Source organism: Variovorax sp. GW531-E2 (genome assembly GCF_059423125.1).
In genome coordinates this window covers 55,669-111,118 of record NZ_JBWKXQ010000004.1, presented here as the reverse complement: position 1 = coordinate 111,118, position 55,450 = coordinate 55,669, and the positions used below count along the sequence as shown (strand labels likewise).

General features: G+C 63.8%; 60 protein-coding genes (1 of these 60 cut by a window edge). 30 read left to right on the top strand and 30 right to left on the bottom strand.

What is annotated here, in order from left to right:
• The 6 genes from AC07XP_RS04615 to AC07XP_RS04590 form a co-directional block, all read right to left on the bottom strand.
• Window positions 1–1,938 carry the 5' portion of an efflux RND transporter permease subunit gene (locus AC07XP_RS04615; RefSeq protein WP_495263958.1) on the bottom strand. The gene continues 1,257 nt to the left of window position 1, outside the view, so 1,938 of the gene's 3,195 nt are visible here — the first part of the coding sequence; its start codon is at window positions 1,936–1,938; its stop codon lies off the left edge, out of view.
• A gap of 11 nt (window positions 1,939–1,949) precedes the next feature.
• Entirely contained in the window at window positions 1,950–2,291 is a 342-nt protein-coding gene (locus AC07XP_RS04610) for a P-II family nitrogen regulator (protein WP_495263957.1), read from the bottom strand.
• A 14-nt stretch (window positions 2,292–2,305) separates the two neighbouring features.
• Complete coding sequence (locus AC07XP_RS04605; protein ID WP_495263956.1) at window positions 2,306–3,853, bottom strand: efflux RND transporter periplasmic adaptor subunit; 1,548 nt, start codon at window positions 3,851–3,853, stop codon at window positions 2,306–2,308.
• A 16-nt stretch (window positions 3,854–3,869) separates the two neighbouring features.
• Window positions 3,870–4,991, bottom strand: coding sequence for a TolC family protein (locus AC07XP_RS04600; protein WP_495263955.1), 1,122 nt, complete (start codon window positions 4,989–4,991; stop codon window positions 3,870–3,872).
• Between the two features lie 239 nt (window positions 4,992–5,230).
• On the bottom strand, window positions 5,231–5,629 hold the full coding sequence (locus AC07XP_RS04595; RefSeq protein WP_495263954.1) for a hypothetical protein: 399 nt from the start codon (window positions 5,627–5,629) through the stop codon (window positions 5,231–5,233).
• A gap of 123 nt (window positions 5,630–5,752) precedes the next feature.
• A complete protein-coding gene (locus AC07XP_RS04590; protein WP_495263953.1) occupies window positions 5,753–6,826 on the bottom strand; it encodes a DMT family transporter in 1,074 nt (357 codons plus the stop codon).
• 123 nt (window positions 6,827–6,949) lie between these two features.
• On the opposite strand from AC07XP_RS04590, the gene AC07XP_RS04585 reads away from it, so the two are divergent.
• Window positions 6,950–9,199, top strand: a complete 2,250-nt coding sequence (locus tag AC07XP_RS04585) for a heavy metal translocating P-type ATPase (RefSeq protein ID WP_495263952.1) — start codon at window positions 6,950–6,952, stop codon at window positions 9,197–9,199.
• A 32-nt stretch (window positions 9,200–9,231) separates the two neighbouring features.
• Here the strand turns inward: AC07XP_RS04585 and AC07XP_RS04580 are convergent, their stop codons facing one another.
• From AC07XP_RS04580 to merR, 9 genes are read right to left on the bottom strand one after another with little or no spacing between them, the layout of a single operon-like run.
• The gene (locus AC07XP_RS04580) at window positions 9,232–10,419 is read right to left on the bottom strand and encodes an MFS transporter (RefSeq protein WP_495263951.1); all 1,188 of its coding nucleotides are present in this window, start codon (window positions 10,417–10,419) and stop codon (window positions 9,232–9,234) included.
• Between the two features lie 16 nt (window positions 10,420–10,435).
• Entirely contained in the window at window positions 10,436–11,149 is a 714-nt protein-coding gene (gene arsH, locus AC07XP_RS04575) for an arsenical resistance protein ArsH (protein ID WP_495263950.1), read from the bottom strand.
• Entirely contained in the window at window positions 11,139–12,197 is a 1,059-nt protein-coding gene (arsB, locus tag AC07XP_RS04570; RefSeq protein ID WP_495263949.1) for an ACR3 family arsenite efflux transporter, read from the bottom strand. The genes arsH and arsB overlap by 11 nt, the downstream gene beginning before the upstream one ends.
• Window positions 12,198–12,201: 4 nt before the next feature.
• Window positions 12,202–12,690: an arsenate reductase ArsC gene (locus tag AC07XP_RS04565; protein WP_495263948.1), complete on the bottom strand. Its 489-nt coding sequence runs from the start codon at window positions 12,688–12,690 to the stop codon at window positions 12,202–12,204.
• Entirely contained in the window at window positions 12,687–13,196 is a 510-nt protein-coding gene (locus AC07XP_RS04560; protein WP_495263947.1) for an arsenate reductase ArsC, read from the bottom strand. The genes AC07XP_RS04565 and AC07XP_RS04560 overlap by 4 nt, the downstream gene beginning before the upstream one ends.
• A complete protein-coding gene (gene arsN2, locus AC07XP_RS04555) occupies window positions 13,189–13,692 on the bottom strand; it encodes an arsenic resistance N-acetyltransferase ArsN2 (protein ID WP_495263946.1) in 504 nt (167 codons plus the stop codon). The genes AC07XP_RS04560 and arsN2 overlap by 8 nt, the downstream gene beginning before the upstream one ends.
• 10 nt (window positions 13,693–13,702) lie before the next feature.
• Window positions 13,703–14,182 (bottom strand): ArsI/CadI family heavy metal resistance metalloenzyme, encoded by a 480-nt coding sequence (locus AC07XP_RS04550; RefSeq protein ID WP_057594777.1) that lies wholly within the window; start codon window positions 14,180–14,182, stop codon window positions 13,703–13,705.
• Between the two features lie 11 nt (window positions 14,183–14,193).
• Window positions 14,194–14,517: an ArsR/SmtB family transcription factor gene (locus AC07XP_RS04545; RefSeq protein WP_495263945.1), complete on the bottom strand. Its 324-nt coding sequence runs from the start codon at window positions 14,515–14,517 to the stop codon at window positions 14,194–14,196.
• A gap of 59 nt (window positions 14,518–14,576) precedes the next feature.
• Window positions 14,577–14,969 carry a mercury resistance transcriptional regulator MerR gene (gene merR / locus AC07XP_RS04540; RefSeq protein ID WP_495263944.1) on the bottom strand — a complete coding sequence of 131 codons (393 nt, stop codon included), beginning with the start codon at window positions 14,967–14,969 and terminating at the stop codon, window positions 14,577–14,579.
• Window positions 14,970–15,034: 65 nt separating this feature from the next.
• Here merR and merC point away from each other — a divergent pair, with 65 nt between their 5' ends.
• The 3 genes from merC to AC07XP_RS04525 all read left to right on the top strand — a co-directional run bounded on the left by merC (window position 15,035) and on the right by AC07XP_RS04525 (window position 18,169).
• Window positions 15,035–15,457 (top strand): organomercurial transporter MerC, encoded by a 423-nt coding sequence (gene merC, locus AC07XP_RS04535; protein ID WP_495263943.1) that lies wholly within the window; start codon window positions 15,035–15,037, stop codon window positions 15,455–15,457.
• Window positions 15,454–15,690, top strand: a complete 237-nt coding sequence (locus tag AC07XP_RS04530; RefSeq protein ID WP_495263942.1) for a GDCCVxC domain-containing (seleno)protein — start codon at window positions 15,454–15,456, stop codon at window positions 15,688–15,690. The genes merC and AC07XP_RS04530 overlap by 4 nt, the downstream gene beginning before the upstream one ends.
• An 877-nt stretch (window positions 15,691–16,567) precedes the next feature.
• Entirely contained in the window at window positions 16,568–18,169 is a 1,602-nt protein-coding gene (locus tag AC07XP_RS04525) for a phospholipase D family protein (protein WP_495263941.1), read from the top strand.
• Window positions 18,170–18,306: 137 nt separating this feature from the next.
• Here AC07XP_RS04525 and AC07XP_RS04520 read toward each other — a convergent pair whose 3' ends face one another.
• From AC07XP_RS04520 to AC07XP_RS04475, 10 genes are all read right to left on the bottom strand, one after another.
• Window positions 18,307–18,600: a hypothetical protein gene (locus AC07XP_RS04520; protein WP_495263940.1), complete on the bottom strand. Its 294-nt coding sequence runs from the start codon at window positions 18,598–18,600 to the stop codon at window positions 18,307–18,309.
• A 61-nt stretch (window positions 18,601–18,661) separates the two neighbouring features.
• Window positions 18,662–19,066, bottom strand: coding sequence for a hypothetical protein (locus AC07XP_RS04515; RefSeq protein WP_495263939.1), 405 nt, complete (start codon window positions 19,064–19,066; stop codon window positions 18,662–18,664).
• Complete coding sequence (locus AC07XP_RS04510; protein ID WP_495263938.1) at window positions 19,053–22,232, bottom strand: efflux RND transporter permease subunit; 3,180 nt, start codon at window positions 22,230–22,232, stop codon at window positions 19,053–19,055. Before AC07XP_RS04510 ends, AC07XP_RS04515 begins: the two co-directional genes overlap by 14 nt.
• Window positions 22,229–23,908 (bottom strand): efflux RND transporter periplasmic adaptor subunit, encoded by a 1,680-nt coding sequence (locus tag AC07XP_RS04505; RefSeq protein ID WP_495263937.1) that lies wholly within the window; start codon window positions 23,906–23,908, stop codon window positions 22,229–22,231. The genes AC07XP_RS04510 and AC07XP_RS04505 overlap by 4 nt, the downstream gene beginning before the upstream one ends.
• On the bottom strand, window positions 23,905–25,260 hold the full coding sequence (locus tag AC07XP_RS04500) for a TolC family protein (protein WP_495263936.1): 1,356 nt from the start codon (window positions 25,258–25,260) through the stop codon (window positions 23,905–23,907). Before AC07XP_RS04500 ends, AC07XP_RS04505 begins: the two co-directional genes overlap by 4 nt.
• Before the next feature lie 138 nt (window positions 25,261–25,398).
• A complete protein-coding gene (locus tag AC07XP_RS04495; RefSeq protein ID WP_495263935.1) occupies window positions 25,399–25,845 on the bottom strand; it encodes a hypothetical protein in 447 nt (148 codons plus the stop codon).
• Between the two features lie 236 nt (window positions 25,846–26,081).
• On the bottom strand, window positions 26,082–26,522 hold the full coding sequence (locus tag AC07XP_RS04490; protein WP_495263934.1) for a hypothetical protein: 441 nt from the start codon (window positions 26,520–26,522) through the stop codon (window positions 26,082–26,084).
• A gap of 189 nt (window positions 26,523–26,711) precedes the next feature.
• On the bottom strand, window positions 26,712–27,974 hold the full coding sequence (locus AC07XP_RS04485) for a type II restriction enzyme NmeDI-related protein (protein WP_495263933.1): 1,263 nt from the start codon (window positions 27,972–27,974) through the stop codon (window positions 26,712–26,714).
• A gap of 103 nt (window positions 27,975–28,077) precedes the next feature.
• A complete protein-coding gene (locus AC07XP_RS04480; protein WP_495263932.1) occupies window positions 28,078–29,487 on the bottom strand; it encodes a heavy metal sensor histidine kinase in 1,410 nt (469 codons plus the stop codon).
• Window positions 29,484–30,167: a heavy metal response regulator transcription factor gene (locus tag AC07XP_RS04475; protein WP_495263931.1), complete on the bottom strand. Its 684-nt coding sequence runs from the start codon at window positions 30,165–30,167 to the stop codon at window positions 29,484–29,486. The genes AC07XP_RS04480 and AC07XP_RS04475 overlap by 4 nt, the downstream gene beginning before the upstream one ends.
• Window positions 30,168–30,360: 193 nt before the next feature.
• On the opposite strand from AC07XP_RS04475, the gene AC07XP_RS04470 reads away from it, so the two are divergent.
• The 16 genes from AC07XP_RS04470 to AC07XP_RS04395 all read left to right on the top strand — a co-directional run bounded on the left by AC07XP_RS04470 (window position 30,361) and on the right by AC07XP_RS04395 (window position 44,175).
• The gene (locus tag AC07XP_RS04470; protein ID WP_495263930.1) at window positions 30,361–30,756 is read left to right on the top strand and encodes a hypothetical protein; all 396 of its coding nucleotides are present in this window, start codon (window positions 30,361–30,363) and stop codon (window positions 30,754–30,756) included.
• A 175-nt stretch (window positions 30,757–30,931) separates the two neighbouring features.
• Complete coding sequence (locus tag AC07XP_RS04465; protein WP_495263929.1) at window positions 30,932–31,249, top strand: hypothetical protein; 318 nt, start codon at window positions 30,932–30,934, stop codon at window positions 31,247–31,249.
• Window positions 31,250–31,407: 158 nt separating this feature from the next.
• A complete protein-coding gene (locus AC07XP_RS04460; protein WP_495263928.1) occupies window positions 31,408–31,743 on the top strand; it encodes a hypothetical protein in 336 nt (111 codons plus the stop codon).
• Window positions 31,740–33,164, top strand: coding sequence for a TolC family protein (locus AC07XP_RS04455; protein WP_495263927.1), 1,425 nt, complete (start codon window positions 31,740–31,742; stop codon window positions 33,162–33,164). Before AC07XP_RS04460 ends, AC07XP_RS04455 begins: the two co-directional genes overlap by 4 nt.
• Window positions 33,165–33,186: 22 nt before the next feature.
• Window positions 33,187–34,602, top strand: coding sequence for a multicopper oxidase family protein (locus tag AC07XP_RS04450; RefSeq protein ID WP_495263926.1), 1,416 nt, complete (start codon window positions 33,187–33,189; stop codon window positions 34,600–34,602).
• A gap of 41 nt (window positions 34,603–34,643) precedes the next feature.
• Window positions 34,644–35,135, top strand: coding sequence for a cupredoxin domain-containing protein (locus tag AC07XP_RS04445; protein ID WP_495263925.1), 492 nt, complete (start codon window positions 34,644–34,646; stop codon window positions 35,133–35,135).
• 77 nt (window positions 35,136–35,212) lie between these two features.
• Window positions 35,213–35,587 (top strand): copper-binding protein, encoded by a 375-nt coding sequence (locus AC07XP_RS04440; protein ID WP_495263924.1) that lies wholly within the window; start codon window positions 35,213–35,215, stop codon window positions 35,585–35,587.
• A gap of 51 nt (window positions 35,588–35,638) precedes the next feature.
• Window positions 35,639–36,490 (top strand): methyltransferase, TIGR04325 family, encoded by an 852-nt coding sequence (locus AC07XP_RS04435; protein WP_495263923.1) that lies wholly within the window; start codon window positions 35,639–35,641, stop codon window positions 36,488–36,490.
• A 49-nt stretch (window positions 36,491–36,539) separates the two neighbouring features.
• Window positions 36,540–36,932, top strand: a complete 393-nt coding sequence (locus tag AC07XP_RS04430) for a hypothetical protein (protein ID WP_495263922.1) — start codon at window positions 36,540–36,542, stop codon at window positions 36,930–36,932.
• 62 nt (window positions 36,933–36,994) lie between these two features.
• Window positions 36,995–37,654, top strand: a complete 660-nt coding sequence (locus tag AC07XP_RS04425) for a c-type cytochrome (RefSeq protein WP_495263921.1) — start codon at window positions 36,995–36,997, stop codon at window positions 37,652–37,654.
• Between the two features lie 564 nt (window positions 37,655–38,218).
• Window positions 38,219–38,548, top strand: coding sequence for a four-helix bundle copper-binding protein (locus AC07XP_RS04420; RefSeq protein WP_495263920.1), 330 nt, complete (start codon window positions 38,219–38,221; stop codon window positions 38,546–38,548).
• Between the two features lie 24 nt (window positions 38,549–38,572).
• Window positions 38,573–38,959: a DUF305 domain-containing protein gene (locus AC07XP_RS04415; RefSeq protein ID WP_495263919.1), complete on the top strand. Its 387-nt coding sequence runs from the start codon at window positions 38,573–38,575 to the stop codon at window positions 38,957–38,959.
• A gap of 130 nt (window positions 38,960–39,089) precedes the next feature.
• Window positions 39,090–41,066, top strand: a complete 1,977-nt coding sequence (locus tag AC07XP_RS04410) for a multicopper oxidase domain-containing protein (RefSeq protein ID WP_495263918.1) — start codon at window positions 39,090–39,092, stop codon at window positions 41,064–41,066.
• A gap of 104 nt (window positions 41,067–41,170) precedes the next feature.
• Entirely contained in the window at window positions 41,171–41,362 is a 192-nt protein-coding gene (locus AC07XP_RS04405; protein ID WP_495263917.1) for a heavy-metal-associated domain-containing protein, read from the top strand.
• Window positions 41,363–41,479: 117 nt separating this feature from the next.
• Entirely contained in the window at window positions 41,480–43,915 is a 2,436-nt protein-coding gene (locus AC07XP_RS04400; protein WP_495263916.1) for a heavy metal translocating P-type ATPase, read from the top strand.
• Window positions 43,916–43,956: 41 nt separating this feature from the next.
• The gene (locus tag AC07XP_RS04395; RefSeq protein WP_495263915.1) at window positions 43,957–44,175 is read left to right on the top strand and encodes a hypothetical protein; all 219 of its coding nucleotides are present in this window, start codon (window positions 43,957–43,959) and stop codon (window positions 44,173–44,175) included.
• 10 nt (window positions 44,176–44,185) lie between these two features.
• Here AC07XP_RS04395 and AC07XP_RS04390 read toward each other — a convergent pair whose 3' ends face one another.
• Window positions 44,186–45,124 (bottom strand): LysR substrate-binding domain-containing protein, encoded by a 939-nt coding sequence (locus AC07XP_RS04390; protein ID WP_495263914.1) that lies wholly within the window; start codon window positions 45,122–45,124, stop codon window positions 44,186–44,188.
• 96 nt (window positions 45,125–45,220) lie between these two features.
• Between AC07XP_RS04390 and AC07XP_RS04385 the strand changes: the two genes are divergently transcribed.
• The 7 genes from AC07XP_RS04385 to AC07XP_RS04355 are packed head-to-tail and all read left to right on the top strand — an operon-like array spanning window position 45,221 to window position 50,626.
• Entirely contained in the window at window positions 45,221–45,673 is a 453-nt protein-coding gene (locus AC07XP_RS04385) for a hypothetical protein (protein WP_495263913.1), read from the top strand.
• A gap of 33 nt (window positions 45,674–45,706) precedes the next feature.
• Window positions 45,707–46,882 (top strand): trans-sulfuration enzyme family protein, encoded by a 1,176-nt coding sequence (locus tag AC07XP_RS04380; RefSeq protein ID WP_495263912.1) that lies wholly within the window; start codon window positions 45,707–45,709, stop codon window positions 46,880–46,882.
• A gap of 22 nt (window positions 46,883–46,904) precedes the next feature.
• Complete coding sequence (locus tag AC07XP_RS04375; protein WP_495263911.1) at window positions 46,905–47,831, top strand: transporter substrate-binding domain-containing protein; 927 nt, start codon at window positions 46,905–46,907, stop codon at window positions 47,829–47,831.
• Between the two features lie 47 nt (window positions 47,832–47,878).
• Entirely contained in the window at window positions 47,879–48,616 is a 738-nt protein-coding gene (locus AC07XP_RS04370) for an amino acid ABC transporter permease (RefSeq protein ID WP_495263910.1), read from the top strand.
• Window positions 48,616–49,305, top strand: coding sequence for an amino acid ABC transporter permease (locus AC07XP_RS04365; protein WP_495263909.1), 690 nt, complete (start codon window positions 48,616–48,618; stop codon window positions 49,303–49,305). Before AC07XP_RS04370 ends, AC07XP_RS04365 begins: the two co-directional genes overlap by 1 nt.
• Before the next feature lie 28 nt (window positions 49,306–49,333).
• Window positions 49,334–50,068, top strand: a complete 735-nt coding sequence (locus tag AC07XP_RS04360; RefSeq protein ID WP_495263996.1) for an amino acid ABC transporter ATP-binding protein — start codon at window positions 49,334–49,336, stop codon at window positions 50,066–50,068.
• 57 nt (window positions 50,069–50,125) lie between these two features.
• On the top strand, window positions 50,126–50,626 hold the full coding sequence (locus AC07XP_RS04355) for a cupredoxin domain-containing protein (protein ID WP_495263908.1): 501 nt from the start codon (window positions 50,126–50,128) through the stop codon (window positions 50,624–50,626).
• Window positions 50,627–50,665: 39 nt separating this feature from the next.
• Here the strand turns inward: AC07XP_RS04355 and AC07XP_RS04350 are convergent, their stop codons facing one another.
• The 3 genes from AC07XP_RS04350 to AC07XP_RS04340 form a co-directional block, all read right to left on the bottom strand.
• The gene (locus AC07XP_RS04350) at window positions 50,666–50,968 is read right to left on the bottom strand and encodes a hypothetical protein (RefSeq protein ID WP_495263907.1); all 303 of its coding nucleotides are present in this window, start codon (window positions 50,966–50,968) and stop codon (window positions 50,666–50,668) included.
• 111 nt (window positions 50,969–51,079) lie between these two features.
• Window positions 51,080–52,123, bottom strand: coding sequence for a beta family protein (locus AC07XP_RS04345; RefSeq protein WP_495263906.1), 1,044 nt, complete (start codon window positions 52,121–52,123; stop codon window positions 51,080–51,082).
• Between the two features lie 148 nt (window positions 52,124–52,271).
• Window positions 52,272–52,916, bottom strand: a complete 645-nt coding sequence (locus AC07XP_RS04340) for a sce7726 family protein (protein WP_495263905.1) — start codon at window positions 52,914–52,916, stop codon at window positions 52,272–52,274.
• Between the two features lie 104 nt (window positions 52,917–53,020).
• On the opposite strand from AC07XP_RS04340, the gene AC07XP_RS04335 reads away from it, so the two are divergent.
• Genes AC07XP_RS04335 through AC07XP_RS04325 form a run of 3 tightly spaced genes read left to right on the top strand, consistent with a single transcriptional unit; the run spans window position 53,021 to window position 54,972 of the window.
• Window positions 53,021–53,323, top strand: a complete 303-nt coding sequence (locus AC07XP_RS04335) for a hypothetical protein (protein ID WP_495263904.1) — start codon at window positions 53,021–53,023, stop codon at window positions 53,321–53,323.
• Window positions 53,320–54,342 carry a hypothetical protein gene (locus tag AC07XP_RS04330; protein WP_495263903.1) on the top strand — a complete coding sequence of 341 codons (1,023 nt, stop codon included), beginning with the start codon at window positions 53,320–53,322 and terminating at the stop codon, window positions 54,340–54,342. The genes AC07XP_RS04335 and AC07XP_RS04330 overlap by 4 nt, the downstream gene beginning before the upstream one ends.
• A gap of 3 nt (window positions 54,343–54,345) precedes the next feature.
• Window positions 54,346–54,972 carry a hypothetical protein gene (locus tag AC07XP_RS04325; RefSeq protein ID WP_495263902.1) on the top strand — a complete coding sequence of 209 codons (627 nt, stop codon included), beginning with the start codon at window positions 54,346–54,348 and terminating at the stop codon, window positions 54,970–54,972.
• On the opposite strand, the gene AC07XP_RS04320 is transcribed toward AC07XP_RS04325, so the two are convergent.
• A complete protein-coding gene (locus AC07XP_RS04320; RefSeq protein ID WP_495263901.1) occupies window positions 54,973–55,413 on the bottom strand; it encodes a helix-turn-helix domain-containing protein in 441 nt (146 codons plus the stop codon).
• Between the last annotated feature and the right edge of the window lie 37 nt (window positions 55,414–55,450).

Below are 55,450 nucleotides of genomic sequence, written 5' to 3'. Positions count from 1 at the left end.
GTCGGCCTTGCTGCGGCCAGGATCAGGCCATTGATCCCGCGGCTTCAGCATCACGAAGTTGTCCGCGACATTGGGTGGCATCGGGTCGGTCGCGATCTCGGCCGTGCCGAGCTTCGCAAACACCGCGTCGACCTCGGGGAAGCTCTTGATCACCTTTTCGAGCTGCGTCTGCATGTCAATGGCTTGCGTCAGGCTCGTGCCGGGGATGCGCAGCGCATGCAGCGCAATGTCGCCTTCGTCGAGACTGGGGATGAACTCGCTGCCCATGCGCGTGGAGAGCAAGCCCGACAGAAGAACGCAGGCTGCGGCGACGGTGAGCACGAGTGGCTTGCGCGCCATGGCCCAGTCGAACGACGGGGCATATCCGCGCTTGGCCCATCGCATCACCCGGTTCTCCTTCTCGCTGACCTTGCCGGTGATGAACAGCGCAACGGCCGCCGGCACGAAGGTGACCGACAGGACCATGGCGCCCAGCAGCGCCGTGACCACCGTGAATGCCATCGGGTGGAACATTTTTCCTTCCACACCGGTCAGCGCGAAGATCGGCAGGTACACGACCATGATGATGAGCTGGCCGAACATCAGCGCGCGGCGCGACTCCTTGGACGCCGCAAACACTTCGTGGAAACGCTCGTTGCGCGTCAGCGTCCGGCCGAGGGTGGCCTGCGCATGAGACAGCCGCCGGATGCAGTTCTCCACGATGACGACGGCGCCGTCGATGATGATCCCGAAGTCCAGCGCGCCCAGGCTCATCAGGTTGGCGCTGACCTTGTTGCTCACCATGCCGGTGAACGTGAACAGCATCGCCAGTGGGATCACCGTCGCGGTGATGATGGCGGCGCGAATGTTGCCAAGAAACAGGAAGAGGATCGCGATGACCAGCAGCGCACCTTCGATCAGGTTCTTCTTGACGGTGGAGATCGCCTTGTCGACGAGAACGGTCCGGTCATAGACCGTCTTTGCGATGACGCCTTTGGGCAAGCTCGTGTTGATCGCCGCCAGGCGCTTGTCGACGGCGCTTGACACGTCGCGGCTGTTCTCGCCGATCAGCATGAAGACAGTGCCCAGCACCACTTCCTGGCCGTTCTCTGTTGCGGCGCCGGTGCGAAGTTCCTTGCCCAGGCCGACCTCGGCGACATCGCGGATGCGCACCGGCACGCCCTTGACGGTGGCAACGACGATGTTGCCGATGTCTTCGACCGTGCCGACCTGGCCCGGCGAGCGGATCAGGTGCTGCTCGCCGCGGCGTTCGATGTAGCCGGCGCCGACGTTGGCGTTGTTGCGTTCCAGTGCGGTCACGAGATCGGAGATCGCCAGGCCGTGCGCCACGAGTCGGTCTGGCAATGGCGCGACCTGGAACTCCTTGGCGTAGCCGCCGATGGTGTTGATCTCGGTCACGCCGGGCACGGTGCGCAGCTGCGGCTTGACTACCCAGTCCTGGATCTCGCGCAGGTCCATGGGCGTGTAGGCACTGCCATCGGGCTTTCGGGCGCCGGGCTCGGCCTCTACCGTCCACATGTAGATCTCGCCCAGGCCCGTCGCGATCGGCCCCAGGCTCGGCGTCAGTCCGCCAGGCAGTTTGCCCTTGGCTTCCTGGATGCGTTCGCCGACCAGTTGCCGGGCGAAGTAGATGTCGGTGCCTTCCTTGAAGATCACCGTCACTTGCGACAGGCCATAGCGCGAGATCGAGCGCGTCTGCTCGAGCTTGGGCAGGCCGGCCATGGCGGTCTCGATCGGGAAAGTGACGCGCTGCTCGGCCTCCAATGGCGAATAGCCGGGTGCCTCGGTGTTGATCTGGACCTGGACGTTGGTGATGTCGGGCACGGCGTCGATCGGCAGCTTCTGGTAGCTGAAGATGCCGAGCCCGACCATGCCCAGCACGGCGAGCATGACGAGCCATCGCTGGTCGATGGCGAAGCGGATGATGCGTTCGAACATGGTGTCGTGCCTCAGAGCGCGGCGTCGCCGCGTTCGCCCGTGCGGATGCGCACGACATCGGTGAGTTCACTCACTCCGACGATGCCGTCGCCGTGGTGTCCCGTATGAGCCGCTTTCGTGATGGCCTCGACGATGCTTTGGGCATCGGCGTCGGCGCAGAACACCATCAGCACCGTTTGCTGATGCGAGTCCGGCTTCCATTCATCGTTGGCGAAGTGATGGTCTTGACCGTGCCCACGCGGATGACCCTGCGACGGGAAGAGCGTGAAGCCCGGCAGATGCGGCAACCCGTGGAGCGCGGCTTCGACGGCTTCGAGGCGGTGGGGACGGATGACGGCAGTGATCTGTTTCATGGTTGGCTCCCGGTTCAGTGGTCGTGGCTCGCGCCAGCCTTGCCCAACTCGGCCTTGACGACGAAGCTGTTCGTGCCTGCGTAGCGCTCGCCAGCGCGAAGGCCCTCGCGCACCTCGATGTGCTTGCCGTCGCTACGGCCCAGTTCCAGTGGTCTGGCTTCGAGGCTCGTGCCGTACCGGCCGAACACCACCTTCCAGTCGCGCAGGTCCTGCACGGCCTCAGCTGCGACTGCGACGGGTACGTCCTTCTCTTCGATCACCACATCGACCGACACCGGAAGGCCCGGGCGCCAGATGCCCTTGGGATTGGCCAGGGTGATGCGCGCGATGGCGCTGCGCGTCTGCTCGCCGACCAGCGCACTGATGTAGTTGATCTTGGCCTCGGCTTGTGCCTCGAAGGCGTTGGCCCGCACGATGACCGGCTGTCCGGTGGCGATGCTGCCCAACTCCTGCGTGGGCACGGGCGCCTCCACCCAGACCGACTTCAGATCGGACACAGTGAAGACCGCGCTGTCTTCCTTGACGGTCTCGCCAAGTGACAGCCGCTTCTCGGTGACCACCCCGTCGATCGGTGAGCGCAACTCATAGCGGGTCAGGCTGCCGGAGCCCGGTGTGCCGCCCAGCGTCGAGAGCTTGCCCTGCGCGCTCTGGACGGCAATGGTGGACTCCTCCATCGCCGTGCGGGCTTGCAGCATGTCCTGCTCGGGCGAGATCTTTTCTTCCCACAGCTTGCGTTCGCGCTCGTAGGTCGTGCGCGCCAGGGCCAGGCGGCGCTGCGCAGCCAGCAGTTCTGCCCGCTGGTCGGACAGCCCCTGGCTGCTCAGTACCGCGAGCACCTGCCCTTTGCGCACGTTGTCTCCGGCGCTCGCGAAGACCTCTTCCACCAGGCCTGCGACCCGGGGAACCACCTGAACCGTGCGGTCGCTGTTGTATTTGACTTCGCCCAGGAGCCGGAGGGTGGTGCCGATCTTGGCGGGCCCTGCGGTTGCGAGTTCGACGCCGGCCGATTTCAGCTGGGCATCGGTCATGGTCACCCGGGCTTCGATCTGCTCGTAGCCGAACTGGTGCGTCTTGCCCGCGTGCGCCGCCTTCACGTCGACTTTGAACGAATGCGGCTCCGACACGATGGAGTCGCCTTGCAGGTAGTCGCCTTCCTTGCGGAAGCTGAAGGGTTGAGGCGCCTGCCCCAGCCGTTCGAGCGTCAACTGGACTTGGCTTTGGGCCGGGTCCAGCGGCTTGCCGTCCAGATAGGTATAGAGCCTGAACTGGGGTTCGACGCCGGTCTCGAAGATCGTGACCTCGACGGCATAGTCGCCGTCCTTCAGCAGTTTGCCGCCGTGCGGACCCTTTGCGGGTTCTTTGGCTTTGCCGCTGTCATGCCCGTGTTCGTCTTTGTGCTCATCCTTGTGGTCGCTGGCCGCGGTTTCTTCGTGGCCGTGACCGTGTTCGTCGGCACCGGACGTGGTCTTCTTGTTGCCAAGAATGAATGCACCCAGTACGACGGTGAGGATCACCACCGCGCCGATGGCGAGACGCTGCTTTTTGGGTTCGGGGGATTTCATGGGAGTCTTCCGTGTTTCATTGAGCGCCCGACAGGCCGTCGGCGCCGAGCATGCGGTTGAGGTCTGCGCTCGCGCGGTGTGCTTCGGCGAGTGCGCGCAGATACTGGGTGCGCGCCTGCAGCAGGGTGCGCTGGGCGTCGAGGGCCTCCAGAAAGCTGAACTTGCCCAGCTCGAACCCCTTGGTTGCCGCGTCGAAGGCACTCTGCGCGCCTGGCAGGACATCGGCGGCCAGGGATTGCGCCTCAGCGCGCGATACCGCCAGCCGCTCGCGCGCCTGGATCGCTTCGCTTTCGATTTGCAGCCTGGCCGCGAGCAGCTCGTCGCGCGCCTTGTCTTCGCGCTTCAGCGCCTCGAGCACATTGCCCTGGTTGCGGTCGAACAAGGGCAGCGGAATGGAGAGGCCGATGACCGCCTGGTTGCGGCCCACCTCCTGGTCACGCTTGGCCCCCAGGCTGACCGTGACGTCAGACACCCGGCGAGCGTTTTCAAGGGCCGTCATGGCCTTGCGTCGCTCGACCTCCAGTTCGGCGCGGCGAAGCGCGGGCGCGCTGTTCAGCTGTGCGCGCAAGGTGCTTTCCGACATCAGCGCAGGCAGATCGGTCAGCGTTCCGTCAAGGGTATGGTTTCCCTGCGGTTGTCCCATGGCGTTGTTTAGGCGCGCGCGTGCGCCGACTTCTTCTCCGCGCACCTGCGCCAGTTCGATCCTCGCGCTGGCTTCGGCCACGCGTGCCTTGGTTTCCTCGACTGGAGAGACCTTGCCGGCCTGCACACGCTGTGCGGCCGCCCGCGACGAGCGCTGCGTCAGCGCGAGCGACGCCTCGGCCACGCGCGCGCGTTCCTGGATGGCCAGCAGATCGAAGAAGGCCGTGACGACCGCTGCGCGAACCGCATGGCGACGTGCGTCCAGATCGGACCGCGCCAAGTCCGTCGCTCGGTCGGCCGCTGCGATGCGAGCGTCGCGCTTGCCGCCCAGTTCGATCGGCTGGTTGATCTGCAGCGTGGTCGTGCGGGTTTCGCGCCGCGTGTCCTCCAGCAGGAACGCGACCTCGGGATTGGGCCGTGCCTGTGCCTGGAGGCGGGCGCCGCCCGTCGCTTCGACTTCCGTGCTGGCGGCAGCCAGCTCGGGGTTGTGTGCCAAGGCCAACTCCACGGCTTGGCGTACCGACAGCGACGAAGACTCGGGCGTGCCGGGTATCGCCGTGGGGGGCAATGAATTGGAAGGGGGTGACGTGCCTTGGGCTGACGCCACGCGCACCACGAGAACCGCCGCCATGAGCGGCAACAAAAACCTGCGCATCGAATTCTCCGCTGAACACTGAATGGAGGAATTCGGCGAGGCTCGGGCTGCGTTGGTTTTCCTGCTCTATCGAGAAAGGGCTACGCGCACTCGAACTGACCTCGCCGAAGGACTTCGGCAAGGCTCTTGGGAGGGCGTTCGAGCGCAGAGATCAGGGTGCTGGGATAGAAACCCGTGCGTTCCGCGGGTTCTCGACCGCCCGCGAACATGGGGGCGGGCAACTTGGGCATGGAGGGCACAGGATTGGCGCCCAGAAAATGATGGTGGTCCCCGTTACCGGCGTTGGCCGTGCCTTCGTCGGCCGCGGACGACACCTCGTCCGCAGCGTGACTCTGCGAGGCATGCGGGTGATGGCCTTCGTGATGGCCGAAATGCGCAGATGCACCTGCGTCTTCGTGCTCGCAGAATGCGGCCGCTGCACTCCAGGCCGAGTGAAACGGCAGAAGTGCAATCAGCAAGAAAAGCAGGATGCAGCGCATGGCGGCCGGAGTTTAGCAATGGGCGTCCGAGGACCGTTGCCAATAGGGTTGTTGCGATGAAGGGGTAACAGGTAGCAACGCCCCTGCACATTTAGGCTCTCGTCGCCGCAGCATCAGCCTCTCTCAGTGCGTGTGCCGATGATGAACATCGGGGTAGTGCGAATGGGCGTGCGCCACGGGTTCATGCCGATGCCAGTGCGTGTGCTTCGCCGCAGCCGGTGTGCCGTCGGCATGCGTGTGCTGGTGGTGCGCATCGTGCTCGTGCTCATGGGCGTGTTCCAACGGCTCATGCACATGCAGGTGCCCATGGCTTTCGGTCAGATGAAGCCAGACGCCAATCGCCATCAGCACGCCGGCCAACGCGAGTTGAAGGGTGAATGGCTCGCCCAGAAGCCCGATCGCCACAACGGCGCCGAAGAACGGCGCCACCGAGAAATACGCACCGGTCCGCGCGGTGCCGAGATGTCGCAGTGCGATCACGAACAGGACCAGGCTCGTGCCATAGCTCAGCAGGCCCAGGACGCCAGCGCCCGCCAGAACGGTGGCAGAAGGCCAACTGGCCCCGGTGGCCACCGCGAGCGCAAGGTTGGTAGCACCCGCCACCAGTCCTTTGGTCATGGCGATGAAAGAGGCGTCGGTCACTGACACCTTGCGCGTCAGGTTGTTGTCCAAGGCCCAGGCAAGGCAGGCACCGAGCACGGCCAGCGACGGCCACAGGGCGCCAGCACGCGCTTCGCTGGGCCAACTGAGGACCATGGCTCCGGCGACGATGGCTAGCATGCCCAGGGCAATGCGGCGATCAAAGTTCTCCTTGAAGGCGAACCAGGCGATCAATGCGGTCAGCACCCCCTCGGCGTTGAGCAGCAGAGAGGCATCGGCGGCCGCCATGCCGGCGAGGCCCGTCATGAGCAGCAACGGCCCCAGCATGCCGCCTGCGATCACGGCACCGGCAAGCCAGCCCGCTTCGGCGCGCTCAAGCCGCACGGCTGGCGCGCGCGATGCAAGCCGCCAGATCAGCAGCCCGACACCCGATCCCAGGTAGAGCACGCCGGCGAGCAACCAAGGGCTGGCGTGCGCCAGCAGCAGTTTCGCGAAAGGTGTGCCAGCGCCAAAGAGTGCTGCGGCGCCAAGAGCAGCGCCGACGCCGCGGTGAAAGAAGGTGCTCATGCTGCGTTTGTAGCGGATCGGGCCCTCCATGGGCTTTTCCTCGTCGGTTGACTCTGTAGCGGCTCCAGGGTTTGTAATGACGCCATGAAAGAGACCTTGATCACTGAAGGTGGGGATTGCTGTGGCCCCGCCGGGTGCCAGACGGAGGCGGCCGTGGCCGTCGCACCGGTCGCGCGCACGAAGACAACCACTTTGCTGGCGGTGCCCAGCATGTGCTGTGCTGCCGAATTCGGCATGGTCGAAAAAGAGCTGCGCCGCATCTCTGGCGTTAGCGAGATTTCGCCTGACTACATCCGCAGGCTGGTGCGCATCGAGCACCAGACCGTCCCCGACAGCGAACTCGTTACGGCGGCAGCGCGCTCCGGTTTTGAGGTCCGCCTGAGCGGCGCGCCGAGCGCGCAAGCCCGCGGCCGAGGGCTGGGGTCGATTGCCATCCGGACGGTCAACGCACCGCCTGCGGCGCCGCAAGCCGACAGCCAACCCGAGGCGCCTGCGGCCGACGTTGCCGTCGAGCAGGCCGCACTGGCTCCGGCTCGGGCGCTGCCCGCAAAGGAAAGCCACTGGAAGCTCATCGTCGGCGGCGTGCTCGCGCTGGCGGCCGAGGGCGTCGCGCTGGCCTTTGGCGATCACTCGGTCGGCGCGATTGCACTGGCGATTGCTGCCATCGGCCTGGCCGGCCTGCCGACCTACCGCAAGGGTTTGCTGGCTCTGCGCCGCTTCAATCTGAATATCAATGCCTTGATGTCGGTGGCCGTCACTGGCGCCGCCGTTCTGGGCCAGTGGCCCGAGGCGGCCATGGTCATGGTGCTCTTCGCCATCGCGGAAATGATCGAGGACAAATCGCTCGATCGTGCGCGGCGCGCCGTCGAGGGCCTGATGTCCATGGCCCCAGAAACAGCCACGGTGCAGGTCGGAAGCGAGTGGCGAGAAGTGCCTGCCGCGACGGTCAGGACTGGCGCGCTGGTTCGCATTCGCCCGGGCGAGCGCATTGCGTTGGATGGCACGGTCGTCTCGGGCTCTTCAGCCGTCGACCAGGCCGCCATCACTGGCGAAAGCGTGCCGGTCGACAAGGAGGCCGCAGACCCGCTGTTTGCCGGCACCATCAACCAGAACGGCGAACTGCAGTGTCGCGTCACCGCCGAGGCCAACGATTCGACGCTGGCCCGGATCATCCGAGCGGTTCAGGAGGCCCAGAGCACGCGCGCACCCACGCAACGTTTCGTGGATGCCTTTGCCAGGTACTACACACCGGCGGTGTTTGCCGTCGCCATCGCGGTCGCCGTGGTGCCTCCGCTGGCGAACGGTGCGGATTGGTTCACATGGATCTACCGCGCGCTGGTGCTGCTGGTGATTGCCTGCCCGTGTGCGCTGGTGTTGTCGACCCCGATCTCCGTGGTGTCGGGGCTGACCGCCGCCGCCCGTCGCGGCATCCTCATCAAGGGCGGGCTGTACCTCGAACAAGGCCACAGACTGAGCGTCCTTGCACTCGACAAAACCGGAACGCTGACGCAGGGCAAGCCTGCGGTGACCGATGTCATTGCCTTGCAAGGCACTGAGGAGGAGGTTCTTCAACTGGCGGGCGCGCTGGCGGCTCGAAGTGACCACCCCGTGTCAAAGGCGATCGCTGGGCGGAGCATCGGCGGAGCCGCCCGCGCGGAGGTTGCGGGCTTCGCCGCATTGCAAGGCCGAGGCATCGAAGGCGTCATTGCCAACATGCGCTATCGGTTGGGCAACCATCGATTGTTGGAAGAGTCGGGCGCTTGCACACCCGAACTCGAAGCGAAGCTGGATGCGCTGGAGGAAGAAGGCAAGACCGTTGTCGTGCTGGTGCGGGATCGAACGGCGGTAGGCATCTTCGCCATTGCCGATCAGGTCCGTCCCGAGAGCGCTGAGGCTGTGGCGCAACTGAAGCGGCTGGGCATCCGGCCAGTGATGCTCACCGGCGACAACCGCCATACGGCCGAAGCTATCGCACGGCAGGTCGGCATCGACGACGTTCGCAGCGAGTTGCTGCCGGAAGACAAGCTCAAGGCCATCGAGACGCTGGCCGCCGGCAAGACGGTGGTGGGCATGGTCGGGGATGGCATCAACGACGCGCCGGCGCTTGCGAAGTCCAGCATCGGCTTCGCCATGGGTGCTGCTGGCACGGACACGGCCATTGAAACCGCGGACGTCGCCCTGATGGATGACGATCCGCGCAAGCTGGCCGAATTCGTGCGGCTGTCGCAGGCAACCAAGGCCGTGCTTTGGCAGAACATCGCCTTTGCGCTCGGCATCAAGGTGGTGTTCCTGACGCTCGCGATCACCGGGCAGGCGACGCTATGGATGGCCGTTTTTGCCGACATGGGAGGAAGCCTTGTCGTGGTCTTCAATGGGCTGCGACTGCTGCGCAAGACATCTTGATTGGAGGCGCTTGGGCCAGTCTGATCGAATTCTCAGCCCCGAGCAGACGCTTTCATGTCGACTGTCATGGCAGTCAACGCAAGGCACGCGGAAAGGCCGAGCACGGCGGAGAACCACAACGCGCCATCTCCCCATCGTTCCACAGTCATACCGAACAGGAACGGCGCGCCCGCCTGCACGATACGCGCCGGCACCATCAGGAATCCCTGGCGCTGCCCGTAGCCCTCGGCACCAAAGATCAGCAGTGGAAGGGTCCCGATAGCGATGGTGAGGATGCCATTTCCCAAGCCGTGCAGCACTGCGAAGGCACCGGCGGCCGAAGTGCCGAGCAGGCCGAGGAAGAGAGCGCCCAGCGGGTGAGCCAGCGTGGCCAACCGGGCCGACAAAAGCGGATGCGCGCGCTTGAGAAAAGTGAACTCGATCACTCGTCCCGCCACCTGAGCTGGGCCGACCAAGGCGGCGATGCCAACTGCCGCAGCCAGCGTGGCACCACTGGCGAGCAACAGTTCTGGCAGATGCGCGGCCATTGCCGTACTGATGAACCAGGTGACGGCAAAGACGTAGGCCATCAGGCAAGCGGCGCGGCGCTGCTGCGCTGACGCAAGACCAGCGCCATAGCTCTTGCTAGCGACAGTTGCGTCCTTCGAAGCCTGCTCGGTCCGGGCAACGCGTGGCAGCAGCACATTGAGCGGAAGGCCGACCACCAGATGCAATGCCGCCCATGCAAGACACGCCCCGCGCCAGCCCACGGTGCTTTCCAGATACGCGGACAGCGGCCACCCCACGGTGCTCGCAAAGCCTGCGAACAGCGTGATGCCGGTGATGGCTCGTCGCGCATCCTGGCCGTGCAGGCGTACCACGGTGGCGAACGCAGCCTCGTAGAGCCCGCTGCCCATGGCAAGGCCCATCAACGCCCAAGCGGCGAATACATGGGTGGGATGCGTGGCCTGGCTCAGCGCTGCCAACCCCGCGGCAAACACCACGTTGCTGGCGATGAGCACTGGGCGTCCGCCCAAGCGGTCTATGAGCCGGCCGGCGTAGGGGCCAATGCAGGCGGCAACGAGCAGTGCCACCGAGAAAGCACCGAAGACCGTGGACGTGGAAATGCCGATGTCCTTGCCGATGGCACCAGCCAGCACCGCGGGGAGGTAATACGACGAGGCCCACGCCAGGGTCTGAGCCACACCCAGCATCACCGTCGTCGTGGTCTTGCTTGGCACCCTGGGTTCGCCTCGCTCAGATGCTGCGCAGGTTGACCCGCTTCGACAATGCCTCGGCGCTTTCACGCCGCTCGCTGTAGCGATCCACGAGATAGTCCGCGCAGTCGCGCGTGAGCAGCGTGAACTTCACCAGCTCTTCCATCACGTCGACCACGCGCTCGTAGTAGGGCGAGGGCTTCATCCGGCCAGCCTCGTCGAACTCGAGAAAAGCCTTGGCCACCGACGACTGGTTGGGGATCGTGATCATGCGCATCCAGCGGCCGAGCACGCGCAGTTGGTTCACCGCGTTGAAGGACTGCGAGCCGCCCGACACTTCCATCACCGCGAGCGTCTTGCCCTGCGTGGGCCGCACCGAGCCGAGGGCCAGCGGTATCCAGTCGATCTGCGCCTTCATGATGCCGGTCATGGCGCCGTGGCGTTCGGGCGAGGTCCACACCATGCCCTCGGCCCACTGCGCGAGATCGCGCAGCTCCTGCACCTTCGGATGGTCTTCGGGCTCGGCGTCCGGCAGTGGCAGACCTCGCGGATCGAAGATTCGCGTCTCGGCACCGAGCGCGCGAAGAAGCCGTGCGGCCTCCTCGGTCAGCAAGCGACTGTAGGAGCGCTCGCGAACCGAGCCGTAGAGCAACAGGATGCGCGGAGCGTGCGTCGCACGCTGCGTCGGCAGCAGCAGATCCAGATCCGCCTTCTCAAACAACTCGGGATCTACGTTCGGAAGCTCACGACTCATACCAACCTCGTGACGAATTCACCACCTTCACCACAGCCAGCATGATCGGCACCTCGATCAGCACGCCGACCACAGTGGCCAGCGCCGCGCCAGAGTGGAAGCCGAACAGGCTGATGGCGGCGGCCACCGCTAGCTCGAAGAAGTTGGAGGCGCCGATCAACGCGGATGGGCACGCGATGTTGTGTTTCTCGCCGAGCTTGCGGTTGAGCCAGTAGGCCAGGCCGGAATTCAGCACCACCTGGATCAGGATCGGCACCGCGAGCATCGCGATCACCAATGGCTGCTTAATGATGGCCTCTCCCTGGAATGCGAACAGCAGCACGAGCGTCAGCAGCAGCGCGGCAATCGACCATGGCCCGATTCGATGCATGGCTCGCTCGAAGGCCGCGGGCCCGCCCTTGAGCAGTTGCTTGCGAAGCACCTGCGCGAAGATCACCGGCAGCACGATGTAGAGCGCTACGGAGGTGATCAGCGTGTCCCAAGGCACCGTGATGGCCGACAGGCCCAGCAGCAGGCCGACGATGGGCGCGAAGGCGAACACCATGATGGCGTCGTTCAAAGCGACCTGTGACAGCGTGAAGACGGGGTCACCGCCAGTCAAGCGGCTCCATACGAAGACCATTGCCGTGCAGGGCGCGGCCGCCAGCAGGATCAACCCAGCCACGTAGCTGTCGAGCTGGTCGGCCGGCAGCGAGCCGGCGAACACATGGCGCACGAAAAGCCAGGCGAGGAAGGCCATGGAGAACGGCTTCACCGCCCAGTTAATGAACAACGTCACGCCGATGCCGCGCCAATGGTTCTTCACCTGCGCGAGGGCTGCGAAGTCGACGCGCAGCAGCATCGGGATGATCATCACCCAGATCAGTACGCCCACGGGGATGTTGACCTTGGCGACCTCGAGACGGCCCACCGCCTGGAAGGCAGCCGGGAACAGTTGCCCGAGCGCAATGCCGACGACGATGCAGAGAAACACCCACACCGTCAGGTAGCGCTCGAACACGCTCATGGGGGCCGCGCTGACGCGCGGACTTTCAATGACAGCGCTCATGGTGTCAGTTCGCGGAGATGCGCGTCAGCCGCTCTTGCAGCTCGGCGTCGCTCATTGCTTCCGGGTTTTCGAGAGCGAGCAGCTGCAGCATGCGATAGGAGATCGCCTGACGCGTGAGCTCGAAGGCCTGTCGTTTGGCGGCATCGCCACCCTCGGTATTCGATGGGTCCGGATATCCCCAATGCACTTTGACACGCGTGCCAGGCCAGTACGGGCAGGTTTCCTGCGCCGCGCTGTCGCAGACCGTGATTACCACATGCATGACCGGCGTGGAGAACTCGTCCCAGCTCTTGCTGCGAAAGCCCTCGGTGTTCACGCCGGCGGCCTGCAGCACGTCGATGGCGAACGGGTTGATCTTTCCGCTGGGCGCGCTGCCGGCGCTGAACGCCTTCACGTCCTTACCGAGCTTCTGGGCCCAGTGGTTGAGCATGCCTTCGGACAGCACGCTGCGGGCCGAATTGTGGGTGCAGAGGATGAGTACGTTGAGCGTCATTGCGTGGCCTTTTGAACCTTGCCGATGTCGCGGATCTCGCGCTGGATGGCCATCGAGTCGAGCCGAGCCAGAGGCAAAGCCAGCATCAACTCGATCCGGCGCTTCAGCGTGAGAGCCGTGTCCATGAACTGACGTTCGGTGGCTTCGTCCGACACCTCAAAGGCCGCGGGGTCGGCAACGCCCCAGTGCGCCGTCATCGGTTGACCCGGCCACACCGGGCAGACCTCGCCCGCAGCCTTGTCGCAGACGGTCAGAACGAAATCCATCGCCGGCGCATCCGACTTCGCGAACTCGTCCCAGTTCTTGCTGCGATAGCCAGTGGTAGGAAGGTGCATCTTTTCCAGCGTGAGCAACGCATAGGCGTTGACCTTGCCCGTGGGATGGCTGCCCGCCGAGTAGGCCTTGAATCGCCCTTCGCCCAGATGGTTCAGCAGGCCCTCGGCCAGGATGGAGCGCGCAGAGTTTCCAGTGCAGATGAACAGCACGTTGTAGGTCTTGTCAGCCATGACGATGTTTCTCGATAGAGGAGGTGGGGTTGATCTCTTTGAACATGCACACGGCCGAGGCCGGGCACAGGCTCTTGAATTCGCTGCTGGCCTGCACGGAGGCCGGCAGCGCCGTGCGGTCGCATCGCTCGAAGCCTCGGGCTTCGAAGAAAGGTTCTGCCGTGGTGGTGAGGATGCAGAGGCGATTCACACCCTTCGACGCAGCGAAGGCTTCCATGGTCTTCAGGGCCTGATCGCCCACGCCATGGCCGCGTGCATCGGCGCGAACCGCAAGAGAGCGAAGCAAGGCGGTGTCGCCGAACCGTTCCAGACCGACACAGGCAAGAATCCCTTCGTCTCCCGCGCGGCTCACGAAGAAGGCTTCCATATGCTCTTCTCGAAGATCGGTTTCGGGGAGGCCGGCATCCCGAAGAAGGGACTGCACCGGCGCGAGAGACGCGGCCTCTGCGCGAACGAACAGCGATCTGACCAGCGAATCGGAAGGTTCCTGGAGCATGGCGCAGCTCTCAGCAGCAGGCGCCCGTGCCTCTGACTGACACGTTGACCGGGATGCCTCGGGCAGCACCAGGCGCGCAGCAAGCGGACTCGGCCTTGGCGGTGGACTTGGATTGACCGTAGACCGGCACCGCGCCGTCCAAGGTCTGGAAGTGTTCCCATGCGATCCCCTGCGGATCGGTGACCCAGTGCTTCTCGCTGCGCGCGTAGCAGCACACGGTCTCACCCTCGTCGAGCAGGGTGCGGTCGGCGGCTTGGCCGCGCGCCTTCAGCTCGGCCAGTTCCGCGTCATCTTCAGCCTGAATGCCGAGGTGGTCGATGCCTTTGCCATGCCCGACCGTTGAGATCGCGAAGTTGACGCGTGGATCGTCGAGCATCCATTTCGCATAGTCAGCCTCTACACGTGCAGGCGGCGACGCGAACAGGTTGGAATAGAAAGCGATGCTCTTGGCGAGGTCATCGACGTGCAGGTGGACGTGGAAGCGCTTCATGGGTTTCTCCTTCAGCAGTCGCACGCAGTGGCGCCGTCGGCGAGGCATGCCTCGCCCTGACAGCAGTTCTCTGTGAGGTAGCCGAGCAAAGCATTCATCTGCTCGAACACCGCGCGATAGATCAGGTTTCGACCGTCACGCTCCTGGCTGACCAGATTGGCGTGCGTCAGCTCCTTGAGATGGAACGAGAGGCTGGTCGACGGCACGCTGAGCTGCTCCGCCAGTACGCCAGGCGTGAGTCCGGCAGGACCCGCAACGACAAGCGCCCGAAAGACCTGAAGGCGAACGGGCTGGGCCAGGGCGGCCAAGGCTTGAATGACATTTTTCTCTTCCATGATTCAACAATAATTGAATCATTGGAGAATTGCAAGGCCCACCCGCGGTTGCGCGGTGGTTACGCTTGCAGAGCAGCAATCAATGGGCAGGACACGCGGTCGCTACTCACTCGGCAGTCGTCAACCAACGTCGACAAGGCCGATTCAATTCGATGTAGGTCCGTCAGCTTGGCGCGCACCTCTGCAAGTCTTTGCTCCCCGAGTTGGCGAGCATCGCCGCAATGGGTGCCATCTTCCAGCGTCAGTAATCCGGCCACCTCGTCGAGGCTGAAGCCCAGGCACTGAGCAGACTTCACGAATCGAACTCTCTCCACATCTTTTTGGCCATATCGCCGGATGCTGCCGTACTGCCGGTCCGGCCGCGGCAGCAATCCCCTGCGTTGGTAGAACCGAATGGTCTCCACGTTGACTCCTGCGGCCTGCGCGAATGCGCCGATGCTGAGTTGATCCATGTCGCTTGACTCCGTACCTAACTACGGAAGTATTGTGGGCTTTTCGAAAGACATGGAGGCAGTCAATGGAATGGATCGCTCGGGTGGCCGACAAGGCTGGAGCCTTGGGCAGCATTGTCTCGGCCGCGGCATGCCCGGCATGTTTCCCAGCCCTGGCAAGCCTGGGAGCTGCGGCAGGCCTTGGCATCTTCAGCGGCTACGAAGGCCTGTTTCTCACAACCTTGCTGCCACTGTTCGCCGGCGTTGCCCTGGTGGCCAACGCCGTCGGCTGGTATCGCCATCGTCAGTGGCATCGCGGCCTGATGGGCATGATCGGTCCGGCGATGGTGCTCGCGGCCATGCTGCTTTTCTTCGGTCGATGGTGGACCGCCGAGTTGCTGTACGCTGGGCTGGCCTCGATGGTTGGCGTATCGCTATGGGATCTTCTGTCGCCAACGCATAGGAGATGCGGTGGGAATGGCTGCGAGGTTGGGAGGGCGCACCGATGACGCGCGGACAAGGCTTGCACGGCGAAGTTAGTTTCGAATCCGTGCTGACATGCCCACACTGCGGCCACGCGAAGCGTGAGGAGATGCCTGTGGATGCCTGCCAGTTCTTCTACGAGTGCGAGAACTGCAAGATCTTGCTTCGTCCGAAATCCGGCGACTGCTGTGTGTTCTGCTCGTTCGGCTCGGCGAAATGCCCACCAATCCAAGCGCAGCAAGACTGCTGCAGTCCATAGCGCACGCGTGCAACCTCGCGTTGCGCAGTCCCGCCGCGTCACTCTCCGGGCTCGTAGCAAGCCAGCAAGGCAATCGATGTGGGCACCTGCTGAGGAAGCAGCCCTCCTCACTCGTTACTCGGCAGGTGCGCTCGCGACTATCTTTCGCCGGACGGAATGGTGCCGTCTCGCATCGCCTGAAGGGTCTCTTTTCGAACTTCATCGCGCGTCTTTCCCGGACCGCTCTTGGCGACAGGCCATGGGGCGCCATAGCGACTCGCCCATGTCCAGAACGGATGCTTCTGAGCGGCTTCGAGTTCTGCGGTGATCTGGGCTCGGGGTTTGGCCGGCCCTGCATGCTCGGGGTGGTAAACCACACCCGCCTCAGTTGGCGCGAAGTGGGACGGTTCCGCGTAGGTCGGGGGCGTGAGAACAACTGCGCTTACGACCATGACGAGCGCTGAACCTATACGTTTTGACGACATGACACTCTCCTTTGACCGTGTGAGTGCATGCCGGGCCAAAAAGCCATGACAGCCCGGATGCTCTCGGTAGGCCGTCGGTTGATCTCCCTGTCGTCAGTCTAGAAATCCAATCCGTCGATGGCCGCACAGATGGATTACAAATACTTCATCTGCCGTCGTGCCCGTGTCCGGAGCGATTGAACGGCGGTATCGACTTCTCATGCTCTCAAGCGCTTGGATGCACTGCTTCGCACCCTATGGGACGCAGCGCATCATCATCTTGCTGGGGTCAAAGTGAGAGGAGTCAGCATCCGGGAGACGTAGCGCTTCTTTTCACTGAACGCGGCCCGCGGTTGCCGAAACTCGGCTTAAATTCTTCGGCTTGCTCGATAGCCGCGCTCTGCAACCTCGCCTGTGCGACAAAACCGCTCGACATGAAGCAACAAATTTTGAACAGACTGACTCCCCTTTGGTGCGTTGCGATGGCGAGTACCTTGCTCGCCTTGTCCGGCTGCCTCGGGTTGCCCCCGTCGCCTCCTTCGTCGCCCACTCACACACTTGCCGCCCCGGCAGACGCACCGCTGTCCAAAGTCTTAGAAGCATCACGCGCGGCGCAAGGAGCCAGTGGCTTTCGTTTGCTGCCCTCTGGATCGGACGCGCTTCAGGCACGCCTTGAGCTTGCGCGGTTGGCCACGCGGTCGTTAGATCTGCAGTACTTCATCTTTCAATCCGACTCCACGGGTCGCGAGATGATGCGGGCCTTGCGAGATGCCGCAGCGCGGGGGGTTCGAGTGCGCCTGCTGATCGACGATCTGTACACACAGGGTCAGGACGAACTGCTGGCTTGCCTGGCCGCGCACGAGCGCGTCGAGGTGCGGCTTTTCAACCCGTTCGCATTGAGGGCGGGCGGCGTGTTCGCTCGATTCGCGGCATCGCCATTCTTCTTTGGGCGCTTGAATCATCGGATGCACAACAAGTTGTTCGTCGCCGATGCGGCCTGGGCGATCACCGGGGGGCGCAACATTGGCGACGAATACTTCACGCGCAATGACGCGGGCAACTTCATCGACCTGGACGTGCTGGCTGCAGGAAAAGTCGTCGGTGACATGTCTCGCCAGTTCGACCTCTACTGGAGCAGCGCTGCCACTGTGCCCATCGAATACGTCGCCGCACGGTCGGCACCCGCACACGCGCTGCGCGATCGCTTCGAGACGCTGACCCTGTCAGCATCGGCCCCGGCGCTAGCGCAGGCGGGTGCCGATGCACCCGACGCGCTGGGCCGCTCATCGGTGGCGAAGGAGTTCGCTGGCGGCCGTGTGCATCTGGCGTGGGGTGACGGGGAATCCTACGCGGACCTGCCTGGCAAGGCGCTTTCCGCATCGCAGACCCAGGGAAGACAAGAGCATGGTTCCAACCTCGTGAGGCTCAACGCTTTGGAGCACATCCGTGCCGCATCAGGGGAGATATTGCTTACCTCCCCCTATTTCATTCCGGGACGCGCCGGCGTGGACCTCCTCGCCGAAGCAGCTCGCCGGGGTGTCAAGGTCAGCGTGTTGACCAACTCACTCGCTTCAACCGATCAGCCGCTCGTGCACGGGGCCTATCGGCGCTATAGACCAGCGCTCCTGACGGCCGGAGTTGCGCTGTTTGAGTTGAGCCCGCAGCGCGCCGGGCGCGAAGAGCAGCGCAAGCTCTTTGGACTATCTGTGGGGGGACTGCATACCAAATCGCTGGTGATCGACAGAAAGGAGTTGTTCGTCGGCTCAATGAATTTCGACCCCCGCTCCGATCGCATCAACACCGAAAGCGCGTTGGCGATCCATGTTGCGCAAGTTGCCGAAGATGCTGCTCGTCTGGCTGCATTGTCCAAAATGCAGGCGGCGCATCAACTACGGCTGTCCGAAGGACAGGCGCTCGAATGGATCACACCGGCCGGCGGCGAGGGGCCCATTCATCCGGACGAACCCGAGTCGGAATTCTGGCAAAAGATCTGGTTGCTGCTCACCAGCGAATTCGCACCGGAAGGCTGGCTGTAATGCGCTGATGGTCGGCAATGTGTTACTCGCGAAGGGCCCCGTTGAGCTGAGACCCACGAAGACGCATTAGGCTTCGACCAACAGCGCTTGCGCTTGGGCGCCCGGAAGACGCGGGTCTGCGCCGTGCGCTCAAAGCACTACGACGGCACGTTCTTGCACGCCTTCAACTGTGCTTCGTACCGTGCCTTGCGCCATCGATTTTCTCCCGGCGTGGTCAGTGCGCGCGGGCCGTGGTCCAGCGGAAGCACGAGGGGCGGCGGCGGGCAGTTCGGCGAGCCTTTGCCGGAGAGCATGTCGGCGCGGCGCTCGGCGGCAGCGACCTGCTGGGCCTTGCGCGCTTTCTCGATGACCTGGAAATCGGGGCCTGCCAGAGCGGGCAAGGCGGCACCCAAGGTCAAGGCGCTGACGAGAATGAGGAATGACTTTTTCATGATGAACTCCTGGAATTGATGGATGGAAACAAATGCGAGCTGTGACGCTCGCTGTCGCCGATCAATCCAGCCAACGGCAGTACAGGATGCGCACCGGCAACCGTACGTGCCGACCTCCAGGGTCGAAATAAGTCGCCTCAGGTACCGGCGAAACATGCACCGGCCACGCCATTGCCTCATGTTCGCGACATTCACCACCGACCTCGTGCAGAGATGGCGCCGGGGCGCTGTAGCACAGCGCGCAGGGCATGGCATCCATGGCCACTGGCATTGACGTCTCGTCCATGGCTGCAAACGCGACCGGCGCCGTCGCGACCGAAACGATCGAGCGCTCCACCCATCCCTCCTCCTGCGACGCAGGCGTCGAGGCGAGTGCCGCCGTGCCGAACAAGGCCAGGCACAGATACAGCAGCAGCGCGACGCCGAGAGGTGTGCATTGTTGCTGCAGGCATTCAGGTCGGGCCATGGCCTCTTCTCCAGAACGCTCGGCGAGGTGCATGCTCGTCACGCGGCTTGCGCGGCCGGCGCATCAACAGGTACGCCGCCGGGATGACGAACATCGACAGCAACGGAGCCGTGATCATCCCGCCCACCATCGGTGCGGCGATGCGCTGCATCACCTCAGAGCCGGTGCCAGTCCCCCACATGATCGGGAACAGGCCCGCCAGGATGACGGCCACCGTCATGGCCTTGGGCCGCACGCGCAGCACGGCACCCTCGCGGATCGCCTCCAGCAGGTCGTCGGTGCTTGTCTTGCCCTCGTCGACCCGGTCGTCCCAGGCGTGCTTGAGGTACAGCAGCATGATCACGCCGAACTCTGCGGACACACCGGCCAGCGCGATGAACCCGACCGCCCCCGCGACGGACAGGTTGTAGCTAAGCAGGTAGAGCAGCCAGATACCGCCGACCAGGGCGAACGGCAACGCGGCCATGATCAGCAGCGCTTCGTCCATGCGCTTGAAGGTCAGGTACAGCAGCACGAAGATGATCAGTAGGGTGAACGGCACCACCACCTTCAGCTTCGCCGTGGCACGCTCCAGGAATTCGAACTGGCCGGACCAGGACACCGCATAGCCCGGCGGCAGCTTCACCTCTTTCGCAACGACGCGCTGCATATCCTGTACCGCCGAGCGCAGGTCCCGCCCCCGAATGTCCACGTAGACCCAGCCGGACAGCCGTGCGTTCTCGCTGCGCAGCATCGGCGGCCCGTCGGTGACACGGATGTCCGCCACGTCCGAGAGCACCAACCGCGCGCCGCGCTCGGTGACGATCGGCAGGCTCCGCAGCCGCTCCAGCGAATCGCGGATCTCGCGGGGGTAGCGCACATTGATCGGAAAGCGCTGCAGGCCTTCCACTGTTTCGCCCACGTTCTCGCCGCCCACGGCCGAGGCGATGACCGACTGCACATCGGCGATGTTCATGCCGAAACGCGCCGCCGCGTCGCGCTGGATGTTCACATCCACGTAGCGACCACCGGTCAGGCGTTCGGCCAACGCGCTGGAGACGCCCGGCACGTCCTTGAGCACGCGTTCGATCTCGCCGGTGATACGGTCGATGGTGACCAAGTCGGTGCCCGCCACTTTCACGCCCACCGGGCTCTTGATCCCGGTGGCCAGCATGTCGATGCGGTTGCGGATCGGCGGCACCCAGATGTTGGTAAGACCCGGCACCTTGACGATGCGGTCCAACTCCTCGACCAGCTTGTCCTGTGTCATGCCGGCGCGCCACTGTTCAGGTGGCTTGAACTGAATGGTCGTTTCGAACATCTCCATCGGGGCCGGGTCGGTGGCCGACTCTGCGCGCCCGGCCTTGCCGTAGACGCTGGCCACTTCCGGGACCGTCTTGATCAGGCGGTCGGTCTGCTGCAGCAACTCGCCGGCCTTGCCTGCCGACAGGCCTGGCAGCGCTGACGGCATGTAGAGCAGGTCGCCCTCGTCCAGGCGCGGCATGAACTCCCCGCCGATGTGCTGCAGCGGCCACAGGCTCAGAACGAGCACGACCACGGCGCCCACCAGCGTCAGTTTGGGCCAGCGCAGCACCGCGTTCAGCAGCGGCCGGTAGACCGCGATCAGCAGCCGGTTGAGCGGGTTGGTCTTCTCGTCGGGAATCCTGCCGCGGATCAGGTAGCCCATCAGCACCGGGATCAGCGTCACCGCCAGCCCGGCGGCTGCCGCCATGGCATAGGTCTTGGTGAAGGCGAGCGGAGAGAACATGCGTCCTTCCTGGGCTTCGAGCGTGAAGACAGGAACGAACGACAGCGTGATGATGAGCAGCGAGAAGAACAGGGCGGGCCCGACTTCGGCCGCCGAGTCGGCCACGACACGCCAGTGGCTCTCGCCGCGCAGGCTCTGGCCGGGGTGGTCGTGGTTCCACTTCTCGATGTGCTTGTGGGCGTTCTCGATCATCACCACCGCCGCGTCGACCATCGCGCCAATGGCGATCGCAATGCCGCCCAGCGACATGATGTTGGCATTGACACCCTGGTAGCGCATCACGATGAAGGCCGCCAGGATGCCGATCGGCAGCGAGACGATCGCGACAAAGGCGGAGCGCAGGTGGAACAGGAAGATGAAACACACGACCGCCACCACGAGGAATTCCTCGAGCAGTTTGAAGCCGAGGTTGCGCACCGCTCGTTCGATCAGGTTGGACCGGTCGTAGGTCGGCACGATCTCCACTCCCTTGGGCAGGCTGGCCTGCAGGGTCTGGAGCTTTTCTTTGACGGCGGTGATGGTCTCCAGCGCGTTCTTGCCCGAGCGCATCACGATCACGCCGCCGACGGCTTCGCCTTCGCCGTCGAGCTCGCCGATGCCGCGGCGCATCTCCGGGCCGACCTGGATGCGGGCCACGTCGCCCAGGCGCACGGACACACCGGCATCGGTCGTCATCAAGGGGATCTTGCGGAAATCCTCCAGGCCCTGCAGGTAGCCCGAGGCCCGCACCATGTACTCGGCCTCGCCGAGCTCGAGCACCGAGCCGCCGGTTTCCTGGTTGGCCTTCTGGATGGCGTCGACGACCTGCGTGTGCGGAATCCGGTAGGCGGCCAGCTTGTCGGGATCGAGCACGACCTGGTACTGGCGCACCATGCCACCGATCGATGCGACCTCGGCAACGTTAGGCACGGTCTTCAGCTCGTACTTGAGGAACCAGTCCTGCAGGGCGCGCAGCTGCGAGGCGTCCTGCGTGCCGCCGCGGTCGACCAGCGCGTACTGGTAGATCCAGCCGACACCGGTGGCGTCGGGCCCGAGCGAAGCCTTGGCACCGGCGGGCAGGCGCGACTGCACCTGGTTCAGGTACTCCAGCACCCGCGAGCGTGCCCAGTACAGGTCGGTCCCGTCCTCGAAGAGCACGTAGACGAAGGAATCGCCGAAGAACGAGTAACCGCGCACCGTCTTCGCACCCGGCACCGACAGCATGGTGGTCGTGAGCGGATAGGTGATCTGGTTCTCGACGATGCGCGGCGCCTGGCCCGGGTAGGTGGTACGGATGATGACCTGGACGTCCGAGAGGTCGGGCAGTGCATCCAGCGGCGTGCGCAGAACCGAGTACACGCCCCAGGCGCTGAGCATCAGCGTGGCCAGCAGAACGAGGAACCGGTTGGCGATGGACCAGCGGATGAGCCTGGCGATCATGGCTTGCCCCCTGGCTTGGCCGGTGTGGCGGGCGCGGTGCCGGGTGCGGCCGGCGTCACGCGGGTGAGCTGCGGCAGATCATCCTTGTCGATGAAGAATTCGAAGCTAGCGCGATCGCCAGCCCTCACGTTGGCCGGTGCACCGCCGGGTGGCAGCTTGAAGTCCATGGTCATCGCGCCCCACTTCATCGTCGGGATCGGTCCGTGCGAGAAGGTCATCGTGTCCGCGGTGATGCTTTCCACCTTGCCTTCGCCCACATGCCTGGGCGAAGTCGCGCTGGTCGGAGGCGTTGACGTCGATGGCGAAGCCATCGCGGGTGCTGCGACGCCCGCAGCCGGTACGGCGTTCAGTCGCGCCTCGACGCCCTTGAGACTCGCCTCCGAGTCGATCAGGAATTGCGAGGACACCACGACGCGCTGGCCGGCTTGCAGCCCGCGCTTGATCTCGGTCTGGCCGCCGCTTTCGAGGCCGATCTCGACATCGACCGGCCGGAACCGTCCGTTGTCTTCCGCCAGCATGACGACCGTGCGCTTGCCGGTCTGGATGACCGCCTCGGTCGGAACCAGCAGGGCCTTCGGCGCCTGCGTGTCGGCGAACTGCATCGAGACGAACATGCCAGGCACCAGCCGGCCGGTCGGATTGGCCAGCTCCAGGCGCGCCTTCAGGGTGCGGGTGGCCGGGTTGACGTCCGGCAGAATGGCCTGGACCTTCCCGTCGAAGACCTCGCTGGGGGCGGCAGGTGATCGGGCCTGCACCTTGGCGCCTGGACGCACGAGCGCGGCCTGGCTCTCCGGGACTTCGGCGTTGGCCCAGACGGTGGACAGCCCGTTGATGCGGAACAAGGTCGCACCGGCCATCACCGTCATGCCTTCGCGCACGGCCAGCTCCGTGACCACCCCGCCGATGGGCGCAACCAGCGTGATGCGAGGCTGGGTGCGCCCGCTGCGGGCCACGAGTTCGATCTGGCCGTCGCTCATGCCGACCTGGCGCATGCGCTGGCGGGCGCCGTCGACCAGCGGTTCCATCTGCGTACCGCGCATGCGCTGCACGGACAGGAATTCCTCCTGTGCCGCGATCCACTCGGGCACGTAAAGCTCGGCCAGGGCCTGGCCTTTCTTCACCGCGTCGAGCGTGGCGCGCACATGCAGGCGCTCGACATAGCCCGTGGACCGCGCCTGCACGATGACCTGGTCGCGCTCGTTGAAGGCGATGCTGCCGACCGCGGCCACCTGCGGCGCGAGAACGCCTTCCGACACCTGCGCAGTTCGCACGCCGAGGTTCTGCTGGACGCGCGGGCTCACGGTCACGTTGTTCTGGTCGCCGCTGTCGCCACCGGCATAGACCGGGGACATCATCATGTCCATGAAGGGCGATTTGGCCGGCTTGTCGAACCGGTTTCCCGGCACCATCGGGTCGTGGTAATAGAGGATCTTCTTGCCGTTGGCGGGGTCGGTGTCGCCGGCCTTCAGGCCCGCCGCGATGTGGCGCCGGGTGGCGTCCTCGCCGTTCTCGTTGGGAGAAGCTGACAAAGCGTCCGGAGCGCTCGTCGTAGGCATCGTGGCCGGTGCAGGGGCCATGCTTTTGCCGCGTTGCAGTCCGAAGGTATATGCGCCAAAGGCGGCCGCAGCGAGGACCGTCGCAGCGATCAATCCAAGGAAGAAGGGTTTGGTTTTCATTGTTGAGGCTCCTTGGCGTTCAAGGTCGTTGTCGTCGCACTGGCAGCGAGTGCCGGGTGACCACCGGGAATCAGGAATTCGAGCTGAGCCCATAGGCCTGCGGTTTCCATCTCGAGGCGCAGGCGTTCCATGCGCGTGTCGATCTCCATGCGTCGCGCCTCGAGCGCGGCGCTCAGGGTTCCCGCGCCACCGCGGTAGGCGGCCAGTACTGCCTGCGTGCGTTCGGAGGCGAGCGGAATCAGCGAGCTGTCGTACAACGCCAGCCGCTTCCGGTTGCTCTGCCATTGCTGCAGCAGGGAGAGTGCTTCCGCGGTGCTTTCGCGGGTGGCCTCTTCCCTCTGGGCCTGCATCTGCTCGGCCGTCGCGAGCTTGCCTGCGAGCTCCCGGTCCTGGCGATTCTTCTGGTCGAGCTGCAGTGGGATCGACACGTTGAGCGACACCATGTTCGAGTAGGCTGGGCCACGTTGGCTGTACATCAGCTCGACGGTCCAATCGGAGCGCTTGTTGCTCTGCGCGATGTCGGCCTCCGCGCGCGCTACGGCTTCCTGCCGTGCCATCAGCGCGATCTGGGGATGCTCGCCAATGTGAGCCTCCAGATTGCGGGCGTCCAGGCGAACGGAGCCCAGATCCGGGAGCACCGTCGAGGGCTGGGGTGTGCCCGGCCCCACCCAGCGCGCCAGGCGCGTCTGCGCCGTGGCGATTTGACGCTCCTGCGCAAGGATTCGGTCGTCCAGTTGCGCCAATGCGGAGCGCGCAGTGAACACATCGGCCTGCGTGCCACGACCGCCGCGGTAAGCGGCGTCGGCGCCCTCGATCTGCAGGTTCAGCTCGGCGCGTTGCGTTTGCAGCAGGTCTCGCATCCGACCCTGGTAGTAGCGATCGAGCCAGGCCGTTGCGGTGTCGCGCCGCAGGTTGGCCAAGGCCACGGCGCGACCCGCGTCGGCGACCTCGACTTCACGGTCAAAGCGCGCCGCGCGAGCCTGGCGCTTGTCGGAGCGGGTGAACTCCTGCATCACCCCGATCGAGCGCATCGTCATGCCTTCACGCGTGAGTGTGAAGCGGTCGCTTCCATTGACCGGCAGGTTGTTGATGCCGGCCTTCAACACGGGATCGGGCAGTTGCCCCGCGGCCACAGCCATGGCGCGCGCAGCGCCTGCGGCCGACTCCTGGGCGACGAGCTGGCGCGAGCGCTCTTCGGCAAGCCGCAGGGCCGAATCGAGGGTGAGCGCCTGCGGGGTCTGTTGCGCTTGGGCGCCGAGGCTGAGGGTGCCGGCGCACAGCGCCATTGCCACGGCCCAGTGGCGGGGGCAGCGTCGTGCGGTCGACTTGGCGGGGAAAGAAACGGCGAACATGGGATCTCCTGACGACAAACCCCGTGGGGTCGATGTCGGGCCGCTGCGCCACGCCAGGAGAACCCGTGCGGACGGCAAGCCACGACCGATGTGCCGTCCGGCTCGCGAGGAGCCGTCGGCGCAGCGTCGATCAGTGGATCAGGTTCGGTAGACGCAGTGCAAGATGGCGTGCGGGGGCGATGCCGCAACCAGTGCACTCAAGGAAGCCGCCGCATGGCATGGAGGCTGTGTCGCCTCGGGCGCCCAAGGCGTCAGGAGAAGCGGCGCCAGCAGCGCGACGGGGATCGTCAGCGTAGATGCATGGTCGCTTTGCTGACCGAATTTGCAGTGCTCTGCACACAGGTTGGCAGAGCCTGTATCTGTCATGCCGACCATGTCGCCGCAGGGAGGCGCCTGCGTGGCCGCGTCAACGCTTGCATCGACAACCGCAGTCGTGTCACCGGCCATTTGCATCGAGGCAGTTGGGTCCGTGCCCATCGCGCCCGACGAGAATGCCGGGCAGGCATAGGCGGCAATCGACAACTGCGCGAACAGCAGCACACCGATCAGGCCGCGGGCGATCAGGTGCACCAGCCGGCGTGTCATGACCCCATCCTTGGCAATGCCGACCAAAGCATATTCGTGACGCGGGGTGCGCCACGAACCTGCCTGGAAAGGGTTGCGATGGGAGCCATGGAAGGACGTGTGGAACGCTGTGTATGGAACCGGTGCGCGCGAGGTAGTTCCGCGAATTCTAGGCCTTGTCGCTCAAACCGAACCGCAAGTCGCGGCAAAAAGCGCGACTTGCGGTCTCGGGCGCTCCAGGGCTGTGCGCCAATCCATCAGCGGCTGGCGGTTGCCGCCGACCGCGAGCCCTGTCGCGTGATGCGTTCCACCAAGGCGCCGAACTCGGGGCCGTTGCGCAGGCGTGCGTACTCGGCGGCGGCCTGTCTGTAGGCGGGGTGAGACAGGTTGGCGCCTGCTTCACCGTTGGTGGCCGCAGCCAAGCCCGAACGAATCCAGGTCAACGTGTCGGCCTGAACCATTGCGCGGCTGTTGGCGCCGACGCTCGCGACAGCCCGCGGATTGCCTTCGGGGTAGCCTTGGTCTGGCGAGTTCTGCAGCCAGCTTCGCGTGTCCGAAGCCACGGCGGCGCGGCTGGTGCTGGAAGTCAGCGGCACGGGACGGGGGTCACCCTCTGCATAGTTGCCAGCGAGCGCGGGGCCGGCGATCGCGCTGAGCAGCGCGGCCAGCGTCAGGGAGGTCTTGAGAGAGGTCTTCATGATTCGATCCTTTGGCAAAGAGTGGGCAATGTTCCCGGTCGAGGCAAGCACAGCTGAATGTGCTTTGCCTCTCTCCGTAGAACCAACTCTAGGTCGCAGGTCGGCGAATTCCCGCACGCGAAGATTACAGTTGCGTCATCCAGCGCGTTCGTCGACGAGCCTGGTGATCAAGCCTCCAGCGCTCGGGTCTCAAAGCAGATGCGAAATCTCGCTCAAAGGCTTCAACCCCGAACCGAAACGGCCGATCGCTTCGCGGTGGTTGCCGAGTTCGCTGTAGGGCAGATACCGGATGCCGAGCTCGGCGACACGCGAAAACGCCGGACGGCGCAGCTGAAGCCGCACGTCGTCGCGTCGCGCATCGGGTGCCACCAGGAACATCGACACCCCGGCGCCCAACTCCGTGCCCAGTGCAAGGTCCAGCATTCGCACAATGCCCGAGTAGATCGAGGTCGAGTGTTCCACCTCGAAGGCTGCGGCGATCTTGGAGCCGTCGGCTTCCACCCAGATCACGTCGATCAGACGCACCGAGTCCAGGCCAGGCTGAGCTCCCGAAGGCAACTGCGTCAGGCAGCCGTCGCCGAGTCGCCCTCCTGCATAGCTGCGGCCCTGGTCGTTGGATGCGATCCAGACGCCGAAGCCGAGCGACCTGCCCAGGTCGCGCAGCCATCCCTGAATTTCCGTGTGGGTCGCGTCGCTCTCGCGCTCGGCGGCCCAGCGTTTGTGTGCGGCGGCCGATTCCTCGCGGACTTTCTCGAGATCGGCCTCCCAGCCCCGGATGGCCGCTGTATCGTCGTCGCGCGGCGGTGCCGCGTACCGCCCCGAGCCGATGTCGAAGAGCAGGCCGGCCAAGGCGCCCATGTCGTTGGACAGCAGCCGGCGGTGCTGCGCATTCAGGCGGAGACAGCCTTCGCGCATCGAGAGATAGTGGTCCCACTTGCCAAGCTTGACGTTGCTGCCCGTGACGGCGTTGTAGCCCTTCACGATCGCTGTATTGAATGGCATCACGATCGTGGGATGGACGAAGTACAGAAGATTCGCCACGGCCGGCCCGAGGCCCTTGATCTGATGCGCGTCGATCCGGCGGATGGCTTCGACCACCTCCTCGGCGCTGTCACAGCAGTCGCAGGCATGCAGTAGTCGGGCGAAGGCACGCTGGTTGGCGGCGTTCTCGTAGATGTCGGGAATGCGCAGCTTGGGCTTCCAGAGAAACGCGTGGTCAGCGCCCTTGAATATCTGGCGCTGTTCCGCCACCGAACCCACGACCGTCTCGAGCGAGGAGCCGCGGAATGCGCTGCCGAAGGTACCTGCATCGATGTCCTTGACCACCTGGGCCAGGCCGCGGCGAATGGATCGGAAATTTTTCAGCCTCTCATCCCACAGAAACCACGAGTTGTAGGTGCTCAACGAATCGGTCTTCCAGTGACCGATGAGAACTTCAAGACCGATAGTCATGGGGGAAAAAGAGCAATGCGCAGTGCGCGATAGCGCCGATTGAACCACGGCCCCTGCTGCAGCCGGCATGCAATTTCGGCGCGCCGACCAGGTTGGCCGCGGATCAGTTTTTCGACACCGCCATGGAAAAGCTGATCTCAGTGACGCCCGAACGGGAGGTGGCTCGGGTTTGGCCTCCATGCATTCGCGCGATCGCGGCGACGATCGCCAAGCCCAGTCCGTGGTGCTCGGACGAGTCGGTGCGGGAGCGCTCCGCCCGGAAGAAGCGTTTGAAAAGACTGGGTAGCACGTCGGCGGGGACCGGCTCGCCGCGGTTGGCAACCTTGACCCAGACACCGTCGGGCTGCGTGTCGATCACGACCGCGATGGTCGAGCCCGGCGTCGCATACCGGCTCGCGTTGCTCAGCAGGTTCGACAGCGCTCTACGCACCAGACCGGCGTCGACACCAATGCGCGCATCGCCGCTGACATGTACCTTCAGCCCCACGTCTTCGAGCGTGGCCTCGTGAAAATCCAGTACCGTGCGCACCTGATCCGCCAGACTGACAGGCGCCGAGCGGCGAGCAACAGCGCCGCGGTCCGCATGGGACAGAAAGAGCATGTCGATCACGATCGCGGAGACGCGCCTTGCTTCTTCCAGCGCCGACAGCAGCGCGTCGCGCAGCTCCTCGATCGACCTCGGCCGCGCCAGTTCGACCTCTACCATCCCGACTAGGTTGGCCAGCGGCGTGCGCAGTTCGTGCGCAACGTCCGCGTTGAACGACTCCAACTGCTGGTAGGCCTGTTCCGCCCGGTCGAGCACCGCGTTGAACTGAGCGACCCAGGGGGTAATTTCGGAGGCATACGGGGAGGGATCAATGCGCAGTCCCGGATGCGCGGGCCCCGTGGCGGCAGTCTGCTGAATCAGCTTCTTCAAGGGTTTCAGGCCCCGGTGCACCAGCAGCGCACCGGTCAGGGAGATCATCGCGGACCCCAGCACGACCGCACCGACCAGTGTCCAGGCCAACCGACGCAGGAGCCGGTTGTCCTCCTGGATGTCGATGCCCAGTTGCAGTTGCATGGCGGCATCACTCGGCTGCGCCTGGAGCTCCTCAGTCGGCTTCCAAAGCCAGCGTGCGGATGCCCGGGTCGGCCTGGTCGAGTAGATGGTCTCGTCGCCGCGGCGCAGCACCAGGCTGATCTCGGCATGAGTGAGAAAGAAATCGTCCAGCTTGTGGCGCAAGCCGTCCGGCCCAGGATCGCCGCGCGACTCCTGGATCAGGTGCCGGATCAATTCGGACTGGCGCTCAAACTCGCTGGCCTGCTTGACCTGAAAGCTCCATGCCGTGACGGCGTAGATCGCCAAACAGACGAGGCTCAGGCCGATCAATGCCTGCGCCGCAAACCAGCGAGACAGCGCGACCTGGATGGAGCCTGTGCCTTCGATATTGGAGGTTGCCTCGGCTTTCGCTGGTTTGACGACCGCAGGGGAGGGCGAGGCACCGGGCTCGCGGATGGCTTCGCCGGCGTTCACGATCCACTGCCCTGTCGGCTCTCAAGCACGTACCCCATGCCGCGCACCGTGTGCAGCAGCTTCTCTTCGAAAGGATCGTCGATCTTGCTGCGCAGTCGCCGGATCGCCACTTCCACCAGGTTGGTGTCGCTATCGAAGCTCATGTCCCAGACTTGATCTGCCAGTTGCGTGCGCGACAGCACGTTGCCCTGGCGCCTCATGAGCAGCGTCAGCAGCGCGAACTCCTTGGCGGTCAGCTCCAGGCGATGCCCGTTGCGCGTCGCCTTACGCGCCACCACATCGAGGTTCAGGTCTTTGAGCGTGTAGTTGGACACCTCATGGAGTTTGCCGCGGCGCAGCAGTGCCTGGATTCGTGCCAGCAATTCGGAGAACGCGAACGGCTTGGCAAGATAGTCGTCCGCACCGCTTTGAAGTCCGCGCACCCGATCGGTTACTTCGTCGCGCGCCGTCAACATCAGCACAGGCATCGACTTGGATTTGCGCAGGGCCTCCAGAACGGCGAACCCATCGATGCCCGGCAGCATCACGTCCAGCACCAGGAGGTCGTAGTCCCCATCGAGCGCAAGACTGCGCCCCTCGATGCCCGTGCGCGCGAGGTCGACCACGAAGCCGCTCTCGGAGAGACCCTTCACGAGGTAGGCGCCCAGCTTGTGTTCGTCTTCGATGACCAGGATTCGCATCGTCGAATGCTACGGCGCGGGGTCGTGTGCGTGGATTACTTCTTTGTAATCCAAGTGGCGGGTGACTGGCGGACTGGCTTCCTAGAGTTCATTGCATGCCAGCCAGTTGACTGGCATCGCCGGCTCGGTGGTCGATGCCGACGCGTTCAGTGCAGCTCGCAAAGTCCGAGCCATTCGTTGAAGGAGACCTGTAATGAAGAACCGCCAAATCCTCTCGTTCGCACTCGCCGCCGGCGTGGGCGCTGCCTTCGTCGCGCCGCTCGCGGCCTATGCGGAAGGCCCGTCGCACTTCGCCCCCAACGAAGCCGGCGTGGTCTATCACCCGGGCGAAGCCGGATCGGGAAAAACTGCAGCGCAGGTGTCGACTGAACTCGCGGATGCGCAGAAAACCCCTGCCGGGGCCAGCATGCTGCGCTGGGGATCGATGAGCACGCCAAAGGTCGGGGTCTCCAAGTCGCGCGCCGAAGTGGTGGCCGAACTGGAAGCCGCGCAAAAGCAGCCCAACTGGGATGCAGCAGCAAGGTACGGAGCACCTCTGCTTGCGCCCAAGGCTGACGCGAGCAAGGGCCGCGCACAAGCACAACCCTGAGGGCTGCGTGTAGGACTGGATGTACGTACAGACCATCTGACACACCGCTCGATCTAGAATTCGCCACATGCACCGGGTTCGCCTGTTCGTCCTTTGGATCATGATGTTTGCCGTACCCTTCCAGGGGTACGCTGCGGCAGCCATGGTCTTTTGCGGACCTGGACACGCTGGTGCAATGACGGAAATGTCCGTCGAGCGGTCCGGGATGTACGACCACGCCCAATATCCGCATGCGGACGGGCGCAGCGATCATCACCACGAGGCGTCACAGGCCGCCAAGCCACCCGCGAAAGACAGCCTCGCCAAGGCTGCAAGCGCGGAACCTGACGCGCTGCACAAGTGCGGCACCTGCGGCGCGTGCCATGCCACGGCGCTGACCAGCACGCTGGAACTGGCCGTCTTCCACGACCTTCCCCGCGCCGATCTGGCGGAGCCAGCCATCACGGTGGCCACGCTCGCGCCGCGCGTTCTCGACAAGCCTCCTCGCTTCTGAGGCGTTCGTGCGCCCGTGATCCGTCACGGGGTCGCCGCGGACGCTCATGCATCGCTGCGCCATGCCTTCAGGGCAGTTCTGGCGCATCCCGTTCATGATCTTGCGAGGACTCTATGTTCCATTCATCGTCGGCCCGTCGGCTGGCAGTTTTCCCCGCCGTGGCTGCGTTCGCAGCCCTGGCAACGCTGAGCGCCGCTGTCGCCTTGGCTCAGCCTGCATCCGCGCAGCCCGAGGCGGCACCCACATCAGTGCCACCTGTACTGACCTACAGGTCCGCGCTCGAGGGCTATCGGCCCTTCGCTGACGAAAAGCCCATCCCCTGGAAGGAGGCCAACGAGACGGTCTACCGCCGCGGCGGCTGGCAGGCCTACGCCAAGGAAGCATCGGGCACGGGGTCGGTAGAGGCCGAATCGCCCAAGGGCGCAACCGCTGCACCTGCCGGGCAACCAGGCCATTCGATGCCGATGCCGCCTGCGAAGAAGGAGAAGCCATGAAGCGCGCTTTGCGTTTGACGGCTATCGCCGTCGCGGCCGCCTTCCTGGCCGGGTGCGCGTCGGTCAGCATCGACGATGCTCTGAGCGAGACAAACACCAATGCTCAGCAGTTCACCGGTGGAAAGCTCGAGCTCAGCCGGACCCAGGAGCAGCGCGACCGCCGCGCTGCGTTGACGCAGGATCTGCTGACCAAGCCATTGTCGCAGAGCGATGCGGTTCAGCTTGCGCTGGCCAACAGCCCGTCTGTCCAGGCGCTGATCGCGCAGAGCTGGGGTGACATTGCCGCTACCAACCAGAGCAGCCGACTGCCAAACCCGATCCTGTCGTTCGCGCGAACTCGACTGAACAGCGAACTCGAGCTTGAGCGTCTGCTGTCCTTCGGACTGGTGGACCTCATCCTATTGCCGCAACGCTTGTCGATCTCCAGAAGCCAGGCCAGCCAGGCCAAGGTCCAACTGACCAGTGCCGTCGTCGACCAAGTCACGCAGGTCAAGCAAGCCTGGGTCCGTGCCGTTGCCGCGCAACAGTCGCTGCAGTACGCCGAACAGGTCAACAAGTCAGCCCAGGCCAGCGCCGAACTCGCGCGCCGGATGCAGCTCATCGGCAATTTCTCCAAGCTGCAGCGTGCACGCCAACAGGTTTTCTACGCCGACGCGACCACCCAGCTCGCCTCGGCTCAACACGAGACTACCGCTGCGCGCGAAGAGTTGATTCGTGTCCTCGGGCTGAACGATGAGCAGGCTGCCAAGTTGACTCTGCCCGAACGTCTGCCAGACCTGCCCAAGGCCCCTCGCGAGGCGAAGGAAGTCGCGGCGACCGCGACCGAGCAGCGTCTCGATGTCCAGCTCGCACGTGCCCAGCTGGACGTGGCGGGCAAGTCGCAAGGCATCAACCTGCTGTCGACCTTCATCGACGTCGAAGTGGGTGGTCGTCGCGACACCGTGTTCGACAACGCGGAGGGCACCAAGAGCACGCGGCGCGGCTTCGAGCTCGACATCCGGCTGCCGCTGTTCGACTGGGGATCGGCGCAGCGCGATATGTTGAATGCGCAGTCTCTGGCCGCGGCCAACCGCTACGACGCCACCGTGCGCGGCGCCTCTTCGCAGTTGCGCGAAGGCTACTCGGCCTACCGTACGGCCTACGACATCGCGCGGCACTACCGCGACGAGATCGTGCCGCTGCGCCAGGCCATGGCCGACGAGAACGTGCTTCGCTACAACGGCATGCTGATCGGCGTCTTCGAACTGCTCGCCGAAGCGCGCGACCAGATCTCCAGCGTGACCAACGCCATCAACGCCCAGCAGCAGTTCTGGCTGGCCGACGCTGCGCTGGCGGCCTCTGTGATGGGCAAGCCCACGTCCACGGGCGCCTCGATGGCCAGTTCAGGTGGCGAAAGCGCCTCTGCTGGCGCAGCCCACTGAGCCCACAACCGATTCGAACGACATGACCAACAGACGCAATTTCCTGAGCGGCGCCGGTGCCATCACGGGTGCCCTCGCGGCCGCGAGCGTGAGCAAGGTGGCGATGGCCGCGCTGCCCGAGCCCGTGCTTCAGACCACGCCCAACACCATGCCGCCGCTGATGCCCGCGAGCGGGCGCCCCTACAACCCCGTGGTCACACTCAACGGCTGGACGCTGCCCTGGCGCATGAACAACGGCGTGAAGGAGTTTCACCTCGTGGCCGAGCCTGTGGTGCGCGAGATGGCGCCGGGCTTCAAGGCCAACCTCTGGGGCTACAACGGCCAGTCGCCCGGTCCGACCATCGAGGTGGTCGAGGGGGACAGGGTACGGATCTTCGTGACCAACAAGCTGCCCGAGCACACCAGCGTGCATTGGCACGGCCAGCGCCTGCCCAATGGCATGGACGGGGTGGTGGGCCTGAATCAGCCGCCCATCCGGCCCGGCAAGACCTTCGTCTACGAATTCGTCGCGCGCCGGCCTGGCACCTTCATGTACCACCCGCATGCCGACGAGATGACGCAGATGGCTATGGGCATGATGGGCTTCTGGGTGACGCATCCCAAAGCCGAGCATCCGCTGATCGAGAAGGTCGACCGCGACTTCGTGTTCCTGCTCAACGCCTACGACGTGGAGCCCGGCAGCGCCACGCCCAAGATCATGACGATGCTGGACTTCAACCTGTGGTCCTGGAACAGTCGGATCTTCCCCGGCATCGATTCGCTCAACGTGCGGCTCAACGACAAGGTGCGCATCCGCATCGGCAACCTGACGATGACGAATCACCCGATGCACCTGCACGGGCACGAGTTTCTTGTGACGGGCACCGACGGCGGCCCGACCCCCAGGAGCACGCGCCAGTACGAGGTGACGACCGACGTGGCAGTCGGCCAGATGCGCCAGATCGAATTCCTCGCCGACGAGGAAGGCGACTGGGCCTTTCACTGCCACAAGAGCCATCACACGATGAACGCCATGGGCCACGACGTACCCACCATGATCGGACTGGACCATAAGGACGTGGCCAAGCAGATCACGAACCTGGTGCCGGACTACATGGTGATGGGCGAGCGCGGCATGGCCGACATGGCCGAAATGGAAATGCCGATCCCCGACAACACCGCGCGAATGATGACGGGCGAAGGTCCGTTCGGCTCGGTCGAGATGGGTGGCATGTTCAGCGTCGTCAAGGTGCGCAAAAACCAGAAGGCCGGCGACTATTCCAACCCCGGCTGGTTCAAGCATCCCAAGGGCACCGTGGCCTACGAGCTCGATGGCCCGGCGCCCGAGACCTCGCGCCAGCGCGATGCCGGCGCAGCTGCGATGCCCGCGAAGAACATGCCCGCCAAGAACATCGAAGTCCAGATTCGCAAGCCGGGCGGTGGACATACCGGCCACTGATTTTCTCTCTCCCTCCCAACCTCAACACTCAAAGGAAACACATGAAACACACACTCCGCAATACCGCGCTCGCTGCCTTGGTGGCACTGGCCGCCGCCGGCGCTTCCGCATCGGGCACCCATGCCGGCGGTCATGGTCACGATGCCGATGAGGCGATCGGCAAGCCCGGCGTCGTCGCCAAGGCCACGCGCACCATCAACGTCGACATGACGGACAGCATGCGCTTCACGCCCGCCGACATCACCGTCAAGCAAGGCGAGACCGTGCGCTTCGTGATCAAGAACTCGGGCCAGATCAAGCACGAACTCGTGCTCGGCACCGAGAAGGAGCTCAAGGAGCACTACGAAGCCATGAAGAAGAACCCCGAGATGGAGCATGCCGATCCGAACATGGTGACGTTGGCCGGCGGCAAGACCGGTGAGATCGTCTGGCAGTTCACCAAGGCCGGAAAGGTCGACTTCGGCTGTTTGCAGCCGGGCCATTACGACGCCGGGATGAAGGGCGCCGTGAAGGTGACCAAGGCCGGCAAGTAAAGGGCGACGCTTCCGCTGCGGCCTTCCATCAAGGGAGCAGCGGGACTCCAGATTCATTCATATCCAAGGAGAACTTCATGTCGAACATTCGCATCGCAGTCTTGGCATTCGTTGCCGCACTTTCGTTTGTTGGCGCGGCCAACGCGCAATCGTCCAAACCCGCGTCTGACATGCCCGGCATGGCAGACAAGGCACCAGCAGCAGGCGCTGCTGATTCGGCTGCAGCATCGGAGCTCACCGATGGCGAGGTCCGCAAGGTGGACAAGGACAACAAGAAACTCACGATCAAGCACGGTCCGCTGAAGAACCTGGACATGCCCGGCATGACCATGGTGTTCGGGGTCAAGGACGACGCCATGCTCGACAAGGTCGAGACCGGCGCCAAGGTCCGTTTCCAGGCGGAGAAGATCGACGGAAAGATCGTCGTTACCAAGATCGAAGCAGCCCGCTGAGCGCATCAGAAAACCCGGCCGGCAGTGAACGCTGAAAGGACGGAGAAAAACATGGCGTACTCCAGTGCTTCGCAAGTCGTTCGGCAAATCCTTGAGGGGCCGGTCACCCGGCCAGCGTTGCTGCGCTGGCGGCGTCGACAGTTTTTCTCCGAGGCTGGTTTTGCCAGCTACTTCGGCGTCTTCAAGGACTTCGCCCAGGCGCGGGACTGGCTTCCTGTCAATCCGGAATTCGACCATGCGGCCTTGGCGGCCGAGTACGTGGAAATACGCACGAAGAAGGTTTTTGCCTACGACTATCCGGTGATGTGGTGGCTTGACCGTGCATTCAGAGACGGTGCCACCAAAGTACTCGACATCGGCGGATCGGTCGGTGTCCACTACTACGCCTACCGCCGCTATTTGGAGATGCCGCACGACTTGTCGTGGCGTGTCGTCGAAGTACAAGCGATCGCTTCCATCGGCCGGGAAATGGCCAGCCAGGCAGGGGCCGGTGCGCTGAGCTTTTCAGACACAGCTGCCCTGGAGCAGATGCTGGATGGCAATGACATCTGGATCTCTGCAGGAGCCCTGCACTATCTGGAAAATGCGCACCCTGCCGATCTACTTGCAGAGGGTGAAAATCGTCCGCGGCACATCTTGCTAAATAAGCTGCCCCTGTACGACGGCGAAGATTACGTCACGACGCAGAACATCGGCGACGGATGCTTCTCACCGATGTATGTCTACAACCGCCAGCGCTTTATCAACGATATCGAGACGCAGGGCTATGTCTTGCGCGACGAATGGCAAGTTCACGAGCGCGCCATCCATCTCCCAGGTTTTCCTGAGCGTTGCGTGCCGGTGTTCAGCGGTCTCTATTTTCGCAAGCTGGACGGCGCAAGCCAAAGCGGCAATGCCTCCTAGCCGGTCTTGGAGTCATGAGCTGCAGGTTGTTGCTGCCGATATGACGAAGATGAAACACGCCATCATCGGCAAGGCGCGTCCTGTGGCAACAGGAACTCTCAGCATGGCAGTCTCCACCGGTCTGTTGGGCTGCGCCGGTTTCTACCAGCAGCATCGCGATTTTCAGGACGGCTGGCGTACAGGCGAAATTGTCGAGATCGGCCATGCGAGCGAGATTCAGCGGAGCGCTCGCACGGATTGCAGGAGGATGGCCAGCTCCGACGAGCTTGCACGACATCGCTTCGCCATCCTGGCCGATCGTTCCACGGGGCAGCGCCACGCGCACATCGTGATGCTGGATCCTGCGACATCCGTCGAGTTGGGCGACTTCATTTCAGCCAACGTCGTCAGGTGCAGTGCGCCCATTCGCGTCTTGCCGCATGCACAAGCACCGCGTGGGTGATTCGGCCACCGCACGATCTCCAGCCATCTTTGTAGCCAGCCCGCCCACGACTTGAACACCCCATGAAATTGTTCGCTCCCCTTTTGCTCGCCGCTCTCGGCTGGCTTGCCTCCAGCTCCTCTTTCGCAGCCGATCCCATGCCCATGGCCGCTACCGAGAAGGCCCCCGTCAGGCCGGCCAAGGCAGACATCGCAAACGGCGAAGTCGTCTTCAACGCAAAATCATGCGCCGCGTGCCACAGCGCCGACGGGAATTCGGCCATCCCCGCCAATCCCAAGCTGGCTCAGCAACATCCCGAATACCTGGTCAAGCAGCTTCAGGAGTTCAAGTCCGGCAAACGCAAGAGCCCGATCATGGCTGGCATGGCGGCGATGCTTTCCGAGCAGGAAATGCGCGATGTCGCCTGGTTCCTCGGTTCCAAGCCCGTCAAGCCCGGGTTTGCGAAAGAAAAGGATCTGGTGGCGCTGGGCGAGAAGATCTACCGCGGCGGCATTGGGGACCGCAGTGTGCCGGCCTGCGCGGGCTGCCACAGTCCCAACGGTGCCGGCATCCCGAGCCAGTACCCGCGGCTTGGCGGACAACACGCCGAATACATCGCCGCGCAGTTGACATCGTTTCGCGATGGGATGCGACTCAACAGCGTACTGATGAGCGGCGTTGCAGCGAAGCTCAACGATCGTGAAATCAAAGCAGTGTCCGACTACATCGCAGGCTTGCGCTAAGCATCGATCAGCGAGTACCTGAAATCATCATGCAGCCAAGCCAGCGCTTTCCCCTCACGCTCCTGCTGCCGCCACGCGCACGCACCGATGGCTGGCAAGCTTAGGGGTGACGCATGTATGTGACAGGCCGTTGGGTCTCCACGAATGTGGTGAGCACCATGTTCATTGCCTGGATTGTGGGTGTGATCGTTTTCGTGGCGTTCGTGTATTGGCAGCGCCGCAAACATCACAAGAACCGATCGAGCGACGACAGAGGTCGAAAAGCTCGCTCGAGTGCATCCAGGAGGTCCAGCCGGGGCAAGCGATGAGGCTGTTGGCCAGTCGCCGCCATGACCGGGTTGTCGTCCGACAGACGCCTGCGTGGGTCTTGGGCACTCTGCGATCAGGTTCAGGGTCTTCGCACGGTCGACATCCGTATCGGCGTTTACATCGAGGCAGATCGCCAAACAGCTGCTCGAAGTTTTCCACGCACGCGCGATCCGCAGGGTCGCGCAGGCCGGGACGGTTGCGTCGTCCCTCTTCGCCGGCCGCTGGCCGCTGGCCGCTACGCAAAAGGAGATAGTCATGTCACATGAAACCGACGCTGCCTGCATCGAGGCATGCAACGAGTGCGCCATCGCATGCAATCAGTGCGCGGCGGCCTGCCTGAGTGAGGACAACGTCAAGATGATGTCCCGGTGCATCGCGCTGGACATGGATTGCGCTGCGATCTGTCAGCTCGCCGCCGCCGCGATCGCCCGGGGCAGCGAGCATGCGAAAGAAATTTGCGGACTGTGTGCCGACATCTGCGAAGCCTGTGCGGAGGAATGCGGCAAGCACCAGGCGCCGCATTGCCAGTCCTGTGCTACGGCCTGTCGTGCCTGTGCGATTGCCTGCCTTGAAATGACACATTGAATTCACAACCGCCAAGGAAACGCCATGAACTCCCTGCCTTTCAAGACCTCGGCGAGCGCCGTGGTGCTCGCGGCCTTTGCGCTGACCGCGGTAGCGCAAACTCAACCCTCCACGCCACCGGCGCCGATGGCCATGTCTCCAGCGCAAATGCAAAAGGGCAGTGGCTCGGATGAGATGATGAAATCAATGAAGAGTGGCATGGACGGCATGCAGAAGATGCAGATGTCGGGCGACACCGACAAGGACTTCGCGATGCTGATGAAGATGCACCACCAGCAAGCGCTCGAGATGGCCAAGCCCGAGATCGCGCATGGAAAATCGCCGGAGCTCAAAGCGATGGCACGCAAGATCATCAAGGATCAAACCAAGGAAATCGCGCAGCTGGATGCGTGGATGAAAAAGAACCCTTGATCAGCTAGCGGTGCCTTTGTGCAGGGCCCGCGCGCATGAATGTCCAGCGCTTGCCCGACCCCGCACGGTGCAAGGTGATCAGCAGCGGTTGAAGCATCGGCGCGCCTGAATCCAACCACTGAGGATTTCCATGTTCGTTCAACCCATCGACTACTTCCTGGCTGTCTGGTTCGTATTGGCGGCCCTGTCCACCGCCTACGTCGCCTGGGACCAATTGCGCCACAACCCCGAGCCGGTCGTGATGAAGTGGGGGTTCATACTCGTCACGCTCTACCTCGGTCCGCTGGGCTTGCTGCTCTACGTGATGGCGGACAAGGAGCCGGCCCCCGGCGAGCACGAAGAGTTCGTCAAACCGCTGTGGAAACAGGGCGTGGGCTCCACGATCCACTGCGTGGCGGGCGATGCAACGGGCATCATCCTGGCGGCGGTCGTAACCGCGGTGCTGGGCCTGCCGATGTGGATCGACCTGATCGTCGAGTACGTTGCCGGCTTTGCTTTCGGCTTGTTCATTTTCCAGTCGCTCTTCATGAAGAACATGATGGGCGGCACCTACTGGGAAAACGTCAAGAGGTCGTTCATGCCGGAGTTCATCAGCATGAACGCGATGATGGCCGGCATGGCGCCGGTGATGGCGCTGCTCATGATGGGCCGCGACATGCGGGCGATGGATCCGACCGAACTCGTCTTCTGGGGGGTGATGTCGCTGGGCGTGGCCGTCGGGTTTGCGGTGGCGTATCCGGTGAATGTCTGGATGGTGTCCCGGAAGATGAAGCACGGGCTGATGACCGAGCGTCGGCCCGAGAAGAAGCCCCAGGCGCAAGCTGATGTGGCCACGGCACCCGGGCATACCCCAGCGCATGCGCATGACTCCACGCCTGTCGCCGCAGCCGCCCCCGCAGCCCAACAGGCCGGCCACGAACCGAGCGCCCATCCCGCGCTGGACAAGCCGCGCGACAAATCGGGCCATGCGCAGGGAGGTCACGGCGGCCACAGCATGCGGCCGAATGTGACGCGGCCGCAGCTGGCGGCCGTGACGATGACCACCACGCTCATGCTGCTGGCCGGCATGACGATACCCGCGATGTTCGTGAACATGCGTCTGTCGAACCGGGACGTTGGTGGCGCCATCATGCCTCCGTCGATGATCATGGGCTGGGACACGCCCGGCCAGGCGATGCGCGACATGTCGGCCATACACCCACGCGAGATCGCACACATCGCTGGTGCGAAGACACGCGGCGACGTGGATCTTGTCCCCACCCTGGGCAACGGCGTCAAGGTATTCAACCTCGAGACCAGCGTCATCCGTTGGAACATCCTGCCGGACGTGACCGTCGAGGGCTACGCATTCAACGCGACGATTCCAGGCCCAAGGATTCGCGTCACAGAAGGCGATCGGGTGCGCATCAAGGTGACGAATCGATTGCCCGAGAGCACCACTGTGCATTGGCACGGGCTGATCCTGCCGAACGAGATGGACGGCCCGGCCAAGATCACGCAGCAGCCGATTCCACCCGGTGGCTCCTACACCTACGAGTTCACGACCGAGCAGGCAGGTACGTTTTTCTATCACTCGCATGACCATGTAGACCGCCAGCAGGCCTTCGGTCTGTATGGGGTCCTGATCATCGATCCGAAGAACGCCGAGCAGCCACCCAAGGCGGATCACGAGTATGTGATCCAGCTGCAGGAATGGCTCAAGCGCGAAGGCCTGACCTATCCGGCGATGCTGATGGAAGGCGGATTGCCGAACTACTTCACCATCAACGGCAAGGCATTTCCCGCCACCGACACGGTGAAGATGAAGGTCGGCGAGACCATTAAGCTCAGATTCGTGGGCAGCAACAACAACTTCGTGCACCCCATGCACGTCCACGGTGGCCCGTTCACCGTCGTTGCGAGGGACGGCTATGTGCTGCCTGAATCGGCGCGGTTCCAGGTGGATACGGTAAACGTCGGCCCGGGTCAGCGCTACGACGTCATCTGGAAGGCCCTGCGGCCTGGCAAGTGGCTGGTCCACTGTCACATTCCGCACCACACGACCAACAACAACGTCGAGCAAGACGGAGGCGGCGGCCTGATGATGGTCCTGGAGGTGGAATCCTGAATGCGAGGAAGCACATTGTTGGAGGATCTGGCGACAGAGATTCGCTTGACCTTCACACGATGTCAAGCCTGATACTGGGGTCACTTTCAATCAAGGAGTCTCTGATGCAAGAGTTCGTTATCCAGTCAATGTCCTGCGGTGGCTGCGCGAGCCGGATCGCGCAGGCAGTCAAGAACCTGGACGCAACGGCGAAGATCGAGGTCGACCTGCCGACCAAGACGTTGCGCGTCGACGGCGCCGAGGACCGCGCGTCTTTGACAGCAGCCCTGAGGGAAGCAGGCTACCCGCCGAATTGATCCGCCACGCATGGGACATCGGCCTCAATCGGCTGAAGTGGTCTCGTGGTTGGCCCGTGCGGACTGCATGTACGCCCGTGTGGGCGCATCCAGTCAATTTTTCGTTGGAGAACTCGAATGAACCCTACGTCGCCCAACCTGCATGAACACCACAAGGGGCATCATGGTGCGCACCCGCCCACCTCTGGAGAATCGTTGCACGAGACCGATGCGGTTCTGAAGGACCCCGTTTGCGGGATGAAGGTGACCGCGCAGTCACCTCATGTCTTGCAGCACGAAGGCGAGGCAGTCTATTTTTGTAGTGCAGGCTGCAAGGCCAAGTTCGAGGCTGACCCGGCAAAGTATGCAAACGGCAGCGCACAGCCGGTGGCCCCGCTCGTTCTAGCGCCTGCGGACCTCGCGCAGCCCAGCCTCGCGGGCACGATCTACACCTGCCCCATGCACCCGGAGATCCGGCAGGACCATCCGGGCAATTGCCCCAAGTGCGGCATGTCGCTGGAACCCGAGATGCCGACGCTCGATGAGGGCGAAGACCCGGAGCTGAAAGACTTCAAGCGGCGCTTCATCTGGACGTTGCCGCTCACCGTCGTCGTCACCGTGCTTGCCATGGCCGGCCATCGATTCCAGTGGTTCGAGATGGGCACGCAAAGCTGGATCGAGCTCGTGCTCACTGTTCCCATCGTGCTGTGGGCCGGGTGGCCGTTCTTTGTGCGCGCGGTGCAGTCGGTGGCGAACCGCAGCCCGAACATGTGGACCCTGATCGGTTTGGGCACGGCCGCGGCCTTTGTCTACAGCGTCGTGGCCACGGTGGCGCCCGGCGTGTTTCCCGCGTCGTTCGTGTCGATGGGCCGCGTGTCGGTCTACTTCGAAGCGGCCGCGGTGATCATTTCGCTCACCTTGCTGGGCCAGATCCTCGAGCTCAAGGCGCGCTCGCAGACCTCCGCGGCCATCAAGTCGCTGCTGGGGCTCGCGCCCAAGACGGCGCGCCGGATTGGCGCCGACGGCACCGAGGAAGACGTGCCCATCGGCCATGTGCATGTCGGCGACCGGCTGCGCGTGCGCCCCGGAGAGAAGGTGCCGGTGGACGGCGTGGTGATCGAAGGCGGCAGCGCGGTCGACGAATCGATGCTCACCGGCGAGCCGCTGCCCGTGACCAAGCGCGTGGGCGACAAGCTCATCGGCGCGACGCTGAACACCAACGGCGCGCTGGTCATGCAGTCGGAAAAGGTCGGCTCGCAGACCGTGCTCGCGAGCATCGTGCAGATGGTCGCGCAGGCCCAGCGCTCGCGCGCGCCGATGCAGCGGATGGCCGACCAGGTCGCGGGCTACTTCGTGATGACGGTGATCGCCATCGCGGTGCTGACCTTCTTCGCCTGGGGCTTCTTCGGGCCGCAGCCTAGCTGGGTCTACGGCCTCATCAATGCCGTGGCGGTGCTCATCATTGCCTGCCCCTGTGCGCTGGGCCTTGCGACGCCGATGTCGATCATGGTGGCCACCGGCAAGGCGGCCACGCAGGGCGTGCTGTTCCGCGATGCCGCGGCGATCGAGAACTTCCGCAAGGTCGACGCGCTCATCGTCGACAAGACCGGCACCCTGACGGAAGGCCGGCCGCAGTTCGAGCGCGCGGTGCCTGCGCCGGGCTTCACCGCCGACGAGGTGCTGCGGCTCGCAGCCAGCCTGGACCAGGGCAGCGAACACCCGCTGGCCGACGCCATCGTGCGGGCGGCGCGCGAGCGCCAGCTGGCACTGGACACGCCCGAGGGTTTCGAATCCAGCAGCGGCATCGGCGTGAGCGGCGCCGTGGCCGGCAGGAAGCTGGCGCTCGGCAACACGGCGCTGATGGAACAGCTGCACGTGCGGGTCGACGACCTCAAACCGCGCGCCGAGGCGATGCGGGCCGAGGGCGCGAGTGTCATGTTTCTGGCGGTGGACGGCCAGGCCGCCGGCCTGCTCGCGGTGTCGGACCCGATCAAGCCCACCACGCTGGAGGCGCTGGCCGCGCTCAAGGCCTCGGGCCTGCGCGTCATCATGGCCACCGGCGACGGGCTGACCACGGCCCGGGCTGTCGCCGCGAAGCTGGGCATCGACGAGGTGCACGGCGAAGTCAAGCCCGCCGACAAGCTCGCGCTTGTCGACAAGCTGCAGCGCGAGGGCCGCATCGTCGCGATGGCGGGGGATGGCATCAACGACGCGCCCGCACTCGCCAAGGCCGACGTCGGCGTGGCGATGGGCACCGGCACCGATGTCGCGATGAACAGCGCCCAGGTGACGCTGGTCAAGGGCGACCTGCGCGGCATTGCGCAGGCGCGCGTCATCTCCGAGCAGACCATCGCCAACATGAAGCAGAACCTCGGCTTCGCCTTCCTCTACAACGCCCTGGGCGTGCCGCTGGCCGCGGGCGTGCTGTTCCCGTTCACGGGCTGGCTGCTGTCGCCGATGATCGCGGCGCTGGCCATGAGCCTGAGCTCGGCCTCGGTCATCACCAACGCCTTGCGCTTGCGTGGAGCCAAGAGCGACGTTCACGCGTCCCACGTCGGCGAAAGATCGACCTAGGCGTGCAGCCCGGCGGCTTCGCTGCGTGCGAAGGAGCTCCTATGAAGAGACCCAAGCCACTCGAGCTGCACCTGCTGGAAATCTACCAGGAGGCCCTGCGACGGCGAAACTGGGTGGTTGCCGAGCACTTGCTGTGCGCCATCGAGGCGTGCGCCCCTGCCGATGCGCCGATCAGCGAGACAGTGGCCAAGGCCTACGGGGTCTTGGCTTCCGAGGGGAAAAGTCCCTGTTGCTGCGAGACACAAACGAAGCGTCACTGAGGCTTGGCGGTCAAGCTTTTGCGCGGGGTTTGAGAAGATTGGCGAGGGCCTTCTGGTCTTCGGCCAACTGCATGCGCATGAGCTGAAGCACTCGCGAAGCGAGGCCGGACAGCGGCTGCCCGGGAGGCAGTACGAGCACCCCCGCGAAGGAGACCTCCAGAGACAAGGGACGGATGACCAGGCCGCGTTGGGCGTACTCCATGGCGGTGACCGGGTTGACAAAGCCAATACCCATACCGTTCAAGGCCATCTCGCACACGCTGGCCGCGTACGGGGTTTCGACCAGCACGCTCAACCCGACGTTGCACTCCGCCAATGCCCGCTCCAGGCGCCGCCGGGACGCGTCCTCGGGGTTGAGCGCGAGGAATGGCTCTTCCGCGAGCTGATGCGGCTGGATAGTCTTGGCCTTGGTCAGCCGGTGCTTCGCATGCATCACCACCACGCCCGGGAAGCGCGCGAATTCGGAATGCTCCAGGCCTGTCGTCGGCATCTCGTCGGCCATCAATCCGAAGTCGACCTGACGCCCAAGCACGGCTTCGTGCACCTCCCGCGAACTGAGCACCTGCAGCGAAATCTGGGGCCGGGCGTCGGCATCGCGGCGCTCGGCCACCAATCGCGACAGAACCCGGGGGACGAAGGTCAGGCCGAAGGCCGGATAGACCGCCATGCGCAGGGTGTTAACCCCAAATCGCTTCAGGCTGCGCATGCGGTGCTCGATGCTGCTCAGCCCCACGAAGACGCGCTCGACCTCGACCAGCAAGGCTTGCGCTTCGGGCGTCGGATGCAGGCGCCCCCGCAGCCGGCGAAACAGGGGAAAGCCTGCGGCTTCCTCGAGCCTGCGCAGCGACTGGCTGATGGCGGGCTGCGTGACACCCAGCAGCGCAGCCGCCTTGCTCGCCGAGCCCACTGACATCACGGAACGGAACACCTCGATCTCTCGGAGCAACATATAACAACCGCTTATGGAGAAAGAATTTCGAGCACGATTCAGATTATCTCCATCGTCCTAGAGTTGGCGTCTTCAGCCACCTTCCGGAGAAGCGACATGAAACTTCAGACAGTTCTTGCAGTGACCGTCCTGGCTTGTGCGGCGTCCGCATGGGCACACGATTTTTCCGGCGACATCGCCAAGTTTCAATCCATCGCTGCGACCAAGAAGCCCGACAGCCAACAGGCGCTTGCCGCGAGGCTCGCACTGGAGCGCGCGCAGGGCGAGATGGAGCAGTCGGACGTGAAGATGGTGTTGCGCATCCGCTCGATGACCAATGCCGGCCTGCGTGCCATCGGCGAACAACCGGCTTTTCTCACCAGCGAGTACAAGCGCCTGGAGGCGGCACTGGCGAACCCCAAGACCAATGACCCGGCCAAGTTAGCCGCGGCCAAGGAAACCTTCGCTCGCCTGACGGTGGAGATGAAGGTCTATACCGATCTCGAAAACATGGCCGTCGACCAGATGAAGCAGGCACTGCAGCTCATCGAATCTGCACCCGCCAACTGATCGCCCCTCAACGAACAGCCTCCGTCTTGTATCGTGAACTCTCCCATTTCCATTCCCCATCCCAACACCTCCGCTCGGGGCGCATTCGCCAGCCTCGTCCCGCCAGTGTGGCGAGGCTCCACGGTCGTCTTCGATTCACTCGACGATTTCGTCAATCGCCGCACCCGCCTGCCCGATGGCTTCAGCTATGGCACGACTGGCACGCCGACGCAGCGCGCCCTTGAGACGCGCATCGCCGAGTTGGACGGCGCTGCGCACTGCGTCGTCTTCCCTTCTGGGCAAGCAGCCATCTGCAGTGCGCTGCTCGCACTGCTCAAGAAGGGCGATCACCTGCTGATGACCGACGCCGCGTACGGCTTGGCCAAGTCTTTCTCCGTCGAGCGGCTGCAGGCGCTCGGCATTGAAGTCGAGTTCTACCCGCCGCGCATCGGCGCGGACATCGAACGCCTGGTGCGTCCCAACACGCGCCTCATCTGGCTGGAGTCGCCTGGGACGGTCACGATGGAAGTGGAAGACGTGCCGGCGATCACCGCCGTGGCCCGTGCGCGCGGTGTGCTGACGGCCATCGACAACACCTGGGCCAGTCCATTGGGCTTCGCGGCTCTGGCGCACGGCGTCGACCTGTGCATTCACGCCTGCACGAAGTACATGGGGGGCCATTCGGACGTGTTGATGGGCAGCATCGCGACCAATGACGAAGGCCTGTACAGGTCCTTGCGCGGCCTCCAATCGCAGATGGGGTTGGCCGTGAGCCCGGAGGATTGCTTCCTGGTCGCCCGGGGCCTCGACACGATGCAAATACGTATGGAGCGGCAGGCCACCAGCGCTCAGCTGATTGCCGAGCGGCTCGCGGCGCATCCCCTGGTGCGTCGGATCCTCTTTCCGGCGCTGCCTGGCGCGCCGGACCATGTGCTCTGGGCGCGTGACTTCAAGCAGTCCGGCTGCGTGATGTCGCTGCAGCTCGTAGACAGCCCCTACGACGCTTACCGGGCACTGTTCGGAAAGCTGAAGCTCTTTTCCATCGGCGCGAGCTGGGGTGGCGTGCGCAGCATTGCGGCCTTCTATCCGGCGGAAGAACTCGCCAAGCGCAATTTCTGTGACGTCCAAGGCCCGGTCATTCGTCTGTCGATCGGCCTGGACGATCCCCAGGCGCTGCTTGACGAGTTGCTGGGCGCCTTGAGCGCCTTTGAGACGAGTTTCAACCTCTGATTCACGCCACCTGGAGCCCGCGATGACCCTCAAGCCCACCATTCACACTGCGTTGATCCGTCCCTTCCTCGCCGTAGCCGGCCTCGTGCTGTGCTCCGGTGTCGCCGCGCAAACCCCGCCGCCGCTGGATGGCACACTCAGGAAGGTCAAGGACACCGGGACGATCACGGTGGCCACGCGCGGCGCCTCCATCCCGTTCAACTACCTGGACGACAACAACAAGCAGGCCGGCTTTGCGTGGGAAATCGCGCAGCGTGTGGTCGAACAGGTGAAGAAGGACCTCAAGCTCACCAAGCTCGAGGTCAAGACACTGGAAGTCACGCCGCAGACGCGCATTCCGCTGGTGGCCAACCAGACTGTCGACCTGGAGTGCAGCTCCACCACGAACAACGCCGAGCGGCAGAACCAGGTGTCGTTTTCCACCACCTTCTTCGTGGTGGGTGCGCGCCTGCTGGTGCGCAAGAACACGGGCATCAAGCACTGGTCCGATCTCGTGGGCAAGAACGTGGTCGTGAGCGCGGGCACCACGGCCGAGCGCATGCTGCGGCAGCTCAACGAGAAGAACAAGTGGGGCATCAACATCATCCTGGCCAAGGACATCAACGAGAACTTCCTGACCGTCGAGACCGGCCGGGCCGTGGCGGCCACGCAAGACGACATCATTCTTTTCAGCAACATCGCACGCGCACGCACTCCGGCCGACTGGGAAGTGGTCGGCGTTCCCCAGCAGAAGGAGGCCTACGGCTGCATGCTGCGCAAGGGCGATGCTGCCTTCAAGAAACTCGTCGACGGCGTGATCACCGGGATGATGCGCTCCGGCGAATTCGCATCGCTGTACGAGAAGTACTTCCTGAAGCCCATCGCGGTGAAGGGCAACGTGACGGTCAACTTCCCGATGTCGCCCGACATGCAGGAACTCATGCGCCATCCGAGCGACCAGCCGCTGTGAATGCCCTGACGCCACCTCACGATTCGTCTCTCCGAACGTCCTGAACGATGCACTACTCCTGGGATTGGTTGATCTTCTTCAAGCCCTCGGTCACGGGCGAGGGCCTGTACGGCCTGATGCTGCTGCGCGGGTTGCTGTGGACGGTTGTGCTGTCGTTGCTGGCCTGGACGCTGGCGCTGGGCCTCGGCCTGATCGCCGGCGTTGCACGGACCTTGCCCAACCGGGCTGCGCGCTACCTGTCCACGGTGTACATCCATTGCTTCCGCAATACGCCGCTGCTTGTCCAACTGTTCCTTTGGTATTTCGTGGTGCCGGAGCTGCTGCCGGTCGACTGGGGCAATGCGCTCAAGCAGATGAACCCGACGACGAACCAGTTCCTCACCGTGCTGGTGGCGCTCACGCTCTACACGGCTGCGAAGGCGGCCGAGCAGGTGCGTGCCGGCATCGAGTCGGTGCCGCGCAGCCAAAAGCAGGCGGCGATGGCGCTCGGGCTGGGGACCGTGGCGGCCTACCGGCATGTGATTCTTCCGCAGGCCCTGCGCATCGTCATCCCGCCGATGACCTCGGATTTCTTGAATGTGTTCAAGAACTCGGCCGTGGCGCTCACCATTGGGCTGATGGAGCTGACGGGCCAAACGCGCCAGCTCAGTGAATTCAGCGCCCACCCGTTCGAAGCATTCATTGCCGCGACGGTCATCTACATGGCGATCACCTATGGCGTGATCGTGCTGATGCGCCGCATCGAGATTCGGGCGCGTGTGCCCGGCCTGTTGGGAGCTGCTTGATGGGCTACGACTTCGATTGGGCGGCCCTGCAGCGCGCCTGGCCCTATCTGCTCCAGGGCCTGCAAATGACGGCGTTCCTGGTGATCGCCGCAATGGCAGCGGGCATTGGCCTTGGGACGCTGCTGGCGATCACCAGGATCTTCGCGCCGCGTCCGGTCGCGACCTTCGTCGCCGGTTACGTGAACCTGTTCCGCTCGATTCCGCTGATCCTCACGATCCTGTGGATCTACTTCCTGATGCCCGTGGTGTTGCGCTCCGTCACGGGCGACCCGAACCTTTCCGTCGGACCGATCTACGCGGCGCTGGTGGCCTTCGTGCTCGCGGAGTCGGCCTACTACTGCGAGATCATCCGCGCCGGCATCGGCAGCGTGCGCGCGGGGCAGATGCAGGCGGCGCAGTCGCTCGGCATGGCACCTTGGCAGGCCTTGCGGCATGTGATCCTGCCGCAGGCGTTCCGCAACATGACGCCGTCATTGATCAACCAGACCATCGCCTTGCTCAAAGACACGTCGCTCGTCTACGTGATCAGCCTGAACGACTTTCTCGGAGCTGCGAGCAAAGTGGGCCAGCGCGACGGGCGCGTGGTCGAGGTCTACATCCTTGTCGCGGCCGTTTACCTGGTCTTGTGCACGGCGGGTGCATGGTGGGTGACCTGGTTGCAGCGGCGCAAGACCGCGTCGACCGTCTGAATGGATGACGAACAAGCGAATGAAAACGATGATCGATATTGACAACGTCTCCAAGTGGTACGGCAAGTTTGCGGTGCTCACCGACTGCAGCACGCGCATCGGCGAGGGCGAAGTGGTCGTGGTCTGCGGCCCCTCGGGCTCGGGCAAGTCGACGCTCATCAAGACGGTGAATGCGCTCGAGCCGATCCAGCGCGGCAGCATCACGGTCAACGGTATCGCGGTGACCGATCCGAAGACCAATTTACCCAAGCTGCGCAGCCGCGTCGGCATGGTGTTTCAGCATTTCGAACTGTTCCCGCACCTGAGCGTGACCGACAACCTCGCGCTGGCGCAGGTTCAGGTACTCAGGCGATCGCGTGCCGAAGCGGTCGAGCGCGGACTGCGCATGCTCGAACGCGTGGGCCTGGGGGCCCACAAGGACAAGTTCCCAGGCCAGCTTTCCGGTGGCCAGCAGCAGCGGGTCGCGATTGCTCGGGCGCTGTCGATGGACCCGATCGTCATGCTGTTCGACGAGCCGACCTCGGCACTGGACCCCGAGATGGTTGGCGAGGTGCTCGACGTGATGGTGCAACTGGCGCGTGAGGGCATGACGATGATGGTGGTCACCCACGAGATGGGCTTTGCCCGGCAGGTCAGCGATCGGGTGATCTTCATGGATCAGGGCCGCATCGTCGAAGACTGCCCGCGCGACGAATTCTTTGACCGACCCGAGAGTCGGACACCGCGGGCGCAGGACTTTCTCTCCAAGATTCTGGCGCATTGATGTTGCTGGACCTCGCACCTTTTCCAGACAAACCCAACCATTAGTCCAAGGAACCTCATGAAACCGATCAGGACATTGATGCTCGCCAGCACCCTGGCATTCTCAGGCCTCGCCTTCGCACACGGCGACGAGGATCACGGCGCACCAAGCGGACCTGTGCGCAAGGGGCAGAAAGACTGGGGCATCGCGGGCGATGCGAGCGCGGCCAAGCGAACGCTGGAATTCAAGATGAGCGACAGCATGCGCTTCACACCTGATCGCATCCAGGTCAAGCAAGGCGAGACCGTCCGGCTGTTCATTCGCAACGAAGGGCAGGCCATGCACGAGTTCGTGATCGGTACGAAGAAGGAGCTCGACGAACATGCCGCACTCATGATGAAGTTTCCCGGCATGGAGCATTCAGAGCCTTACATGGCGCATGTCGCTCCGGGCAAGACCGGCGAGATCATCTGGACCTTCAACCGTGCGGGCGAATTTGATTTCGCCTGTCTCATCGCGGGACACTACCAAGCTGGCATGGTCGGCAAGGTCAAAGTCGCGGCCGCCACAGGATCTTGAGAGCGACGCTGGAGGACACGCCGTCGTGAGAAACCCTCACTACCGTGGATAGCTGGGTTTCAGGGTGAGAAAGTTTTCAACGATCCACGCGGTGACCTTGGTTCTTCCTTGAACATTCGACGGCAGTTTTTCATGCACGATCCATTCGATGATGAGCCGCGTTGCCTTCGACAGGTCGGCCTTCTCTGGTCCGACAAACGAGTTGAGGTAGGCAAGTACTTCATAGCCTTCCTTGCGGCTCAACCGATCCGAATCTTCTTTGACCTTTGTCGGATCATCTCCGGGAACGGCCGTCCAGCTGTAGTCCGTGTAGTGCAAATCGGCTTTGGTAAGTTGGGGCATGGTGTTCCTTGGAAGTTGGCTCTGTAGGGGCGGGACTACGCGTCGCGCTGTTGCGTGGGGGCGCGAGTGCTGTACTAGGAAGAAGGAGGCGGCCGAATCAGTTTCGCTGTCTCATATGGCCGACGAGGTGAACACCAGGTGGTGACTCGCGGCATCGCGCCGCCAGCTGGTCGGGTTGCCATTGCCGAGCACGCCGACGGACGCTTTGTCGTAGCAATCGTCGCCGAAGCTGAACGCGGCGCCTGAATACACGGGATCACCTTTGAGCAGGATGCACAGGTTCTTGTATTGATCCTGCTTCCCCTTCTTGAAACCGCCAGCCTTGAACAGGCGCCAGAAGCCGTCGCTGGCATAGCGGATGGCCACTGACGGATTCATCATGGTGGGGTCGATGTCAGGCGCCGGAGCCGGGTTGCTTACGGTGTAGTCGCTGAACAGCACCTTTGCGTATGCAGGTTTGGCAACCAACGTCTTCCAAGCTTTCCATTCAACGCGCTCGATGTCGTGGAGCCCTTGCTTGCGGCCCACGAGGTTCAGCGGGAATGAGCCACCGGCGAGCGTGGTGCTGCTGCACCCGGCCGCAAGCGCCTCGTCAAGATAAGGCTGTACGGCCGCGATGCACGCCGCGGGGGCGACACCCACGATCGAGAACTGATCGACGAGCAGATGAAGTTTCGACTTGGCGATACCCGCGCCGACCACAACTTTCACAAAATCCTTGACCTGGTCGGAGGTCACGCCGTGTGTCTGGATCCTGAGCACGAAGACCTCGAAGGCCTTAGTGAGATCCGGCAGGTCTGCCGGGCGCGCAACCATCGCCTCCGTGATGACCGGGATGATCTGACGACCGGTCAGTGCCGACAGCCGCTTGCAGATCGAGGTGAGCACCTGGGTCTGTTTTGCGTAGGTGGGCATGAAGTACCGAATGTCGATCGCGATGGGCGTGCCCACCGGAATCGATTTGGCCATCTGCCCCCCAATCTTGGTGATGTAAGGCACCAGCGTTTCGGAGAGCGTCCCCTTTTTGGGGTCGATGGGGAGAATTTCGATCAGCGGGACCATTCCATCCCATTGGGCACCCGTGAGCTTGCTCAAGGCGATCCGTTCCCCCTGCTTCCATTTCAGGACGGGCAGGTATTTCCATATCGCAGGCATTGATCCCTCCAGACTTTGTGCCTAGAGGGTACGTCACGATTACTTACACTGGATTACGGGATTTCCCCGGATACATCAAAACTGCGGTTTCTTTGCGCGAACATGCGCAGTGTTTTGCCAACCTTGTTGGCGCACGCCGCGCCACGGCTTATGCCAAGCAGTTCAGCGCAAAAGCAACGGCATCCGAGGAGCCATCTGAAGCGAGCGAAGTCGACGGCAAGAAACCCGCCTGTCGTTTGCGCAGAAAACTGGTGACAGCTTCGCGCAGCGTACGCACGCTCAGTTCCCGCGCGAGCATCTCTTGCAATTCGAACTTCGTGGCCCGCTTGGGCGGCAGTTCGCCCCTGTGCGACGCCAGCGCTTCGATGCATTCGGTGCGCCACAACAGCATGGCCATGCTCAGGCGGTCCTGCACTGGATTGGCCTTCGGCTTTCGCAGCACACGCAGCGCGAGCGTGCCGTCCATGCGGCGCGCGGCTGACCAGACGCCCCACCATGCAGGCATCAAGGCCAGACTGGCCTCAGAATAGACCGGACCCGTGACCAGTGTCACCCGGTCGAAGACGCGGTTATAGGCATGAATCTGGTTGTGCAAGCGTGCGAACGAATCGAGATCGCTCTTCAGCTCGAAAGCGCTGAGCTGTGCGCCCACCAACGCGAGGTCTACTCGTGCCTCCCCACCTTCGATGCCGAACTCTTCGAAGAGCCTTCCACCCGACTTGGTGGCGTCCGCGAGCAGTCGCGAACGCACTGTTTGGCGCAACTCGCGTTCGGTGATGGAGGGGGTGTTCATTTTATGCATTATATAATGCAACTATGCCAAGAACAGCAAAGCCCACCACATTGGAAGCGGTCCGGGCCAGGGAAGCACTCAGGCTGTACCTGAAGCGACAGAGCATGTCTGTGAATGCGCTTTCTCTGGCTGCAGGTGTAGGCCAGCCCACAGTCAGCCGATTTTTGAGCGGGCGGACGAAGTCCGTGACGGCGGCCATTCGGCCGCTACTGGATTATGCAAATATTGATTTAGAAAATGGCATAACAGAGATAGGCGGCGTGCTCGATAATCCCCGTGTGCGAGACGCGCTCGAGCGTGTCTGGGACGGGCGGCCGGAGACGGCCGACTTGCTCGCCCGATTGATCGAGGCGTTGGGGCCCGTCCTGAAGAACGCGCCATTGACGGCAACCAGGAACATGCAGTGACCCATCCGGATGCCAAGACCATCTACCAAGCCGTGTCGGCGATCGGCCTGACGCGCGCGCAAGTGCGCCGGTTGCTGCCTGACTGGTGGGACCCTGCACTGGAGAAGGAGCACGGCGGCGCGGCGGAGTTGGCGATGCACGTCAGTCGACGGCTGAGCGTCGAGCTTCAGCCGCTGCTGTCGGGTCAGATCGTTCCCAAGGGCGCCATGGCCAGCGTTGCCTACAAGCACTCGGTCAACATCGAGGCATCTTCACTGTCGGCCGCGAGCTTCATTGCGTCATCTCTCGCACAGGCAGTGCTGGCCGCCTTGCCTACCCCATACGTTCCGCTGCCTCACGATCCGGGCCAGTTGCGCGCGCTCGCCATGCGTGGTCGCGATGGCCAGTTCGGCTTCAGTGCCCTTCTGGACCTGTGCTGGGCCTACGGAATCCCGGTCATTCCCTTGCCGCACCTGCCTGTGGGCGTGCGCAAGATGGATGGGGCTGCGCTGCAGTTGGGTGGACGTCCGGCCATCGTGATCGCAAAGAAGAAGTCGTCGCGGGCTTGGCTGAGCTTCATCCTGGCGCATGAGATCGGACACATCGCACTGGGGCATCTGCGCCCCGGATCCTCCATCATCGATGTATCGCTTCAGGAGACGAGCACGTATGCAACCGAGTTGTCGACAGACGGCCAGGAAGCAGAAGCAGACAGCTTCGCGCTCCAGACGCTGGGCGGCGACGAGGTGACGGCGCATGTGACCAAATGGCCAGCCTTGGCTGCGCCTGTGGACATCGCGGTACTTGCCCGCGGCGCTGCTGGCGCTGTGGGTATCGAAGCGGGACACTTCGTTCTGAGATATGCCTTTCTCACGAAGCGTTGGCCTACCGCGCTGACGGCGCTGAACTTCCTCAGTGAAGACTTGGATCCAGAGGGGGCGCTGCTGCAGCAGTTGCGCTCGCACCTGGATCTCAGCCGCGTCGCCGATGACCTGCAGGACCTCGTGTCGCAGATCACCGGCTGGGATGGAGCGAACTGAGGCGTGCGTCTGCTGATCGACGTCGACGCGCTGTGCAAGCTGGCGCATTGGGGGCTTCTCGAGGAGATCCCGTCGTTGATGGGCATTCCGATGCAAGAGTGCACCACGCTCGCCTCGTCAAAGTACCGGGCCATCAAGGCAAAGAGCAAGCTCGACATGCGTGTGTTCCACGCAGTCGAGGCGGCCGACCGCGTGCTAGAAGCCATTGCCTTGATGCAGGCGCCGATAGAGCCTGCGAGCCAAAGCCTTGGGGACTTCGAAAACGTGTTGGGCATCGACGCCGGTGAGGCGGTGCTTCTCGCATCGCTCGTGGCAGCGCCAGATACAAGGCTGCTGACCGGAGACAAGCGGGCGCTGCGCGCACTCGCAGCGCTACCGCCTGAAGCGCGTGAACCGTTTCATGGCCGGGTGATCTGCGTGGAAAGAATCATCGAGGCAGGGCTGAACCAATGGGGATTGGACATGCTTCGATCCAAGGTGTGTCCTTGGAAGAAGATCGACGTTGCAGTGAACATCATCATGGGGAGTCGCTGCGACGCAGGGGAGGCCTCGGTCCGGGAGGCGCTCGCCTCGTACATCGGCGAACTGACTTCGCTGTGCGATCCCTCGCTGATCTGCGAAAAGCTCTGACTACCGTGTGGTTAGGCGCTCCGCAATTTCGCGCGCGCCGAGATCTCGGATCGACGCAAGATTTTCGAGTTGTGCCGCCCGCGGACGTGCTTTGCCTTGTTCCCAGTGGTAGATCGTTTGCCCGGAAACGCCGATCAGTTGCCCATAGCTCGCCGCGGAGAGCTCGAGCTTTGCGCGGTGTGCCGCCAACCTGGTTGCGCTGAATCGGCGCTTCGTGCCTGTAGCCCGTTCATCGTCCGAAGCAGGCGCTGTGGCGGGGCGCGTCGCTCCCTTCGCAACACGGCGCAGTTCCTTCTCGAGCGCATTCACTTGGCGACGTAGCTCAGCAATTGACGCGCGATGCGCGACGGATGCTTTCTTGAGCGTTTCGATCTCAGCGCGCACTTCTTTGCGAGCAACACGGGAGATTTCGGCTTTGAGGATTGAGGCGATGTTCGGCATAGACGCATTGTGCCGCGCCGTTGTAGCGCCGACGCTG

Bases quoted from the DNA above. Each gene is read 5' to 3' on its own strand.
- AC07XP_RS04610 (WP_495263957.1), bottom strand. From the start codon at position 2,291: ATGAAACAGATCACTGCCGTCATCCGTCCCCACCGCCTCGAAGCCGTC.
- AC07XP_RS04605 (WP_495263956.1), bottom strand. From the start codon at position 3,853: ATGAAATCCCCCGAACCCAAAAAGCAGCGTCTCGCCATCGGCGCGGTG.
- AC07XP_RS04595 (WP_495263954.1), bottom strand. From the start codon at position 5,629: ATGCGCTGCATCCTGCTTTTCTTGCTGATTGCACTTCTGCCGTTTCAC.
- AC07XP_RS04590 (WP_495263953.1), bottom strand. From the start codon at position 6,826: ATGGAGGGCCCGATCCGCTACAAACGCAGCATGAGCACCTTCTTTCAC.
- arsH (WP_495263950.1), bottom strand. From the start codon at position 11,149: ATGAGTCGTGAGCTTCCGAACGTAGATCCCGAGTTGTTTGAGAAGGCG.
- arsB (WP_495263949.1), bottom strand. From the start codon at position 12,197: ATGAGCGCTGTCATTGAAAGTCCGCGCGTCAGCGCGGCCCCCATGAGC.
- AC07XP_RS04565 (WP_495263948.1), bottom strand. From the start codon at position 12,690: ATGACGCTCAACGTACTCATCCTCTGCACCCACAATTCGGCCCGCAGC.
- AC07XP_RS04560 (WP_495263947.1), bottom strand. From the start codon at position 13,196: ATGGCTGACAAGACCTACAACGTGCTGTTCATCTGCACTGGAAACTCT.
- arsN2 (WP_495263946.1), bottom strand. From the start codon at position 13,692: ATGCTCCAGGAACCTTCCGATTCGCTGGTCAGATCGCTGTTCGTTCGC.
- AC07XP_RS04550 (WP_057594777.1), bottom strand. From the start codon at position 14,182: ATGAAGCGCTTCCACGTCCACCTGCACGTCGATGACCTCGCCAAGAGC.
- AC07XP_RS04545 (WP_495263945.1), bottom strand. From the start codon at position 14,517: ATGGAAGAGAAAAATGTCATTCAAGCCTTGGCCGCCCTGGCCCAGCCC.
- merR (WP_495263944.1), bottom strand. From the start codon at position 14,969: ATGGATCAACTCAGCATCGGCGCATTCGCGCAGGCCGCAGGAGTCAAC.
- merC (WP_495263943.1), top strand. From the start codon at position 15,035: ATGGAATGGATCGCTCGGGTGGCCGACAAGGCTGGAGCCTTGGGCAGC.
- AC07XP_RS04530 (WP_495263942.1), top strand. From the start codon at position 15,454: ATGACGCGCGGACAAGGCTTGCACGGCGAAGTTAGTTTCGAATCCGTG.
- AC07XP_RS04525 (WP_495263941.1), top strand. From the start codon at position 16,568: ATGAAGCAACAAATTTTGAACAGACTGACTCCCCTTTGGTGCGTTGCG.
- AC07XP_RS04520 (WP_495263940.1), bottom strand. From the start codon at position 18,600: ATGAAAAAGTCATTCCTCATTCTCGTCAGCGCCTTGACCTTGGGTGCC.
- AC07XP_RS04515 (WP_495263939.1), bottom strand. From the start codon at position 19,066: ATGGCCCGACCTGAATGCCTGCAGCAACAATGCACACCTCTCGGCGTC.
- AC07XP_RS04510 (WP_495263938.1), bottom strand. From the start codon at position 22,232: ATGATCGCCAGGCTCATCCGCTGGTCCATCGCCAACCGGTTCCTCGTT.
- AC07XP_RS04505 (WP_495263937.1), bottom strand. From the start codon at position 23,908: ATGAAAACCAAACCCTTCTTCCTTGGATTGATCGCTGCGACGGTCCTC.
- AC07XP_RS04500 (WP_495263936.1), bottom strand. From the start codon at position 25,260: ATGTTCGCCGTTTCTTTCCCCGCCAAGTCGACCGCACGACGCTGCCCC.
- AC07XP_RS04495 (WP_495263935.1), bottom strand. From the start codon at position 25,845: ATGACACGCCGGCTGGTGCACCTGATCGCCCGCGGCCTGATCGGTGTG.
- AC07XP_RS04490 (WP_495263934.1), bottom strand. From the start codon at position 26,522: ATGAAGACCTCTCTCAAGACCTCCCTGACGCTGGCCGCGCTGCTCAGC.
- AC07XP_RS04485 (WP_495263933.1), bottom strand. From the start codon at position 27,974: ATGACTATCGGTCTTGAAGTTCTCATCGGTCACTGGAAGACCGATTCG.
- AC07XP_RS04475 (WP_495263931.1), bottom strand. From the start codon at position 30,167: ATGCGAATCCTGGTCATCGAAGACGAACACAAGCTGGGCGCCTACCTC.
- AC07XP_RS04470 (WP_495263930.1), top strand. From the start codon at position 30,361: ATGAAGAACCGCCAAATCCTCTCGTTCGCACTCGCCGCCGGCGTGGGC.
- AC07XP_RS04465 (WP_495263929.1), top strand. From the start codon at position 30,932: ATGACGGAAATGTCCGTCGAGCGGTCCGGGATGTACGACCACGCCCAA.
- AC07XP_RS04455 (WP_495263927.1), top strand. From the start codon at position 31,740: ATGAAGCGCGCTTTGCGTTTGACGGCTATCGCCGTCGCGGCCGCCTTC.
- AC07XP_RS04450 (WP_495263926.1), top strand. From the start codon at position 33,187: ATGACCAACAGACGCAATTTCCTGAGCGGCGCCGGTGCCATCACGGGT.
- AC07XP_RS04445 (WP_495263925.1), top strand. From the start codon at position 34,644: ATGAAACACACACTCCGCAATACCGCGCTCGCTGCCTTGGTGGCACTG.
- AC07XP_RS04440 (WP_495263924.1), top strand. From the start codon at position 35,213: ATGTCGAACATTCGCATCGCAGTCTTGGCATTCGTTGCCGCACTTTCG.
- AC07XP_RS04435 (WP_495263923.1), top strand. From the start codon at position 35,639: ATGGCGTACTCCAGTGCTTCGCAAGTCGTTCGGCAAATCCTTGAGGGG.
- AC07XP_RS04430 (WP_495263922.1), top strand. From the start codon at position 36,540: ATGAAACACGCCATCATCGGCAAGGCGCGTCCTGTGGCAACAGGAACT.
- AC07XP_RS04425 (WP_495263921.1), top strand. From the start codon at position 36,995: ATGAAATTGTTCGCTCCCCTTTTGCTCGCCGCTCTCGGCTGGCTTGCC.
- AC07XP_RS04420 (WP_495263920.1), top strand. From the start codon at position 38,219: ATGTCACATGAAACCGACGCTGCCTGCATCGAGGCATGCAACGAGTGC.
- AC07XP_RS04415 (WP_495263919.1), top strand. From the start codon at position 38,573: ATGAACTCCCTGCCTTTCAAGACCTCGGCGAGCGCCGTGGTGCTCGCG.
- AC07XP_RS04410 (WP_495263918.1), top strand. From the start codon at position 39,090: ATGTTCGTTCAACCCATCGACTACTTCCTGGCTGTCTGGTTCGTATTG.
- AC07XP_RS04405 (WP_495263917.1), top strand. From the start codon at position 41,171: ATGCAAGAGTTCGTTATCCAGTCAATGTCCTGCGGTGGCTGCGCGAGC.
- AC07XP_RS04400 (WP_495263916.1), top strand. From the start codon at position 41,480: ATGAACCCTACGTCGCCCAACCTGCATGAACACCACAAGGGGCATCAT.
- AC07XP_RS04395 (WP_495263915.1), top strand. From the start codon at position 43,957: ATGAAGAGACCCAAGCCACTCGAGCTGCACCTGCTGGAAATCTACCAG.
- AC07XP_RS04390 (WP_495263914.1), bottom strand. From the start codon at position 45,124: ATGTTGCTCCGAGAGATCGAGGTGTTCCGTTCCGTGATGTCAGTGGGC.
- AC07XP_RS04385 (WP_495263913.1), top strand. From the start codon at position 45,221: ATGAAACTTCAGACAGTTCTTGCAGTGACCGTCCTGGCTTGTGCGGCG.
- AC07XP_RS04375 (WP_495263911.1), top strand. From the start codon at position 46,905: ATGACCCTCAAGCCCACCATTCACACTGCGTTGATCCGTCCCTTCCTC.
- AC07XP_RS04370 (WP_495263910.1), top strand. From the start codon at position 47,879: ATGCACTACTCCTGGGATTGGTTGATCTTCTTCAAGCCCTCGGTCACG.
- AC07XP_RS04365 (WP_495263909.1), top strand. From the start codon at position 48,616: ATGGGCTACGACTTCGATTGGGCGGCCCTGCAGCGCGCCTGGCCCTAT.
- AC07XP_RS04360 (WP_495263996.1), top strand. From the start codon at position 49,334: ATGATCGATATTGACAACGTCTCCAAGTGGTACGGCAAGTTTGCGGTG.
- AC07XP_RS04355 (WP_495263908.1), top strand. From the start codon at position 50,126: ATGAAACCGATCAGGACATTGATGCTCGCCAGCACCCTGGCATTCTCA.
- AC07XP_RS04350 (WP_495263907.1), bottom strand. From the start codon at position 50,968: ATGCCCCAACTTACCAAAGCCGATTTGCACTACACGGACTACAGCTGG.
- AC07XP_RS04345 (WP_495263906.1), bottom strand. From the start codon at position 52,123: ATGCCTGCGATATGGAAATACCTGCCCGTCCTGAAATGGAAGCAGGGG.
- AC07XP_RS04340 (WP_495263905.1), bottom strand. From the start codon at position 52,916: ATGAACACCCCCTCCATCACCGAACGCGAGTTGCGCCAAACAGTGCGT.
- AC07XP_RS04335 (WP_495263904.1), top strand. From the start codon at position 53,021: ATGTCTGTGAATGCGCTTTCTCTGGCTGCAGGTGTAGGCCAGCCCACA.
- AC07XP_RS04320 (WP_495263901.1), bottom strand. From the start codon at position 55,413: ATGCCGAACATCGCCTCAATCCTCAAAGCCGAAATCTCCCGTGTTGCT.